A 57,671-nucleotide genomic window follows, 5' to 3' on the forward strand; every position below is an offset into this window, starting at 1 on the left:
AAGCCGCCGCCCGCGACCTAGAAGGCGCCGAGGCGCTACTAGCCCGCACAACAGCCCGCCGCCAAGCCGCCGCCGACTACGCCGACGCTTACCGCCGCTACTGCTGGCCCGTGCACTCGCTCGACGACCTCAAGCTGGCGCCCTTCCATCTGCTCGCCACCGAAGGCAAAACCTACTTCGACCGCGACCACGCCTGGCACATGGAAACCCTGCGCACCCTCGCCCTCGCCGACCCTGGCCTGCTGCGGGCCACGCCCTACCGCGTGGTGCCCCTAGGTGACCCCAGCGAGGTCGAAAGCGCCATTCAGTGGTGGACCGACCTCACCGCGGCCGGCGGCGAAGGCATGGTGGTGAAGCCCTACGACTTCATTCCGCTCAATGCCCGCAGCCTCCTCCAGCCCGCCCTCAAGTGCCGGGGCCGCGAGTACCTGCGCATCATCTACGGCCCCGACTACCTGCTACCCGGCAACCTGGAGCGCCTGCGCCAGCGCAACGTGAAAACCAAGCGCAACCTTGCCCTGCGCGAGTTCGCCCTCGGTGTGGAAGGCTTAGAAAGGTTCGTGGCGGGGCAGCCGCTGCGCCGGGTGCATCAGTGCGTGTTTGGCGTGTTGGCGCTGGAAAGCGAGGCGGTGGACCCTAGGTTGTAAGTTACAGTATGCATGATAGTGGTATTTGGCTTTTCATTTCTTAATAGCTAAAATGCACAATCGTTTGTGTAATATTACGAGCTTATCCACCTACGCTGGAAGAATGCAAGTGATTTTGCTGCTTTCACCCATCCAGCGCTGCTAATCCTTTACTGTCTTGGTTAAAACTTTCCTTGCTTCTCTGCTTCTGGCGTTGCCCCTTACCTGCGCCGTATCCCAAGCTCAAGCTCCTAAGCAGGACAAACTGCTTTATGGCGTGGCCTACTACGACGAGTACATGCCTTATGACCGGCTAGATAAGGACGTGGCTATGATGAAGGCGGCGGGCATCAACGTGGTGCGCATTGCCGAATCGACGTGGAGCACCCTAGAGCCGCAGGAGGGTAAATTTGATTTCTCGCACGTAGACCGGGTGCTCGATGCTATGCACAAAGCGGGTATTCGGGTTATCATCGGCACGCCGACCTACGCGGTGCCGACGTGGCTGGTGCGCAAGTACCCCGAGGTGCTGGCGACTACCAACCGAGGGCCCAACCAATATGGCCCACGCCAGAACATGGATATCAGCAACCCCGACTTTCGGCGCCACGCCGAGGCGGTAATTCGGGCCTTGCTAGGGCATGTCAAGAACCATCCGGCCATTATCGGGTACCAGGTTGATAACGAGACCAAGGCCTACGGCACGGCCGGGCCGGCGGTACAGAAGCTTTTTGTGCAGTACATGCGGCAGAAGTTTTCGTCGTTGGATGCGCTGAATAAGGCCTATGGGCTCGACTATTGGAGCAACCGCATCAATTCGTGGGAGGACTTTCCATCGATGGTGGGCACCATCAATGCCAGCCTAGGTAGCGAATTCAGCCGGTTTCAGCGTCAACTTGTAACCGACTACTTGGCTTGGCAGGCCGGGCTGGTGCGCGAGTACAAAAAGCCAACCCAATTCATCACCCAAAACTTTGACCTAGGTTGGCGGGGCCACTCCTTCGGCATTCAACCCGATGTGGACCACTTTGCCGCCGCCAAGGCACTCGATGTGGCAGGCATAGACATTTACCACCCGAGCCAAGACCAGCTCACGGGCACCGAAATTTCCTTTGGCGGCGACGTGACCCGCGGCATGAAAGGTGGCCAGAATTACTTCGTGCTCGAAACCGAGGCCCAGGGTTTTCCGCAGTGGCTACCCTACCCGGGGCAGCTACGCTTGCAAGCGTTTAGCCACCTAGCCTCGGGCGCCAACCTGGTAGAGTACTGGCACTGGAGCAGCATCCACAACTCGGCCGAAACCTATTGGAAGGGTGTGCTCAGCCACGACTTACAGCCCAATACCATTTACGAAGAGACAAAGACCATTGGGCGCGATTTTCAGCGCCTTACCCCGCAGTTGCTCAACCTCAACAAGACTAACAAGGTCGCCATCCTGTTCAGCAACGAGGCGCTGACGGCCGAGGGCTGGTTTAATAACGGACTCGACTACAATGGCGTGCTGCGCTCGTTTTACGACCCACTCTACCGCCACAATGTGGGCTGCGATATGGTAGACCCCAGTAGCCCTGACCTAAATAAGTACTCGCTACTTATCGTGCCGATGTTGTACGCGGCGCCCGCTAGCCTTTTGCAGCGCCTAGATGCTTATGTGCAGCAGGGCGGCCACCTGCTCGTGACCTACCGCAGTGGCTTTTCGGACGAGAACGTGCAAGTACGTACCACGCCCCAGCCAGGCGGCCTCAGCAAGGTATGCGGCGTGACCTACGACCAGTTTACGCCCCCCGACAAGGTGGGGCTGCAAGGCGAAGCGTACCAGGCAAAACCGACCGATAACCAGGTCACCACTTGGATGGAGCTACTCACGCCCACCACGGCCCAGGTGCTGGCTCACTACGACCACCCAGTGTGGGGCAAGTACGCCGCCATCACCGAAAACCACTACGGCAAGGGCCTGGCCACGTACGTGGGCTGCCACACCACCGATGCCGTGGTTGAGAAGCTCGTAACCAATGCTGTGCGTAAGGCCGGCCTGTGGGGCCTAGACCAGGAGACACAGTTCCCATTGATTACTAAAACTGGCCTTAATCAACGGCAGAAACCCGTGCACTATTACTTCAATTATTCGGGTATGCCGGCTTCGGTGCGCTACCCGCACGGCGCGGGCAAGGAGCTACTGGCAGGCACCACCGTGGCCAAAGGCCAGGCGCTTGCGCTAGCACCCTGGGGCGTGCAGATTATAGAGGAGAAATAATGCGAAGTATTCGTCATGCAAAGCGCAGGTGCGTATTAGCTTCTGCTTGCGATAAAAACCTCTGCGCTACACGAGCTGCTTCGTTGCACGCTGCATGACCAAACACAGGTTTCTAAATTTTTCTAGCAGCTTTCCTCATGCACTTTTTTCTAAAAAAGTTAACCCTGAGACTTGGCGGGCTACTCTTGCTGCTGGTGCTGGCTGTCACCACCTTTCTATCATGCAGCCCACAGCTAGGCAGCGCGCCCACTGCCAAGCAGCGGCAGGACTACCACCGCACGGGGCACTTGGAAGAGGGCAAGTTTGTCAACTCGCCGCCCACTACCGTGATGGCGGGCAGTATGTTTTCGGCATTCCGGCGCATGCTGTTCGAGCACACGCCCAATCAAAACCCGGCCGCGCCGCTCCCCATGCAGCGGCTCGACTCGCTGACGATAACTCAGCTCCCGGCCGACCAAGTGCGCGTGACGTGGTTCGGCCACTCGGCTAGCTTGGTTGAAATAGGCGGTAAAAAAATGCTGCTCGACCCCATGCTGAGCGTGAAGATGGGGCCGCTGGCCCTCGTGACGCCTAAACGGTACAACCAGGAGCTGGCTATTTATCCTGAGCAGTTGCCGGCCATCGATGCAGTGCTGATTTCGCACGACCACTATGACCACCTCGACTACCAGACGGTGCTCAAAATCAAGGATAAAGTCGGCCGCTTCTACGTGCCGCTGGGCGTGGGTGTGCACCTGCGCCGCTGGGGCGTGGCCGAAAGCCGCATTCGCGAAATGACCTGGGGCGACTCGGTAAACCTGCCCGGCCTGACGATTATCAGCTCGCAAACACAGCATTTTTCGGGGCGCGGCCTCACCAATCGCAATAGCACCTTCTGGTCGTCGTGGGTGCTGAAGACACCACGGCACCGCCTGTTCTACAGCGGCGACGGTGGCTACGGCCCCCACTTCAAGAACATTGGCCAGCAGTACGGCCCCTTCGACCTTGCCCTGATGGAATGTGGCCAGTACGACCGGGCGTGGCCTCAAATCCATATGCAGCCCGAGCAGTCGGTGCAGGCGGCGCTTGATGTGCGTGCGCGCACCATGCTGCCCGTGCATTGGGGTGCGTTTACGGAGGCCCACCATCCTTGGAACGAATCGGTGGAGCGGGCCAGTGCGGCCGCGGCCCGTCAAAACCTACCACTGGCTACCCCACTGCTGGGGCAACCCGTGGTGCTGGGCGCCCCGCTGCCCCAGCAGCCCTGGTGGCGGGCACAGGGCCTGAGCGAGGCGCAGTAACCTACCTAGGACGGTTCTTTAGTAGTGTGTTGCTCGTTGCTCGTAAGACCCCTCCCCTCCGAGAGAGGGGAGCTAAGCGTAAATCAATATTAAGTCAACTCGAACGAGGAGAGCCTTTGGCATTATGTCAAAGGCTCTTCTCTTTTAAAAAAATACTAACAATCGTCGGGCTCCCCTCTCCCGGAGGGGGTAGGGGCCAGGGGGTCGGGGGTGGGGTCTTACGAGCAACACACTACTAAAGAACCGCCCTAGGGTCAAATATCCTGGCTATCGGCGCGTCTACTGCCTCAGCAGATGGATGGGCGGAGCGCACGTTAACAGCAGAAATTAAATCGAATAAAATTTAATTTTATAAAACCGATTTATAGATAGGCTGTTCTCCACCATTCCTTGACGCATCATTTTTATGAAAGCCTACAAACTGCACGAACCCAAAAACCTCGATAATTTCCGCCTAGGTGAGTACGAAGAGCCTACCGTGCGCGACTATGAGGTTAAGATTCAGGTGAAAGCCGCCTCGCTCAATTACCGCGACTGGGCGCTGGCCAACGGCTGGTTTGGCTACCCCGGCGAGGTGCTGCCCATGATTCCGTTTAGCGACGCGGCGGGCGTGGTCACGGCTATCGGGGCGGGCGTCACCAAGTTTCAACCCGGCGACCGGGTGGCCATCAACTTCTTCCCCGACTGGCACGATGGCGCTTTTTCGGCCGACAAAGTGGCGCGCTCCCTAGGTGGCAGCACCGACGGCGTGCTGGCCGAGTACGTGACCTTTCCGGAGGCTGCCGTGGTAAAGGTACCCGACGCCTTTTCGTTTGAGGAAGCCGCCAGCTTTCCCTGCGCCGGCGTCACGGCCTGGCACGCGCTGGTAGAGCAGGGGCCGCTGCGCCCCGGCGATGTGGTGCTACTGCAAGGCACGGGCGGCGTCTCCATCTTCGGTCTGCAAATCGCCAAGCTATTTGGCGCCCAAACTATTATCACCTCTAGCTCGGATGAGAAACTAGCCCAGGCCAAGGCCCTAGGTGCCGACCACCTCATCAACTACAAGACGACGCCCGACTGGGAAGAGGAAGTCAAGAAGCTGACTGGCGGCCTAGGCGCCACCTACGTGCTCGAAGTGGCCGGCCAGATGGCCCGCTCGCTGCGCGCCCTGCGGCCGGGCGGCACGGTATTCCAGATTGGCCAAGTAGACCCTAGCGACGAGGCGCCCAACCTGCGCATGGTACCTCTCCTCACCCAGCGCCTGCAGGGCATTTACGTGGGCAGCACCCAGATGCTGGCTGACCTAATCCGCGCGTTTGACACCAACCAGTTGAAGCCTGTCATTAGCCACGTCTTCGACTTTGAGCAAGCCAAGGATGCGCTGGCCCACATGGGCAACGGCGCGCACTTTGGCAAAATTGTGGTGCGCGTCGGCCAATAGTAGCCGGCGCTCGCCTTTTTCTTTTTCACTCTTAACTTCTAAGCCAGCGCCGACGTTACCTGCGCCGACCTCCTGACTGCTAGTTAGTTCTTTACTAACCTACTATGTCTTTTGCTGCGCCCACCTTGTCAGCTCCCGCCGACAATTCTGCAATCTCCACTACCCCCACATCACCATCCGGCAAAGCCCAGCGCGACCTAGCCCTCGTGCAGCGCATTCTGGCCCACCACGATGAGCGCGCCTACGCCGAACTGATGCGCCTCTACCAAAAAACTATCTACCAACTGGTACTCAATATAGTACACCGGTCTGACGCCGCCCAGGACGTGACCCTTGAGGTATTTGTGCGTGCCTTCCGCTCGCTGCCTAGCTACAAGCCCGAGTTTGCGTTCAGCACCTGGCTGTTTCGCATTGCTACCAACCTGGGCATTGCCTACCTGCACCGCCAGCGCCTGCCCACGGTATCGCTCGATGCGCCGCAGTTTGCGGGCGAAGACACGTCGTTTGACTACCCTGACCCCATGCCTACCCCGCAGGAGGCACTCATACAGCTTCAGCGTATCGAGCGCATGCACTTGGCCGTGAACAGCCTACCGGCCAAGTACCAGCGCATTGTGCAGCTGCACTACTTCGAGGAGCTGAGCTACGAGGAAATCGCGGAGCGCGAGAACTTGCCACTCGGCACTGTGAAAGGCCAATTGCACCGCTGCCGCGGCCTGCTACAGCAGCTCCTGACGCCCGTGCATGATAGCATTTAGGCGACTGATAGCAAGCACTTAGCGAATCGACTGCTTTAAGTAAACCCCAAAACCGCCTGTCATGCTGAGCTTGCGAAGCATCTTATCACAGTTGAGCCGACCTAGCTTGATAAGATGCTTCGCAAGCTCAGCATGACAGGCGGTTTTAGGTGTTGTGAATTACTATCAGTTGCTCTGAGCATAAGTCTGGCCACACTAGGAGGCTCGCCCAACGGCGGGCTTTTTCGCGCCCTAGGTGGTAATCTTGGGGACCTCCCCACCAAGCGGCCCGCTTCTGCCTATGACTTTGCTCGTTATTCTGCTCGCCGTGCTGGCGCTCATCGTCCTCATCAGTTGGGGCAAAGTGAATGCGTTTTTGGCGTTTTTGCTGGTGACTATCCCGGCGGGGTTTGCGCTGGGGCTGGGCTCGAAGCAGGTGATGACTGCCGTGCAAAAAGGCCTCGGCGATACCCTAGGCTCGGTGGCGCTGGTGGTGGTGCTGGGCGCCATGCTGGGCAAGCTGGTGGCCGAAAGCGGCGCCGCCCAGCAGATTGCGGCCACCCTCCTAGGTAACCGTGGCGCCAAAGGCATCCAATGGACGCTGATGCTGACGGGCTTTATCATCGGCATTCCGCTGTTTTACAACGTGGGTTTTCTGCTGATAATGCCGCTGATTTTTTCGGTGGTCTACCAGTACAAGCTGCCGGCCGTGTACGTGGGCCTGCCCATGCTGGCGGCACTGTCGGTGCTGCACGGCTTCTTGCCGCCCCACCCGTCGCCCACAGCCATGGTCGTGCAGTTTCACGCAGATATGGGCCTCACGTTCTTGTACGGGCTGCTGGTGGCGGTGCCGGCCATCGTGCTGGCGGGGCCGGTGTACACGCGCACGCTGCGGGGCCTGGTGTCGGTGCCGCGGCCCGGGCTGGTAGCCGAGCCGCTACCCGCCGAGGTGCTGCCGGGGCGGCTCAATAGCTTTTTATCATCGCTGCTGCCAGTGCTGGTGCTGGCGGTGGTGCTGGGCCTGCAAGCCGTGCTGCCCGCGGGCGGGGCCCTAGGTCCGGTGCTGGCCTTCCTCAGCGACCCAAGCGTGGTGATGCTGCTGTCGGTGGTGGTGGCTACGTTCAGCCTAGGTACGGGGCTGGGCCGGCCGGTGCCCAAAGTAATGGAAACCTACGCTGCGGCCGTGAGCGACGTGGCCCCGATTCTGCTCATCATCGGTGGGGCGGGCGCGCTCAAGGAAGTGCTGGTGGCCAGCGGCGCTAGCCAGCACCTAGCGGCGGGCTTGCAGGACACGGGGCTGCCCCCGCTGCTGCTGGGCTGGCTCATTGCGGGCTTCATTCGGGTATGCCTGGGCTCGTCTACGGTGGCGGGCCTCACGGCGGCGGGCGTGGTGCTGCCCACGCTGGCCCAATCGCACGCCAACCCCAACCTGATGGTGCTGGCCATTGGGGCGGGTAGCCTCCTGTTTTCGCACTTCAACGACGGCGGGTTTTGGCTGTTCAAGGAATACTTCGGCCTGTCGGTGAAGGACACGTTGCGCTCGTGGTCGATGATGGAAACCATCGTGTCGGTGGTGGGCCTGCTGGGCGTGCTACTGCTCGATTGGGCGCTGCCAGCCTAGGGGCCGTGTCTGCACACTTCCTGCCTTTGCGTTACTTTGCGCGGCTACTGGCAGCCAAGTAGTAGTCGCAGGCTTATGGAGTTATACACCATTTTTTTGCAACCCTTGGTGGGGCCCGGGCTTGCCCTTGGGCTGCTAGTGGCAGGCGGGTGGCGCCAACGCTCGGCGGCGGGCTTGGCGCTAGCGCTGGGACTGCTGCTGCCCGCCTTTGTGGCAGCGCAGGGGCTGCTGAACTTCGCGTACTGGTGCAGCCAGCCGCTAACTACGGCAGGGCCCACTCCGCCGGTGCTGCCCTGGTACTGCGAGCTGCTGCTAGTGCCAGTTTGCTACCTGTATTTTCGGGTGCTGAGCCGAACTCGGGCCGCGGGGCCTTTGGCGTGGCGGCACTTGCTACCAGGGCTAGGGCAACTGGGACTGTTTGCTGGCGTGGCCATCCTCGGCCTAGGGGCGCAGCGGGGGGCGCTGGCCGCTCATTTTGGCTCGCCGGGGGCGGCGGCCAGATTGCTGGGGCACGTAGTGGGACCGCTTTCGCTCGTTTGCTACGTGCTGCTTTTTCTCTACGGCCTGCGCGCCCTCGACGACCACCGGCGCTACCACGCCAGCTGGCCGGCCGAAGGCGACTGGCAAGGCTTCGAGCACCAGCGCTCGCTGCTCATCTTGCTGTTGCTGGGCTTCGGCCTGGGGCTGGGGTTTGTGGCGCTCAATGCCTGGTTTGGGCCGCTGGCGTATTCGGCCAGCTGGTACGGGTTTGCAGTGCGCGGCGGCCTTATTTTTGGGCTGGCGGTGGTGGGCCTGCAAGCCACGTATGCGCGGGTAGTCGGGCCAGCCCGCCGGTACGGCCTGCCCGCTGGCTGGGCGGTAGCTACGCCGCCCCCGGCTGCCAGCGGTGCCCTACGCATGTCTACGCCAGCACCCGTTTTGGTCTCAGACGAGCCTCTAGGTCCGGCTCCAGAGCCCGCCCCCGACTTGCTACTGTGGCGCGACCGGCTATTGCAGCTCATGGACCAGGCGCAACCCTGGCGCGAGCCCGACCTCACGCTGCCCGAGCTGGCGCAATGGCTCCAGTTGCACCCGGCTTTTTTGTCTAAAGTCATCAATGCGGGCTGCGGGCAGAACTTCAATGATTTCGTGAACACCTACCGCACCCAGGAGGCCCAGCACAAACTGGCCGACCCGCGCTTTGCACACTACTCCGTGCTGGGGGTGGCCCTAGAAAGCGGTTTCAACTCAAAATCAACATTTAACCGCGTTTTCAAGAAGCTGACCGGCCAGGCGCCCAGCGATATATCCCGACCCAAATTATAAAGTGAGACGGGCCAGTTTGGCATTGTGGGGCGCTAGCCACCGGGCCTAAGGGGAGTTTTGCCCCCATGAAACGACTCGTGCTTTGCTGCCTATTAAGCAGCTGCGGGCTGCTCGCCTTAGCGCAGCCCACTCCCCTGGCCTGGATTAACGCCCACGCCCAGCCGCTCCGCTCAGTGGCCGAAGCCAACGCTACAGACAACGACAAGGACTTGGCCTTTTTGGCCCGCACGCTACGGGGCACCACGCTGTGCGGGCTCGGCGAGGCCTCGCACGGCACCCACGAATTTTATTTAACCAAGCTTCGGCTGGTGCGCTACTTGGTTACGCACCTGCACTACCAGCACCTAGGGCTGGAGTACGAGGCGGGGGCCATCGAGCAGCTAAATGCCTATGTGCAAACGGGGCAGGGCGATGCACGCGCCTTGCTGCGGCCGCTGCACCTCTACGCCACCGAAGAACTGTACCAGCTGGTGCAATGGGTGGCCGCCTACAACCAAACCCAGGCTCTCGATAATCGCGTGACTTTATTCGGCTTCGATACCAATTACACACCCGCCTACCAGGCAGCTGCCGCGGCCATCTGCTTGGCCTACGTGCAGCAGCACCCCGCGCAAGTGCCCGTCGCCACTGCTGCCGAGCCCGTGCTCACCAAAATCAAGACCTCGTCCACCAGCGCTTTATTTGAGCTGGCCGATGCTGAGGTGGCGGCCTTGCACCAAGCCACGGCCGCCGTACAGGCCGTGCCTAGCGGCGGCTCTGACGCGGCGTTTCAACGCTTTGCCCAGCAGCTGACCTTGCTCGATGAAGGCACCCGCCTAGGCGACCCTTTGGCTCGCGACCCGTTTATGGCCGACAACATTGTGGCTTATCAAAGCCTGCACCCCGGCAACACCATGCTGTGGGGCCACAACGTGCACCTGGCCAAGGACACGACCATGACAAACTACCGCGGCACGGGCTACTACCTGCGGCGGCACTACGGCGCGGGCTACTACGCCCTAGGTTTCGATACGTACCAGGGCCAGGTCAATGTGCTAGCCAAGGGCGAGTTTGCCACGGAGTCGTTCACGGCGCAGCCCACTTCCTTTTCGGCCCTGCTGGCGCAAGCAAAATATCCCGTTTTCTTTCTGCCCTTGCCGGCTACTTCGCCTTTGGGAACGGGCATCCGGTTGATTACTCACATCAATTCCAACTGGTCGAAGCAGCGCGAGCTGCCGATGCGGCCGGGCGTTGATTTTGATGGCTTAGTCTTCGTGCGTCAGACCACCGCTTCTATTCCGTTAAAGTAACAAGCTACTGCTTTCGGAACTCAGCTGCTGAGCTTCTCTTGGCCCCTACCTCTGCCCTATCAACGACCTAGGATGCACGCAACGGCGGCCGGGCTACTGTGTCTCTGGCTAGCTGAGGCCCGGCCCGCACCACCTGCTGCCAGCGCGTAGTTCACCAGCGCCGGGGTAATTTCAGCCCACCAACCTCTTTCTCTTCCCTACATGAACCTACCCGCAGGGCGCCGCATGGGCGCCGCCGTGGCTTTTTTGCTCACCCTAGGTAGCGCCGCGCAGGCGCAGGTGGGCCCCGGCACCCAATGGACCAAAGATGGCAACGGCTACTTCCAGGTCCGGCAAGACGAAATAGTGGAGCTCGACGCCCGCCAGGCCGATAAGGCGCGCACGGTGCTCAGCAAGCAGCAGCTTACGCCCCAGGGCCAAACCACGCCGCTGCGTGTGCGCCGCTTCGCGCTCTCCAACGATGGCAAGCTAGTGCTGCTCAACACCAATACCAAGCGAGTATGGCGCTATGACACCCGCGGCGACTACTGGGTTTTCAACACGACCACGGGCAAGCTGACCCAGCTCGGCAAGGGCCAGCCCGAGTCGTCGCTGATGTTTGCCAAGTTCTCGCCCGATGGCAGCAAAGTGGCCTATGTGAGCGGCCACAACCTGTACGTGGAGAACCTGGCCGACAACCGCATCACGCAGCTCACCAGCGATGGCACCGACAAGCTCATCAACGGCACCTTCGACTGGGTATATGAGGAAGAGCTCGACTGCCGCGATGGCTTTCGGTGGAGCCCCGACGGGCAGCGCCTGGCCTACTGGCAGCTCGACGCCCGCAAGACCCCCAACTACTTGATGCTGAACACCACCGACAAGCTCTACCCCTATACGGTGCCCGTGGAGTACCCGGTGGTGGGCGAAGACCCCAGCCGCTGCCGCGTAGGCGTAGTGGCCGTGGGCGGCGGCGAAACCAAGTGGATGGACGTGCCCGGCGATGCCGTGCAGCACTACATCCCGCGCATGGAGTGGGCCGACGCCAACACCTTGATTTTGCAGCAGCTAAACCGCCGCCAAAACGAAAGCAAGCTCATGCTGTGCACCGCCGCCACCGGCGCGGCCAAGCCCATCTACAGCGAAACCGATAAGGCGTGGATTGATGCCAAGGAAGGCGCCGTGGGTTGGAACTGGATAGACAAAGGCCAGCGCTTTGTGTGGAGCAGCGAGAAGGACGGCTGGCGCCACCTCTACGCCGTGGACCGCAGCGGCAAAGACAAGCTGCTGACGCCCGGCAACTATGACGTTATTAGCATCGAGAACATCGATGAGGCCGGGGGCAAGATTTACTTTATGGCCTCGCCCACCAATGCCACCCAAACCTACCTCTACCAGGTGCCGCTGAAAGGCGGCAAGGCCACCCGCGTAACTCCCCAGAACCTGGCCGGCTCCCACGGCTACGACATTTCGCCCAACGGCAAAATCGCGCTGCACAACTTCTCCAGCGCGTCTAGCTTCCCTGTGAGCGACGTGGTGAGCCTGCCCGCCCACCAGCGCCTGAGCGGCGGCGACGTGCCCGAGCAAGCCAAGCAAATCAAGCTGCCTAAGACGGAGTTTTTCCAAGTGAAAACCGCCGATGGCGTGACCCTCGACGGCTGGATGGTGAAGCCCACCAACTTCGACCCCGCCAAGAAATACCCCATCGTATTTATGGTGTATGGTGAGCCGGCCAGCCAGACGGTCGTAGACCGCTTTGGCACCGGCGCCAACCGCCTCTATCAGGGCAGTATGGCCGATGATGGCTACATCTACGCCTCGCTCGAAAACCGGGGCGCCCCGGCACCTAGGGGCCGCGAGTTCCGCAAGGCCATCTACCACAACATCGGCAAGCTCAACATCCGCGACCAAGCCATGGGGGCCACGGAAGTGCTCAAAAACAAGTGGGTCGATACCAGCCGCGTGGCGGTGTGGGGCTGGAGTGGCGGCGGCTCCAGCACGCTCAGTTTGCTGATGCAGTACCCGCAGATTTATAAGACGGGCATCAGCATCGCGGCCGTGGACAACCAGCTCAACTACGACAACATCTACCAGGAGCGCTACATGGGCCTGCTGCCCGAAGACAGGCACTACTTCGTGGACAACTCGCCGCTGGCCCACGCCAAAAACCTGCGCGGCAACCTGCTACTCATCCACGGCACCGGCGATGACAACGTGCACTATAACAACGCCGAACAGATGATAAACGAACTGGTGAAAAATGGCAAAACCTTCCAGATGATGGCCTACCCCAACCGCACCCACGGCATCTCGGAGGGCGAGGGCACTAGCAAGCACCTAGCCGCCACCTACACCAAGTTTTTGAAAGAAAACTGCCCTCCCGGCGGGCGGTAATACTGGCTGTTGGTACGCGCCGCCTGGGCAGCACCAGTAGCCCCACCGCTGGAATACCCAACTAAAAGCCCCCACAGTAGCTACTGTGGGGGCTTTTAGTTGGCTGAAGGCTAATGGCTAGTTAAGCAGCAAAATAATCTCCTTGCTCCAAATCTTCCAGCAGCCCTAGGTGCGTGGGCTGCCAGCCCAGCCGCTGCTGCGTGAGCGCACTCGACGCCGCCATATCGAGGCCAGCGAAGCGGGCCATCCAGCCAAAGTAATCGGCTGCTTCTTCTGTCGATTTTGACACTACCGGCACACCTAGGTGCTGGCCAATGATAGTAGCTATGTCGCGAAGGGCGACGCCCTCATCGCCTACGCCGTGGTAACGGGCCCCAGCCTCGCCGTGCTCTACCGCCAGCCGAAACAGGCGGGCGGCATCGCGGCGGTGTACCGCTGGCCAGCGGTTCAGACCCTCGCCTAGGTAAGCGGCTGCGCCCTTTTGGCGGGCCAAGCTGATAAGGTAGGGCACAAAGCCATGGTCGCCCGCATCGTGTACTGACGCGGCTAGCCGCACTACTGAGGCACGCACGCCCTGCGACACCAGCGCCAGCGCCGCTTGCTCCGAAGCGCGCACTCCCGCGCCGGGCGTATCCTCTTCGGTGGCAGGGCGACCCAGTGCAAAGCCAGCGAATCCGGAGGTCACGACCAGCGGCCGGCCGGAGCCAGCCAGCACGCTGCCCATGGCGGCGATGGCGCTACTGTCGGTGCCCGCCGCTGCTTCGTACTGCGAGAAATCGTGGTTGTAAGCCAAGTGAATAACGCCATCGGCGGCAGCGGCCCCGCGCTTCAGGCTGTCCAGGTCGTTGAGGTCACCTAGCAGCACCTCGGCCCCGGCCGTTACCAAGGCCTGTGCCGAAGCATCGGAGCGGGCCAGGCCCAGCACTTGGTGGCCGGCTTGCCGTAACTCTTGCACTACGGCCGAGCCCACAAAGCCCGACGCGCCCGTTACAAAGACTTTCATAAAATGGTCTGTTTAGCGTAGCAGTAGTACTACAGCGCAAAGGTCCGGCGACTACCTAGGGGCCATGCTGCGCGGCGCAAACCATCTACGGTAAAAATCAAACAACCACGGGCGCCCGGTAATCGCCAGGGGCTAGGCCGGTTTGGCGCTTGAAAAAGTGGCAGAAATGGGCGGTATCGGTAAAGCCGAGGCTGTCGGCAATTTCTGCCACCGTCCAGCTCGATTGTTTCAGCAGTTGCCGGGCCTCCTGGGCCATGCGGTCGGCGAGCAGGGCGGTGGTGGTGTGGCCGGTGGCTTCCTTCAACACTCGGTTGAGGTGGTTGACGTGCACAGCCAGCGCATCGGCGTAGTCGCGAGCGGTGCGCAGGGCCAGCTGCTGCCGCGGGGCCGCCAGCGGGAATTGCCGCTCCAATAAATCGGTAAATTGCGCGGCTAGCCGGCCGGCCGCTGTGGGGGCCGGCAGCGGCACTAGGTCGGGCCGCAGCTTTTGGCTGTAGTAGATGAGCTCCAGCAAGTACGCCCGCAGCAGCTCGTGGCTATACGCGTAGCCCGAGCCACTTTCGCGCATCATTTTCTCAAAAATATCCGCCAGCGCGGCGTACTCGGCTTCGTTCACCATCAGCACTGGGCAGGCGCCGCCCCCAAATATGGGCAGCTCATCCAGCACAATGCCGCCCTTCACAGGCAGCAGAAACTCGTCGGTAAATAGGCAGACGTAACCCGTCTGGTTAGTGTCGTGGGGGTGCCAGCGGTAGGGCACGCGCGAGGTGGCAAACCATAGCCCTAGGTCCTCTACTTCGACCTCCTGGTCGGCATACTCAATCCGGCTGCGCCCCCGCACCAGGCTCACCTTATAAAACGGCCGCCGGTCGAAGCTCATTGCTGGGCGCTGCTCGCGGTTAGCCATCAGGCTGGCCACCTCTAGTACTTTAAACTGGCCCGCCGCAAGCGGCCGGGCGCTGGGCGCGCCACTAGGATAAAACTCTGCAAAAGGGTTAGTAGACATAGTGGCCGGGCTGTATAAATCAAAGGTATTACTCCGGGCCAAGTTGCGCTGCCGGATGTACTAACCTAGATATGCTGGCGCGAGTACGCTGCGCTAAACTCGCGCCAGCACATATTTAACATTTTACTGCCCACCCTTTACGCGCATGGGCAGCACATACACCGCCTCCGAGGCTGTGATGAACAGCGTCTTGCGGTATTTGCCGCCGAAGCACACGTTGGCGGTCCAGTCGCCGGGCACATCGATGTGGGCCACTTGCTGGCCGGCGGGGCTATACACGGTCACGCCTTTACCGGTGAGGTAGACGTTGCCGCGCTCGTCGAGGGTCATGCCATCCGAGCCCTGGTTGACGAAGAGCTGCTTATCGGTGAGCGTGCCGCCCGGCCCCACCTGGTAGCGATACGTTTTGTTGCCCCCGATATCGGCCACGTAGAGCGTGCGGCCATCGTGGGTGCCAATGATGCCGTTGGGCTGCTTTAGCTGCGTTTCGATGGTGGTGGGCTGCTTCTGCCCGGGCCCTAGGTAGTATACATACTGCCCGGGCAGTTCAGGCGTGGTATGCGCCCAGTAGTCGCGCTGGTAGTAGGGGTCGGTAAAAAACAGCCCGCCCTTGGGGTCTACCCACACATCGTTGGGGCCGTTGAAGCGGCGGCCATTGAGCTGGTCGAGCAATACCGTGACCTTGCCGCTGGGGCTGATGGACCAGAGCTGATTCTTTTCATCGGCGCAGGCAATAAGGTTGCCCTTTTGGTCGAAATACAGGCCATTGGCCCGCCCGGCGGGGTCCAGAAAAACGGACAGCTTGCCATCGGTGCTGTACTTCCAAATCTTGTTATTGGGCTGGTCGGTAAAGAAGACGTTGCCCGCTCGGTCCACGGCCGGGCCCTCCGTGAATTTAAACTGCTTGGACACCAGCTGCGGCGTAGCCGAGTTGGCAAATAAGTCGCTCGTGCCAGCCGGAGCCTGCCCTAGGGCTACTTCGTTTAGTCCTATCACGCTCAGCACGCCTGCCAGCGCCCAGCCCCGCGGCCACCATTGCCCAACTACCATACAAAAAGAAGTAAAAAAGAAAAGTGCAGTATACGGCTACAGGCCGGAAACAGCGCGCCAGCTCTCGCGCCACAGCAAGTTGGAGGGAAACCAATAATTGTACTTTAACAATAAATACTAGCCCATATTACCTACATCATTTCTTCATAAAAATTAGTCTAAAAATATTTTTGGAGCTTTTAAGAATAGCTAATTCAAAGCCAAAAACCTATATACAGCAACAGCTACTTCTGGCGCTCCTGCCAAGCAAAAAGGTTTTGGCAACCTCCCCGCATCATTCATACTTGCCTTGACGATGAAAACAACGCATGTAGCTAACCAGGTGAAAATCGAAGGTATACTGTAGGCGGTTTCCAAAAAACAGATACCTTGCAGCGCCTCTGGCAACCTTTTCCAACCTCACTCACACTCTATGTCCCACAAGTACTCTGCGGCAGCTTTCCTGGCTCTAGGGGCCGCTGTGCTTCCATTTCTAGCGCAAGCGCAAGCCGCCGACCGCATTCAGAAAAAAGAACTTGGCCAAGATGGCCAACCCACGCTTATTCAGTTTCGGGAGGGCGCGCGGCCTAGCAGCGGCGACGGCGCTTTCGTGCTGCGCGAGCAGCTAGGCCTGGGCTCTGATGAGCAGATGCGCGCCGCCCGCCTCGAAACCGACCAGCTCGGCTTCAGCCACCAAAAATTTGACCAGTACTACAAAGGCGTGAAGGTGGAGCACGCCACGTACACGGTGCACGCCCGCCGCGGCGCCGTAGAAAGCCTGAGCGGCGACTACGAGAAAATAGCTAAGCTCGACGTGACCCCCACCCTCTCGGCCGACGCGGCCCTAGGTCGCGCCCTGGCCGCTGTGGGGGCCAAGCGCTACATGTGGCAAGACGCCGCCGAAGAGGCTGGCCTGAAAGCGAGCGAAAACAACCCAGCCGCCACCTACCTGCCGCAGGGCGAGCTGGTGATAGTGCGCGATGGCGGCCGCGACGCGGCCGCCGGCCCGCTGGTGCTGGCCTGGAAATTCAACGTGTACGCTCAGGCGCCGGTGAGCCGTGCCTACATCTACGTAGATGCGCGCACAGGCGAGGTGGTACTGCGCGATGCCATCATCAAGCACGCGGGCGCCACGGCAACCTTTGCCACAGCCTACAGCGGCACCCGCTCGCTGGCCACCGAAACTACCACCGGCGGCTACCGCCTGCGCGAGTACACTCGCGGGCTGGGCATCGAGACCTACAACTGCAAAAAGGGCAACAGCTACACCGCCGCCACCGACTTCGTCGATGCCGACAATAACTGGACTGCCGCCGAATACAACAACGCCAACTACGACAACGTGGCCGGCGATGCGCACTTCGGCGCCCAGGCTACCTACGACTACTGGAAGGCCGTGCATGCCCGCAACAGCTACGACAACGCGGGCGCCAAAATCAAGAGCTACGTGCACTACGACGACACGCCGAGCACGGCCGCGGGCTATGAAAATGCCTACTGGAACGGCTCGGTTATGACCTACGGCGACGGGGCCAGCACCTTTAAGCCGCTGACGGCACTCGACGTGTGCGGCCACGAAATAGGCCACGCGGTGTGCGAGAAAACCGCTAACCTGACGTACTCGGGCGAGTCGGGCGCCATGAACGAGGGCTTCTCCGACTGCTGGGGCGCCAGTGTAGAGAAATACACCGTGGACCTGCTGGGCCTGACCGGTAAATCGACCTGGGACATTGGCGAGGAGATTATGAAAGCCGGCGGCGCCCTGCGCTCGATGAGCAACCCCAATCTCTACGGCCAGCCCGCCTACTATAAAGGCAAAAGCTGGTATACTGGCACTGCCGACAACGGCGGCGTGCACACCAACTCGGGCGTGCTCAACTACTGGTACTACCTGGTGGCCGTGGGCAAGAGCGGCACCAACGAAGTAGGCAATACCTTCAGCGTGACGGGCCTCGGCCTGACGGACGCGGCCAAAATCCTGTATCGCACCGAGAGCGTGTACTTGAGCGCCAGCTCGAACTACGCCGCAGCGCGCACTTACTCCATTCAAGCGGCCAACGACTTGTTTGGGGCTACCTCGACCCAGGCGCAGGCTGTCACCAACGCCTGGTATGCGGTGGGCATTGGCGCTGCCTACACCGAGGGCGGCACTACAACCCCGCCGCCTACCACTACGGCCTATTGTGCCAGCAAGGGTAGCAGCCAGGCCTACGAGTATATCGACTACGTGAAGCTGGGTAGCATTGCCCGCACCAGCGGCGCCGACGGGGGCTACTACGATGGCACGGCCCTGAGCACCACCGTGGCCGCTGGCTCTAGCCAGACCATCAACTTCTCGGCGGGCTTCAAAGGCTCGGCGTATACCGAGTACTGGAAAATCTTTATCGACTACAACCAGGATGGCGACTTTAGCGACTCCGGCGAAACCATTGTGAGCGGTAGCAGCAGCAGCGGCGGCACGCTCACCAGCACTTTTACCGTACCTAGCACCGCCAAAACCGGCACAACCCGCCTGCGCGTGGTGCTCAGCGATGCCAGCGCCACCACCAGCTGCGGCACCTACAGCTACGGCGAAACCGAAGACTACAGCCTCAACATCACGGGCGGCGCTACGCTGGCACCGGAAGGCATCGCAGCCACGACCAGCGGCCTGACCGCCGACGCCGATGCTACGCTGAGTATGTTCCCCAACCCCGCCAGCAGCTACTTGCAGCTAGAGCTAAGCTCGGGTGCCGAGCTGCAAACCGTGCAAGTGCTGGATGCTCGCGGCGCCGCCGCTACCGCCCGCTACGATGCCGCCACCAAGCAGCTCGACGTGAGCGGCCTAGCGGCCGGCCTCTACCTGGTGCGCGCCAGCGATGGCCAGCACCTCTTTGTGCAGCGCTTTGCCAAGCACTAGTTGAATAGAAGAACCTACCAAAAAAGCCCGGCCAATTGGCCGGGCTTTTTTGGTTTGTGAGGTTGGGTAGAAAGTCATACAACACATAACAAACGCGTTTTTACTTTTTGCACCCAACCCGAGCAGAACTACTAGTCTGCACAATCCAGGGGTTCCTGATTCTTGCGGCTATCCAGCCAATGCCTGGTTGCGCAGCCAGGCATCGGCGGCCGCGAAGTTGTCGAAGCGCTTGAATTTGAAGCCGGCGGGCGACGTGCTCACCACCGACTGCGTGGAGAGGCGGTGTAGGGGGTCGGCCCCTTCCACGATGGCGCAGTGGTGGGCGTTGGCTTGTTGCATGGCCCTAGGTATCCAATCGGTGGTGAGCCACTCCTGGGCGGCTATGGGCAGTGGCGCCCGGGCGCCGTGGTCGGAGAGAATATGCCGCGCCCCGGTGCTTTTTAGCAGCGCCAGCACCTGCTCGTAAAAGGCCTGAATACTATCGACTGGCTGCCGCTCGGGGGCCCAGGCCAACCGCACGTAGCCCGCGGGCTGATAGAATAGCTTGCCCGCCGAACTTTGAAAAACGAGGGTTTCTTGTGCGTAAGCAGATAAAGTCATACTAGATATTATAAAAAATCAATTCTTTGTTCGATGCAGTAGTTTTCCAATATAAAAGTACGCCCGCCTAGGTACTCCCGGCTACAAAACGAGTGAGCTAAAGCCTTTCTGCGCTGTAGTATTGCGCTCGTGACCGCTCCTACTTCACCTTCTGTGCCACTACCCGCGCCGCCTACTGCCTACGCGGCGGGCCTGCATATTCTGGCCACTTTTGCGGCGCCGGCCGCGGCACTCCGCAATGCCGCGGGCAGCCAGAAGTTTTTTGCCGAGTTGGTGGTGCGCCTGGGCCTCACCTGTGTGGGCGAGGTCTACCACGTCTTTGCCGAAAACGCCGGCTTCACGGCGGTGCTGGCGCTCACCGAGTCGCACCTCAGCATTCATACCTGGCCCGAGCACGGGCTGGCTACGTTCGATGTATTTCTGTCGAACTTTCGGCGCGACAACCATGCCACCGTGCGGCGCATCTACCAGGAAACCCTAGGGTTCTTTGCAGCCGAGGAGCGGACTTATGCGGAGGTATTGCGATGAGTAACGTGCCCATTGCCTCGCCCCCAGCCTGGGCCGCGTGCCCCAAGTGCGCCACCCAGGCACCGTGCTACGAGCCGGCCCGCAGCAAGTATTTTGGCTGCCTGAACTGCCGCACGTTTTTTCATTGCGACCTAACTGCACCAACTAGTAAGGCCCGCATAATCAAAGGCTTTAGGAAAGCGCCGCTGACGGGCCCCAGCCTGCCGCTGGGCATTACGGGCGCCCTAGGTAGCTACTACTGCCGCGTCACGGGCTACCAAGTGCGCACCGAGCAAAGCGACCGCACCGCCGAGTGGTATGAGTACCAATTGCGCCCTGCCGAGCCGCTGCTGGGCGACGCCCCCGCCGATGCCCCGTTGCAGCTGGTTGAGTACCAAGGGCACTGGCTGCTGGTTCGGCGGGCCCTGCGCCACCCTACGGTTGTTGGCCCACAGTCGGTACAAGACAACGAGTGGACTGATTCAACAACCGGCAACAGCTACCGCATGTGGCACCGCTACCAGCCGGTGATTCGCGATGCGCAAGGCGAGTTTGATTGGAATATTATTGAGGATGAACGCCTGAAAGTTCAGGAGCTTGTTTGCCCGCCCTATCTGCTAACTGGCGAGAAATCGCCTGACCGGCAGCCCGATTGGTATTTGGCCCAATACCTAGAGCCCGACCAGGTAGCCACCGCTTTTGGCCTGAATGCTAACACTATGCCTAACCGCCTAGGCACCGGCGCAGCGCAGCCCAACCCGCACGACACGGCCCCGTTCTGGCGCTTGTTTGGGGTAGCGGCGCTGTTGCTGTCGCTACTGGCGGGGTGGCTGGCCATCAACCGGCCTAGTACCAGCACCACCGAAACCTTTACCGTGCCGGACACCCCTGCGGCACCCAGTGCCGCGGCTAGCTTATCGACCGCTTCGCCCACCATCGATAGCCTAGGGCGGGCGGTTGTTCCCACAGCAGGCGCCGCTGCTACGCCCAGCGCACCTGCCGCCGCCAGCACCGGCTACAGCCAAATGCTGGTGTCCAAAACCATTGTGCTCACGCACCCGGCGGCGCTCGATATCACATTCACCGCGCCCAACCTCACCAACCACTGGCTCGAAATCACGGCCAGCCTGGTAAATGAGGAAACCGGCCGCGGCTACGAGGTAACGCGGGCGCTCGAGTACTACGAGGGCGTGGACGACGGCGAAAGCTGGTCGGAGGGCAACCATTCGGTCGGTGCTCTTATCAGTAGCCTGCCACCCGGCCGCTACCACCTCAACCTATACCCCAGCCCCGAAGCGGGCATGGGCGATACCACATTAGTAATGGAGCTGGAGCAGCACGCCGACTTTTTCTCCAACTTCCTCATTATTCTGGTACTGATGAGCGCCGTGCCGCTCTGGCACTGGATGCGCCACCACTCCTTTGAAAGCGGCCGCTGGGAAAACAGTGACTTCGCGCCCTCCTCTTCCTAACTCTTCGCTTTATGCTTTCTTTCCTGCGCCACCTAGGGGCCGATTTGCGCCGCTCGCCGCTCTATGCGGGGCTGCTAGTTGTGGGGCTGGCGGCCTTCTTGTCGCTGGGCCTGCGCGGCAGCCGCCTGCTCGGCGACGATAACGAGACCTCCGACACCGAGCGGCAGGCGGGTCCGCACCGCGCGGGCGGCCACGGCGGCTACGTCAACGGCTTTAATCATAAGTAAAAATTAACGAACAACGGTCATGCAGCGCGCAGCGAAGCATCTCGCGCGCTGACGTCTGCGAACCTTTAAGAGTACTGCGCCACGCGAGATGCTTTGCTGCGCGCTGCATGACAACCGCCGTTTTCCTGATTTCCTAAGCAGCTTCCCTATCTCCATGGAATACCTTAACCTCAAGGCGTTGACTGCCTCCGTCGTGTACTCGGTGCTGGGCATCGTAATTCTGATGCTCAGCTTTTACGTGTTCAATAAGCTGACGCCGGGCACCCTGCGCCGCGAAATATTGGAGGAGCACAACACGGCCCTGGCCATTATTGCGGCGGCGTTTATGCTGGCGGTGGCTATCATCATCAGCGCGGCTATTCATGGGTGAGGGTTCTTTGCTGACGCGCCGCCGGCGGGCGCGGGCCGCCGCTAGTGCCCCCGCCGAAGGGGCGCCGCGGCCGGCGCTGCTGCTAGGCTCGGTGGCCGTGATAGCCACGTGCGGGCTGCTGTATGAGCTGATAGCCGGCACGCTGGCTTCGTACCTGCTCGGCGACTCGGTGACGCAGTTTTCGACGGTTATCGGCGTGTACTTGTTCAGTATGGGCGTGGGCTCGTGGCTGTCGCGCTACCTAGGCGGCCAGCTGCTGCGCTGGTTCATTCGGCTCGAAATACTGGTGGGCTTGGTAGGCGGCGCGTCGGCGCCGCTACTGTTTGGGCTGTTTGCGCACGTGGGTTCGTTTCGGGTGCTGCTCTATGGGCTGGTAGGGCTGCTGGGCGCACTGGTAGGGCTGGAGATACCCCTGCTGCTGCGCATTTTGCAGGGCCGACTGGCGTTTAAAGAGCTGGTAGCGCGGGTGTTTACCTTCGACTACGTGGGCTCGCTGCTGGCGGCCGTAATATTCCCGCTGGTGCTAGTGCCGCGCCTGGGGCTGGTGCGCACGGCCCTGCTGTTTGGGGCGCTGAATGTGGTGGTGGCAGGCGTGAGCCTACTTTCTTTCGATGAAACCAAGCCCTACCGGCGGCGCTACCTAGGGGCCATCGCGCTGGCCTTGCTGGCTTTGGGCGCGGGCGTGGTGGGTGCGGAGCGCATCCAGCGCTACGCTGAGGGCGAGGTGTTTCAGGACACGGTCATTTATGCCCAAAGCACGCCCTACCAGCGCCTGGTGCTCACCGGCAACCACCGCGGCGAGCTGCGCCTGTTTCTGAACGGCAACCTCCAGTTCAACTCGGCCGACGAGTACCGCTACCACGAGGCACTGGTGCACCCGGCCATGCAAGACCGACCTAGGGCGCGCCAGATATTGGTGCTGGGTGGCGGCGATGGCCTGGCCGTGCGCGAGCTGCTGAAGTACCCGCAGGTGCAGCGCATCCGGCTTATCGACCTCGACCCGGCCATGACCAAGCTCTTCAAGAGCAACCAGTTGCTGCGCGAGCTCAACCACAACTCGCTGCACTCGCCCAAAGTCGAGATTCACAACGCCGACGCCTACGCCTGGCTGCGCCAGGACACGACCCGCTACGACGTGGTGCTGGTCGATTTTCCCGACCCCGGCAACTACTCTATTGGCAAGCTTTACACCACGGCTTTCTACCAAACGCTGCGCCAGCGGCTGCGGCCGGGCGGGCTGGTGGTGGTGCAGGCCACTTCGCCCTACATTGCGCGGCGGGCCTACTGGTGCGTGGTGCATACCATGGCCGCCAGCGGCTTTAGCCCCGTGCCTTACCACGCCTACGTGCCTTCGTTTGGCGAGTGGGGCTACGTGCTGGCGCAGGCCCAGCCGGGCACCTGGCGCCCCGATGGCGGCCCATTGCCGGCCGGGCTACGCTACACGACACCTAAGGTCATTGGCCAAATGCGCGCCTTTCCGCCCGATATGAGCGAGATACCCACCGATGTTAATCAACTCAATAACCAGGCGCTGGTGCGGTATTTTGAGGAGGAATGGGGACCGTATGGCAACGGGTAGAGTGAGTAGTGAGAGATACGTTTGTCATTGCCGCGCTCCGCGTTGCTGCGCTCGCCATGACAAACCTTAATATACAGTAACCTTTATGCACCTCCCCCGCCGCCAATTTCTGACCCAAGCCAGCGCCGGCCTGGCCAGCACGCTACTTGCGGGCCTGCTGGGCAGTGTGCCGGGCTGCGTACCGGCGCGCTCGGCGATGCGGGGGCAGCTGCGCGGGGCGGGCGCCAAGCTGGGGCATTTGCTACGCGAGCCGCACAAGATACCCGCCCCTACGCACACCCAGGAGGTTGACGTAGTCATTGTTGGCGGGGGGGTGAGCGGGCTGGCGGCCCGGCGCGAGCTGCACCGCCTGGCCCCCTCACTGCGCACGCTGCTGCTAGAGCTGGAGCCCGAAGTGGGTGGCAACGCCGCGGCCGGCCACAATGCCCGCACCGCCTACCCCTGGGGCGCCCACTACCTGCCCCTACCCGATGAGCGCGACCACGACCTACTGGCTTTCCTGGAAGAAGCGGGCATTCTGACGGGCTACGCCCCCAGCGGACTGCCCATTTACGACGAAACGGCCCTGTGCCACGACCCGGCCGAGCGCCTGCTGCTGCACGGCCACTGGCAGCCCGGCTTGGTGCCCGAGGCCGGCGTGCCCGCGGCCGACCGCGCCGAAATCGCCCGTTTTCTGGCCGAGGTCGAGCGCCTGCGCCGCACCACCGGCCCCGATGGGCGCGACTTGTTTCGGCTGCCGCTCGACCTTTCTTCTGCTAATACTACTGTGCGGCAGCTCGACCAGCAGTCGATGGCCGACTGGCTGGCCGCGCATGGCTACCGCTCCGAGTACCTGCGCTGGTACCTCGACTACTCGTACCGCGATGATTTTGGAGTGCCCGCCGCGCAGGTGTCGGCTTGGGCGGGGCTGCACTACTTCGCCGCCCGCAAAGGCCGCGCCCACAATGCGCCCGCCGATGCCGTGCTCACGTGGCCCAGCGGCAACCACCACCTCGCCGACAACTTGCGACGCCTAGGTGGCCCCGGCCGCATCTGGCCCAATGCGGTGGCTTTTGGGCTGCAAGAAGGGGCCGATGGGCGCGTGGAGGTACTTGCCTACGACGGCGTTACCCAGCAGAGCACCCGCATTCGGACCCGGCAAGTGGTGCTGGCCACGCCCTGGCACGTGAGCAAGCACCTGCTGCCCGCACCCACGGCTGCCCTGGCGCCGCTGCACGCGCCCTGGCTGGTGGCCAACCTCACGGTAGATGGCTACCCTGGTGGCCCCGGCCAGCCGCTGTGCTGGGATAATGTGCGCTACGGCAGCCCCGCCCTAGGGTACATCGACGCCGAGCACCAGGCCCTGCGCGGCTTCGAGCCCGACGAGCCGCGCAGCCTCACCTTCTACTGGGCCCTGCCCACCGACCCCGGCAACCCCGCCGCGGCCCGCCGCCACGCCTACGCCAGCACCTACCACGACTGGCTGACGCTCGTGCTCACCGAGCTCGACCTGATGCACCCCGGCCTGGCCGCCCGCGTGCAGGCCGCCGAGCTGTGGGTGTGGGGCCACGGCATGGTGGCCCCCACGCCGGGCTACGTGTGGGGCCCGGCCCGCCAGCAGGCCCGGCAGCCTCACCTAGGGGGGCGCGTGCACCTGGCCCACACCGACCTCAGCGGGGTTTCGGTGTTTGAGGAGGCATTTCACCAAGGGCTGCGGGCGGCCCGTGCTATAGTGCAGGGGGCAGCCGCTAGCTAGCGACCGGCCGTATACAGGGATGCTCATCAGCTTTCCTTTCCCTATGACTACTCTAAAAACCTATTCGGGCGTAGCGGCTACGCTGCTGGCGAGCTTACTGCTTGGGGCTTGTGGCGGCCAAGGCACTACCGATGTAAAAACGACCACCCCCAGCAGCATGCTGGGCACCGACTCGGCTGCAACCAAAGTGGGCGGCATGCCCCCTGACACTACCGGCCTAGGTAGCGCTGCGCCCAGCACAGGCCGCTAAATACTCGGGTTGAGCTACAAAAATCGGGCGCGCAGCGCGGGCGTGGGCAGCAAGCAGCTTTCTTGCCGCCCAAACCAGCGGTAGCGGTGCCGGGCCACGTAGCGATACAAGGCATCGCGCCAGGTGCGGGGCAGCAGCCAGCCCACCTGGGCCACTTGCCCCAGGGCCCCTAGGTGCCCCGCAATGCGCAGCACGGCCGTAGAGTGCGTATACACACGGCCATCTTCTACCAGCACCACCGAGTCGGGGCCGGCGGCGCTGCCGGCTAGGTGGGGCTGGCCGGCAGCCGCCAGCAAGGCCTGGGCGGCGTCACTCTGCAGGGCGGCGAAGCGAAAGCGCCCGGCCGCATCATAGCGAATCACAGCCTGCACAAACCCATTGCAGAGGTTGCAAACGCCATCGAAGAGGATAGTGGGCGGGGCGGTATTGGGCATGTAAAGGCGACTAAGAGAAGTACTACTACCTGCCTAACACCGGGGCAGCCCAATAGTTGGGGCCCAGCGGCGAAGAAGACGCAACTTGAAAATACCGTATTTACCGCTACGTAGTAACCGAAGAAAATACGCGTATTCGCCTTCGTCACATTTGATTCACAGCCGTATACCTAGCCACGGTTTTCCCCTAACTCTTCTTCATTTTTTATGCGTACCGTAAAATTTCAATTGGCTGTGGCCGCCTTTGCCCTTAGCGCTTCTTTACTAGGTGCCTGTGGCAGCGGCAGTGGTAGCGGCGGCACCAGCGAGTCATCGACGAGCGGCACCACCACCGGCGGCAGCAGCAGCACCAACGACATGAGCACCGACTCGACGGGCGCAGGCTCGGCAAGCATGGGCAGCACCAACACTGGCACGTCTAGCACCAGCGGCTCTACGTCTGGCACCGGCGACCTAGGTGGCTCTACGGCCGGCTCGGCAGCCGCTAGCGGCAGCAGCAATGCTGGCGGCACTACCAGCGCCGCCGGCGCCGGCTCTACGGCAGGCGGCAACGGTAGCGGCGCCAGCGGCGGCGGCACCACGGGCAGTGGCACCGGCAGTGGTGGCACCACCGGCCAATAAATCAGCTTTTTATCCTCACCCCTTCTCTTCTCCTGTTTCTATGAAAAAGAACGTTCTCTCGCCGCTACGCGCGGCGGCTTTTGTCCTGGGCCTAGGCCTGACAACTAGTGCAGCATTTGCCCAAACTACCACCGGCGGCACTACTGCCGGCTCTACTACGGGCACTACCTCAGGCACCACTGCTGGCAGCACCACCTCGGTGGGCACTACCAGCGGTTCTACTTCGGGCAGCATGGGCTCTACCTCGGGCAGCACCTCGGGTAGCATGGGCACTACCTCGGGCTCGATGGGTACCACCTCAGGCACCACGACCAGCTCGACGGGCACTACCTCGGGCACCACGGCTGGTTCTATGGGCAGCACCTCGGGTAGCACTACCTCGGGCAGAACGCGCCGCGATGCTAGGCGCACCAACAAGATGGGTAGCACCTCGGGCAGCAGTGGCAGCACCACGGCGGGCTCTACAGGTAGCACCAGCGGCAGCACTTCAGGCGCCAGCACCACTGGCTCGCCCCGCTAGCGCCACCATTTTTCCGTTACTTTTCGGCTGCAAGGCGAAAAAGCTGGCCAAGCAATTGGTCGCTTTTTCGCCTTGTTCAGTTTTACAGCTTGCCTTTGCGTACAACTCTTATGCATCAACTTTGGGCGGCCGTGCGGCAACCATTTGCGCTCGACCTGCGGGCGCTGGCTTTGCTACGCATGGGCATGGCGGCCATCCTCCTGCTCGACCTAGGCATCCGGAGCACCGACCTAGAGGCGCACTACGCCAACATGGGCGTGCTGCCCCTCACGGCGATGCTTACCTATACCTGGACGCCCTACCAGTTTTCGCTGCACGCCATTAGTGGGCTGTGGCAGGTGCAGGCGGTGCTATTTGGGGTGGCGGGGCTGGTAGCAGTGGCCCTGTTGCTGGGCTACCACACGCGGCTGGCCACGCTGGCCTCGTGGGTGCTGCTGGTGTCGCTGCAAAACCGCAATACCATGATTGGGCAGGGCGGCGACGACCTGCTGCGAATGCTCTTGTTTTGGGGAATTTTCCTGCCCTGGGGCCGGGTGTGGTCGTGGGATGCACGCACGGCCCCGCCGCCCGCCCGTTACGACTACGCTAGTGCAGCCACGGTGGCTTACATCGTGCAGCTGTCCTTGCTGTATTGGTGCACCGCCCTACTCAAGAGCGGCCCCGAGTGGACCCACGATGGCACGGCACTTTACTACGCCTTTAGCCTCGACCAACTGCTGCTGCCGGGCGGGCGCCTGCTCTACCACCACCCCGACTTGCTGCGATTTCTCACCTTCGCCACCTGGTATGTCGAGCTGCTACTGCCCCTGGCCTTGTTCATTCCGGTGGGGGTGCGCTGGTGGCGGCTGCTGGTGGTGTTTGTGCTGTTTGGCTTCCACTTGGGCATCAGCCTCACGCTGTTCGTGGGTTTGTTCTTCCTGATTAATATGGTGTCGGTGCTGGGGCTGCTGCCCGCAGTGGCCTTCGACTGGCTGACGCCCCGCCTGGCGCCCCACGCCGCGCGGGCCCGGCATTGGCGCACGCGCCTACCTAGGTGGCAGTCGCCGTGGCAGCTGCGCCTCGAGCGCACCCGCCCGGCGCAGCCCGGCCACCGCGCACTGTGGCGCAGCATGCGCGATGCAGTGGTCGTGAGCATGCTATTTTATGTGTGCTGGTGGAACCTCGACGACCTAAGTCACAAGCCGGGCCGCTGGATGTCAGACTCAACCCGCTGGTTTGGCTACCTGTTTCGCATCGACCAGCACTGGGGCATGTTTGCCCCCACCGTGTTCAAGGATGATGGCTGGTACGTGCTGGAAGGCACCACCAAAACGGGCCAGGTGCTCGACCTGAACCGGGGCGGCGCCCCTATCAGCTACGCCAAGCCGGCGTCTGTGGTGTCGTTGTTCAAAAATGACCGCTGGCGCAAGTACTCCGAGAATTACTTGTTTGTCAATAATAACTGGATGCGGCCTTACTACTGCAACTACCTGCTGCGCATCTGGCACGAAAACCCCAAGCACCCGCCCCTACGCCACCTCTCGGTGGTGTACATGAAGGAAATATCGCTGCCCAACTACCAGGTGCCCCCTGCCACGCGCGAAGTTCTCTGCGACTGCGAGCTCCCCCCGGCCGCGGCGCCGCCCGCGCCCTAGGTAGTCTGCCACCGGCAGCGCGAGCATTTAGGTATTTACCCCCCTAAAATAGGGGTATATCCCCCGCCTGTTTCACGTATAAGAAAGAGTGACAAGGACTTTCCTATCATTTCTCCTCATCCTCTCTTCACTATGAAACGCAATTGGCTTTCGCTTACCCTAGGGTTGGCACTATGCTCTTCGCTGGCGCTAGTTAGTGCCTGCAACGGCGACGACGACGACCCCACTCCTACCACCACTACTGCTGGCACCTCTACCAGCGGCGGCACTACGGGCACGACCAGCTCTACCACTGCTGGTGGTACTACAGGCACTACCTCTAGCACCACAGCAGGCGGCACCACGGGCACGACCTCTAGCACTACAGCAGGCGGCACTACAGGTACTACGGCAGGCGGCACCACGGGCACCACTTCGGGTACAACCGCAGGTGGCACTACGGGCACAACCTCTGGTACTACGGCGGGCGGTACTACTGGTACCACCAGTGGTGGTACCGGTGGCGGCACGGGCGGTAGCGGTGGCACCACCTAAAATCTGCTAGCCTATTTAAGCACTAAGCCAAGCCGTGCCCGAGGAGTGGGTGCGACTTGGCTTAGTGCTTAAATAGGCTATAGTTAAACCACCCGCAGGCTCTGTTTACTGGGCTTCGCTTAGGGGGCCGAATGGGCCTTTTACGGCTCAGGTAATAAAAAGCTCCTCCTTAACTCCACTCAAACCCGGGGCGTAAGTCGGGCTATGCCTTGCCTGGCTTTCACTCTGCTTTGCTCCTATGTCTGCTCCTCTCGACCCCACCCGCACCTCTGGCGCCACGCTACCTAGCTGGCTAGCCACTGCGCCCGCACCGCCCACTTTTGGGCCGCTGCGCGAAAACACGACGGCCGATGTCGTCATCATCGGGGCCGGCATTGCGGGCCTCACCACGGCCTATCTACTGGGCCAGGAGGGCAAGCAGGTAGTAGTGCTCGAAGACGGTGAAATTGCCAGCGGCGAAAGCGGCCGCACCACGGCCCACCTCTCCAACGCGCTCGACGACCGTTATACCACCCTCGAAAACCTCTTCGGGGCCAAAGGCGCCCGCCTGGCCGCCGAAAGCCACGGCGCGGCCATCGACCAAATCGAGAAAATAGTAGCCGCCGAGCAGCTGGCCTGCGATTTTCGCCGCCTCGACGGCTACCTTTTTCTACCCAAAAACGGCGACCCGCAGGAGCTGCACGAGGAGCTGGCGGCGGCCCACCGCGCCGGCCTCACGGGCGTAGAGTTTCTGCCCGATTCAGGCACCCTAGGCTTCGCCACGGGCCCGTGCCTGCGCTTTCCCGAGCAAGGGCAGTTTCATATTATGAAGTATTTGCATGGGCTGGCTCGCGCCATTGTGGGGCAGGGCGGGCGCATCTATACCCACACCCACGCCACGGAGGTTAGCGGCGGCAGCCCCGCCTGCGTGCGCACCACTGAGGGCTTCGAGGTGCGGGCCCAGGCCGCCGTGGTGGCCACCAACACGCCCTTCAACGACCGGGTGGTGATGCACACCAAGCAGGCACCCTACCGCACTTACGCCCTGGCCGGCCGGGTGCCCAAAGGCGCCATTGCCACGGCGCTGTATTGGGATACGCCCGACCCGTACCACTACATCCGGGTGCAGGAAATGGACCCGCCCGCCGACTACGACCTGCTGCTGGTGGGTGGCGAGGACCACGTGGTAGGCGAAGATGACCCCGCCGCCCGCTTGGCTTGCCTCGAAGACTGGGCCCGCACGCACTTCCCCCAAATCACGACTATCGAGTATAGCTGGTCGGGGCAGGTGATGGAGCCCGACGACAGCCTAGGATATGCCGGGCGCAACCCCCTGGACCGCGATAATGTGTACCTCATCAGCGGCGACTCGGGCCACAGCATGACCCACAGTACACTAGGCGCCATGCTGCTGCGCGACCTTATTCTGGAGCGCGCCAACCCCTGGGAAGACCTCTACGACCCCGGCCGCGTGACACTGGCCAAGGAGCCGCTGCAAGAATTTGTGAGCCACAACGCGGTGGTAGTGAAAGACTACGCCGAACTGCTGACGGGCGGCGACGTAGACTCGACCGCCGACATCGCGCCGGGTACCGGGGCTGTGTTGCGCCAGGGCCTCAGCAAAGTAGCTGTGTACAAAGACCCCGAGGGCCACACGCACACGTGCTCGGCCATTTGCCCGCACCTAGGGTGCGTGGTACACTGGAACGACCTCGAAACCAGTTGGGACTGCCCCTGCCACGGCTCGCGCTTCGATGCCTACGGCCACCTGCTCAACGGCCCCGCCAACGCCGACCTAGCACCCCACGAATAAGAGCGCGGCTGCGGCTGCCGCGCTATCTATTACGTAGGCCGACCCTAGGCGCTGCGAACGTGCATAAGATTCATTAGGTCGGCTTTCCCCTCTAAGCCCTTCACCGCTTCGGCGCCCTGGCTCGCCGAAGCGCTGGCGAAGCCGTGGCCACGCGTGGCAAGCCAAAATCTAAAAAGCAATTTACGCCCTTTAGCCCAGCCTACCGGATGCGCCCTAGGTTGCCTTTTGGGTTGCACCTGCCACGCAGACAATTGCCAGGGCGCCTGCCTGTGCAGCATGCGAGCCAGCAACCGCCGACACTTTATATAAGTATTATCGGCTGTATATAAGTTATTTACAGTGTTACTAGCTAAGCTATTTGCCTTAATAACGGGAATTTCTGAACGCATGGGAACTATCTGCCGTACACAGAACCAAGGCTATTTAGTCTAGGAATATCCCAAATTTTTATTCCCAAGTTTAGGATAAACTAGTCTTTACAGCTGATTTATTTCATCTTTTTTTCACCCCTTCTTTTCTTTTTCATCATGAAAAAAGCCTATTCGCGCCTCGCCATTCTGGTGCTTGCAGCCGCTTCGTTTAGCTCGTGCAGCCGCGCCAACTACACCAGCATGACGCCCCCGGCCGCTCCGGCCACTACCACCATCGCACAAGTACCGACTGCCGACATGTCGGCCGAAGTAGTAGCTACCAAGCCGCAGCCCGCCGATGCCGAAGTAGCGCTGGCCCCAGTTGTAGCCGCTGCTCCAGTAGCAGCCCCCGCCGCTCGCCCCACCGCCACGCCAGCTGCTGCCCCCGTTGCTAAGGCTCCCGCTTCAGTAGCCACCACAGAGGCCCCCGCCACCAAAGCCACCAAGCCCACGCTGGTGCAGCGCCTAGCTCTGAACAAAATCACGAAGCAGCTCAGCAAGATTGATAAGCGCCAAAAGGACACGGCTAGCACTACTGAGTCGGCAGCTCGCAGCGGTTCGCTCACCATCCTACTGGTGGGTCTGGTAGTACTGCTTATCGGTATCATCATCGGCTCGGGCCTGCTCAACACCATTGGTGCCATTCTGACGGTAGTAGGCCTCGTGCTGCTGCTGCTCAAGGCGCTGTAAGCAACCTAGTGCTTTATAAAAGCGCCCCCTTACCGCTGGTAAGGGGGCGCTTTTACTTTGTGAGCCCCGGCCTAGGCACCTAGGCGTAGCGGCGGCTGGTATGAGTTCATTGAGCCCAGCATCAAAGGTTGAGGCGGTTTGCCTTTTAGAAAGAAAAACTACTACGATACTCAGAAAATACGTATCTTAAAATTACGTATAAACTGCAGTGAAAAGGGGTATTTATGGGCCGGCACGCCCGAGCGTATCGCGTATAAAAAGATGCTAGCCAGCGCGTAGCTGTCAGCCTTTTACCTTTTCCCTATTCCATGTTTTACCACGATAAACGGACGCAGTACAAGGTGCGCGTCGAGAAGCCGAACCCTGCTTTTGCCCGCATGCTCCAGCAAGCCATCGGCGGCATCGAAGGCGAGATGCGTGTGTGTTTGCAATACCTCTTTCAGGCCTGGAATTCGCGTGGCCCGGTTAAGTACCGCGATATGTTGCTTGACACCGGCACCGAAGAAATTTCGCACATCGAGATGCTGGCTACGGCCGTGGCGCTCAACCTAGAAGGTGCCCCGCTATCGCTGCAGGAGGCAGCCATTAAGCAAGATGGCGTGGTGGGCGCCGTGCTGGGCGGCATGAACCCGCGCTCGTTTTTGTCGGCGGGCCTCGGGGCCATGGCTTTCGATGCCGAAGGCGTGCCGTTTAGTGGCGCCTACGTGGTAGGCAGCGGCAATATTGTGGCCGATATGTACACCAACGTGGCCGCCGAAAGCACGGGCCGCGCCCTGGCTACCCGCCTGTGGGAAATTACCGATGACCCGGGCATGAAAGACATGCTTAGCTTCATGATTGCGCGCGACACCATGCACCAGCAGCAGTGGCTGGCCGTGATAGAAGAGCTGGGCGGCTACAATGCGCTACCCATCCCTAACTCTTTCCCGCAAAGCAAGGAAAACCAAGAGTTTAGTTACGCCTTCATCAGCCCCAACATCGACGGCACCGGCACACCCTCGGGCCGCTGGACGGAGGGCCCCAGCCTCGACGGCAAGGGCGAGTTCCGGGTGCTGAAGGCTGAGCCCTACGGCGACGAGCCCAAGCTGGGCCCGCCCGTGCCCGAAGGCCACGCCCAGAAAGAGCAGATGACCATGACCGACAGCATCATCGGCAACATCAAGGATACCCTTAGCTAGCCCTAGGTAGCTTGCCAAGTACCCCTTAAGCCCGGCCACTCGGCCGGGCTTTTTTTGTAAACCTGGCACGGTCCGCAGTAGCTTGCGCCTCCACCTTTCCGCTTACCCAAGCCTTTGCCGATGGCCCCGCGGCCCGCTGCCCAGCCCTGGATTCGCTCGCCCCGCTACGATGGCTGGCTGATACTGGCCCCGCCCTTTGTGGCGCTGTTGGTAGTGCTGGCGCTGCCCGCACCCTTTCGCGAGTCGGCTGAGTTTCCGCTGCTGGCCTGGGTGGGCGTGGTGCTGCTCATCGACGTGGCCCACGTGTACGGCACGCTGTTTCAGACCTATTTCGACCCGCAGCAGCGGCGGCAGCGGCGCCGGCTGCTGGTGCTGGCGCCACTGGCCTGCTATGCGGGCGGTGTGGCCCTGCACGCGGCGGGCGCCCTGGTGTTTTGGCGAGCGCTGGCCTACCTGGCGGTGTTTCACTTCATCAGGCAGCAGTATGGGTTTTTGCGGCTTTATGCCCGGCACGAGGCCCCTAGGGGCCATTGGCTGAGCACGGCGCTCATTTATGCCGCCACGCTCTACCCGCTGCTCTACTGGCACTTATCGCCGCCGCGCAACTTCAACTGGTTTGTGGATGGCGACTTTGTGCAGCACAACTGGCCGCTGGGCCGGCGGCTGGCCACTGGCCTCTACCTAGGGCTGCTGCTGGTCTACCTAGGCCGCGAGGCCTGGCAGTATTACCGCACCCGCGTGCTGAATGTGCCGCGCAACCTGCTGCTGGGCGGCACCGCCCTAGCCTGGTACATGGGCATCGTCGTGTTCAACGGCGACCTGGCCTTCACGCTGCTCAATGTGGTGTCGCACGGTGTGCCCTACTTGGCGCTGGTGTGGAGCCGCCGCCCGGCTCAGGCCACGGGCCGCGGCTGGTGGGCCGGGCGCTACGGCTTACTGCTCTTCGGGAGCGCCATCGTGCTATTCGCTTTCCTAGAAGAAGGCCTCTGGGATGGGCTGGTATGGCGTGAGCACGGCACTGTGTTCAGCTGGTTTCAGCACCTACCCACCGTAGCCGAGCCCACGCTACTGATGTGGCTCGTGCCCCTGCTGGCCCTGCCCCAAAGCACGCACTACGTGCTCGATGGCTTTATCTGGCGCCGGCGAGCCTCCTAGGCTATTTAACTCTGCCTGAGCGCTTGGCACTCAGGATTAGCGTTACAAAAAAATAATATATTTTAATGGGTTTGTGGAAACCGAGCAGTCGGTTTTTCACGTAATTTTCATGCTGCAATTGGAGCCAAAGCAATTCCTTGCTGGCTCCAATTGATTCTTTTTATTTCACAGTTTTCGTCTTCTTATTACCCACCTTTTACCTTTTCCCTTCATGGAGTTACGCTTACGTCCGCTCGACGCGTCGCGGCGCCTTGGCCTGTTTGGCCTGGCCCTCGGCGTTAGCTTGCTGTCGGCCTCGGCCGCCTATGCCCAAACGCCTACCGTTTACGGCCTCGTTACGAACGTCAACGGCGGCGTTTCGCAGGGGCTCATTCAGATTAACCCAACTACTGGAGCCTCTATTACCAACATCGTCACCTACGCGCCACTTACTGGTGTAACGCTGGGCCAAACGCTGGTGGGCATGGACTATCGCCCCAATACTGGGCAGCTACTTGCCCTAGGGTATGACCCCCTCACGGCGGGAAACAATGCGCAACTCTATACTCTAGACCCCGCCACTAACGTGGCCACGGTTATTGGGTCGGCCATTCGGCTAGAGCTGGGCGGCAGCACCGACCGCATCGGGTTTGACTTCAACCCCACCGTCGACCGCATTAGGGTGGTGAGCACTAATGGCCGGAACCTCCGCCTCAATCCTAATAATGGAGCGCTTGTTCCTCCTGGCGACCCTAATATTAACTCGTCTACGACCCCGACCCCTACCATTGGCTCGGTGGCATACACCAACTCGTATGCGGGCAGCACAGCTACCACGTTGTACGACATCGACGAGACAGCCGGCGTTATTTATACCCAGAATCCGGCCAACGCTGGCACCCTCATCAACCCGGTGCCGCTGACATTCGACGGTTTTGGCATCGGCGCCAATTTGATAGCGCTCGATTTTGACATCTACTACAACGCGGCGGCCAACGCCGGCATGGGGGCCAACCAAGGCTTCCTAATGGAAGTTACTAGTCTGAGCCAGAGCAATTTCTACACCTTTGACCCCGCCACCGGCGTAGCTACGCGCCTAGGCAATACCATACCGCAGGGTACTGGCTTTACCGTGCGCGACATTGCGGTGGCTACTGCCCCGCTCACGCAGCCGACCTTGGTGGGGCAGCTGCTGTACGGCGTGGCGGGCGGCAATCTGATATCGTTTGATTCGGGTGCGCCGCGCAACATTCGCACGGCGGTGAACATTACGGGCTTGCAAGGTGCACAGGTGCTTGCGGGTATCGACTTCCGCCCGGCCACCAGCGAACTGTACGCGTTTGGCTACGATGCCGCCGCCCAGTCGGGGCAGCTTTACACGCTGAATACTTCGACGGGTGCCCTGGCGCCCGTGGGTGCCGCCCGGGCCTACCCCCTAGGTGCCAGTGCCGCCGCCATCGGGTTTGACTTCAACCCGACTGTGGACCGCATCCGCATCACATCGGCTACAACCCAAGCCAACCTACGGGCCAACCCATTCGACGGCACCTACCTCACCGATACGCCCCTGACTAACACAGGCACCGGGGTCACCCCAGCCCTGTCGGCTGTGGCTTATACCAATAACGACAACAACGCCGCCACCGGCACGCAGCTTTATGGCTACGACCAGAGCACAAACTTTTTGCTGCTGTCATCAAATGCCAATGCGGGCACCTACAACAACGTGGGCAACGGCTCGGGCATCACGGTAAATACGGCCAATGGCGTTGATTTTGACATCTTCTCTAACGTAAGCACCCCGGCTGCTCCTACCAATTTGGCCTTCCTGACGGCCACGCCCAGCAACGGCAGCTTCGACAACTTATACACGGTAGACCTAGGGGCCGGCACAGCTACGCTGGCCGACCGCATTGGTAATGGCAGCAACCTAAGCGGCGTGGCCGCCTTGCCAACCCCTGACCCAAACGCGGTAGTATGGACGGGCAACGTAAGCACCGACTGGGGCACGGCTGGCAACTGGAGCCCCGCACGGGTGCCAGCCGCTACCGATAACGTTTTTATTCCGTCCGGACGTCCCAACCAGCCCACTGTGAGCAATGCACAACAGGCCAACAACCTGTCCTTAAGCATTGGCACTACGCTAACCACAGCTACCGGCGGGGTGCTGTCGCTGAGCGGAAACTTTGCGAATAATAGTGGCTCTGTGGCCGGGGCGGGCTCGGGCGAGGTACGCTTCGTGGGCAGCGCCGCCCAAAGCATCGCGGGTACCGTATCGCGCTTTCAGAACCTGACGGTGGCTAACGCGGCCGGCGTAACGGCCGGCGGGCCGGTGCAGGTGGCACAAGTGCTGCGGACTACCAGTGGCAACCTCGCTGCGGGCGGCAACGTGACGCTGCTCTCGAACGCGGCGGGCACGGCCCTCATTGCCGAGACCGGCGGCCAGGTTACGGGCAACATTACGGTGCAGCGCTACATCGACTCCAGCCTCAACAGCGGCCTGGGCTACCGCCACTACGGCGCACCTGTGAGCGGCAGCACGGTCAACGACCTTGCCGCCAGCGGCTTCAGCCCCGTGGTGAACCCCGACTACAACTCCTCGGCTACGCCGGGCCAGGTTTCGCCCTTCCCTACCGTGTACAGCTACGACCAGGGCCGCATTGCCACAGTCGCTTCCAGCTACAGCGACTTTGACAAAGGCTGGGCTTCGCCGGCCGCCCTTACCGACGCCCTTGCCGTGGGCACGGGCTACTCGGTAAACCTGCCCGCCTCGGCGCTCGTCGACTTTGTGGGCACCGCCAACCGCGCCGCCGTTACGGTGTCGGCTAGCCGGGGCACCAGTGCCAGCGCTGGCTGGGCCCTGCTGGCCAATCCTTACCCCGCCCCGTTTGACCTGAGCCAGCAGCCGGCCTCCGAGCGCGCAGGCTTCGACGATGCGTCGTACATCTTCCAAAGCACCAGCCAATACGGCGGCCAGTACCGCGCCTACGTCAATGGCGTGGGCGGGGGCAATCCCATCTTGCCCGTGGGCCAAGGCTTCTTCAAGCGGGTAGCGGCGGCCGGTACCACTGGCTCGTTCACCTTCAACCCCAGCTACCGGGTGGCTACCTTCGATGCCACGCCCTTCCAGCGCACCACCGCCGACACGCGCCCGCTGGTGCACCTAGCGCTGCGCGGCGCCACCGGCACTGCCACCGACGAAACCTTTGTGTACTTCGAGCAGGGCGCCACTGCGGCCCTCGACCGCGTGTATGACGCCGTGAAGCTGCCCAACAGCAACGGCCTGAACCTGAGCACCAACACCGGCGCCGAGCAGTTGGCCATCAATGGCCTGCCCGCCCTAGGTACCGCCGAGGTGGTAGTGCCCATCGTGGCCAAAGTGTCGCAAGCTGGTACCTACCTGCTGAGCGCCCCCGCCCTCAACAACCTGCCGGCTGGCACCTTCGCCTACCTGCGCGACGCGCAGACCGGCACGCTTACCGACCTGGCCAGCCAGCCCACCCTGAGCCTGAGCCTAGTGGCCGGCGACAATGCCGGGCGCTTTGCGCTGGTGCTTGGGGGCGCCAAACCGCTGGCAGCCGCCCCGGCCCAGCTGGTGCAAGCCGTGGCAGTGTTCCCCAACCCCACCACGGGCAGCGTATCGGTGAGCTTGCCCGCCAGCCTGGCCAGCCAGCCCATTGCTACCTCGCTACTCAACAGCCTGGGCCAAACGGTGCGCCGCACCGTGCTGCCGGCCGGCGCAGCCACCGAGGCCCGCACGCTTTCGCTGAGCGGCATAGCCCCCGGCGTATATTCGCTGCGCCTCGAAACGGCCGATGGCATCATTGCCAAGCGCTTAGTTATTGCTGATTAACACTATCCGCGTGCTCCCTGGCTCAGCTTGGGCTGGGGAGCCCGAGGTATATTTTATTCATCTCCCTTTTGTTCTCATGCTTAAGTTTTCCTCTTCTTTGCGATTAATGGCAGTAGCTGGCTTGTTGCTGGCCGCCTCCGCACCCTCTTTCGGTCAAGAATCGGGGGGACCTACCCCTGACCCCACGACCACACCTACGCCCGACCCTACTGCCGTCCCGCTCGACGGGGGTGCTTCGCTGCTGGCAGCGGCCGGTATCGGCTTTGGCATTCGCAAGCTGCGCGCCCGCTTCCGGCGCTAGGCGGCCCCGCCTAGGTGCCACTAAAAAGCCCCGGCTGCCTGAAGCAGCCGGGGCTTTTTAGTGGCACCTAGGCCGTTTGGCAGGAGCGCTATTTCGTTATCACTAGCTCCACGCGGCGGTTGAGCTTGCGGGTTTCTTCGCGGTTATTGTCAAACTTGGGCTTGGTGCCGCCAAAGCCCACGGTAGTGACGCGGCTGGCGGCCACCCCGCGGCTCACCAGGTAGCGCTTGACCTCGGCTACGCGCTGCTCGCTCAGCACCTGGTTTTTATCGGCCGGGCCCACGTTGTCGGTGTGGCCTTCAAGCCGAATTTCAAGCTGTGGATTGTCATTCAATGACTTCGCCAACTCATTCAAGGTCAAGAAAGACGACCCTAGGAGCTTGGCCTGCCCCTGCGTAAAAATGATGGCCGGCAAGTCGAGGCGCGAGCCCACGGTGGCGGGCGTGAGGCGCGGCTCGTAGCGGCGCGACTCGCCAGCCCCAATCACGAGCGTGTCGATGCGCGTGAGCAGGCCGGCGGTGGTGGTCATGCGGTAGCGGCCGGGCACCAATGAGAGCTGAAAGCCCGAGGCGTCGGCCTGGGCCGTGCTCCGAAAGTCGATGGTGCTGCCCAGCAGCAGCGCCTGCACCTGGGCCCCGCCCGCGATGGGCTGGTTGGTGCGGGCATCGAGCACGCGGCCGGTTACGAGGGCCCTAGGTGCCTTCTCAGGGTCGATGGGCGCGGCTACCGAGTCGGTGGGCGGCGGGCCGGGCGGCGTGCGGCGCAGGTCGGCGGGCGCGGCGGGGTTCGCGCCCGAGGTGGCGTAGTAGGCCACGCCATCGGGGCCGAGGGCAAAGTAAGCGTCGAAGCCCGGCCCGTTGAAGCGCGGCCCTAGGTTCTCCACGGGGCTCCACTTGGTCCAGCTATCGTCGAGGCGCTGGCTCCGGAAGATGTCGGCCGAGCCGTAGCCCTGGTGCCCGTAGGAGCTGAAGTACAGCGTCTTGGTATCGGCCGATAGCCAGGGCGCAAACTCGTAGCCCGGCGAGTTGACGACCGCGCCCAGGCTCTGGGGCGCCGTGAAGCCGCCCGAGCCGTCGGGCCGGCTCAGGTAGAGGTCGTTGCCACCCTGCGCATCGTCGCGCTCCAAGGACAGCAAGAGAATTTTCTCATCCGGCGTCATGTAAAAGCCGGTGGCCACGTTGGTTGAGTAGTAGGTAGCAATGCGCAGCGGTGTCGGCCGGCCGTTACCACTGAGCGCTATCCGCGATACGCCCTCGTCTTTGAAGCCCGAAGACTCGTAGGTGCCGCGCACCAGCAGCGCTGGGCTGCTGGCCGGCCCCACAATGGCCTGCACCGCATTGTTGCGCGAGGTGTTGAGGCCGGGCGGCGAATCGAGGCGCGTGGCGGCGCCCCAGGTGCGGCCCTGGTCGGTGCTCTGGCTCAGCCAGATGTCACCACTTTCGGCCACGCCCTCGGTGTTGCCCGCAAACTTGGTACGATTGAAATACAAGCTTTTGCCATCGGCCGAGGGCACCGGCTGCAACTCGTTGCCGGTGGGCGTGCTAGCGGCCGCCAGCGGCTCGGGCGCCGCAAAATAGGGCGGGCCGGTAGCCAGCCGCAGTTGCAACTGAAACAGCCGCCACTGCTGGCTGGCGCGCCCCACAGCCTTGGCCGCCACCACGGCCGTGCCATTAAACTTATCGGACGACGCCAGGGTAGCTACGCGTCCATCAAAGCGGCTCTCGAGCTGGAATGACCCCGCCGGACCGGCTGGCACTAAGCGCCACTGCTGCCCTAGGGCACCGGTATAGGCCCGCTGCACCAGCGGCGTGGTGCCGCCGGCTGAGGCCGCGGGGGCAGCTTCCAGGGTCAGGCACTGGCCGCTGTGCTTGGCTTCGAGGCGGTAGTACTCGCCGCCTTCGCGGATGGGCACGAGGTGCCACTGCTGGCTGGGTGCGTGGGTAAACTCCCACTGCACGGCGGGCGCGCCGCCAGTGGTTGCGGCCCGCGCTATGTCGAGGCTGCGACCGCTGCCGCGGCAGATGATGCCGTAGAGCGCCCGGTCATCGGGCGAAATGGGCGTTTGGGCGGCGGCAGAAAGTGCTAGTAAACACAAGAAAAGTACACGAAGCATTCGGCAAAGGTCGGAAAGAAGGCGGTTATGGCATTTCGCTGCGCGCAACGATACGAGTAGTAGATGTTGAAGGAACGCCAAACCCCGCCTGTCATTGCAAGCGTAGCGAAGCAATCACACCCGAACTGGCTCCCTAGGTGCCACTCTGATGCGATTGCTTCGCTACGCTTGCAATGACAGATTGAACTTCTGCTTTACGCTTTTACTCGATGCCATACTTACCCCGAAACTTGCGGTCGAGGTAGGTTTGCTTACTCTCCAGGGCAATGCTGCGGCCGTCGATGTAGGCGGCCGTCACGGCGTTGGTACGCATGTCGAGCAAGTCGCCCTTGCTCACGACCAGCGTGGCCGACTTGCCATTTTCAAGGCTACCATAGTCTTTATCAATACCTAATATGCGGGCCGAGCTGAGCGTAATGGCTGTGAGCGCTTGCTCCTTAGTAAGCCCGTAGGTGACGGCCGTGCCAGCTATAAAAGCCAGGTTGCGGGCGCCCGAAGTTTCTTGCGAGCCCTGGTAATCGAGGCAGTAGCGCACGCCAGCGGCTTGCAGCTGGGCGGGCAGCTTATAGGGCTGGTCATAGTCGTCGCCATCGCGGCGGGGTAGCGCGTGCACGCGGCTCAGCACCACGGCCACGTCGTTTTGCTTGAGGAAATCGAGCACCATCCAGGCGTCGCGGGCGCCCACCAACGCCACTTTTTGCACCCCCAGGCGGCGGGCAAAGCGTACCGATTCTATCAACTCCTTGCCGTAGTCGGCGTGGATGTACAGCGTTTTAGTGCCATCAAACAAGCCGCCCATCGACGACAAGCGCAGGTTTTCGCGGCGTCCGGCGGGCTGCTTGCGGTAAGCAGACGCTTCGGAAAGCAGCGCTTCGAGGTCGCGCAGTTGGGTGGTGCGGGCCTCCTGGCGGCGGGTGAGGGCCGCGGCATCTTCGGCGGGGTTGAGGCGCACCACTTGTTGCGGCCAGGTCAGGTGCAGGCCATCGTCGGCTTTCACCAGGGCGTCTTGCCAGTTCCAGGCATCGAGCTGCACCACAGAGCTTTGGCCAGCTAGCAACCCACCGCGGGGGGTAGACTGCGCCAGCAGCACGCCATTGAGCCGCACCGTCGGTATCACGTCTGAGTCAGTATTGTAGGCAATCACACTGCGCACGTTGGGGTTCAGCGCGCCTACCTCCTGGTCGTCAACAGTAGCCCGGATAGACTCTACCTCACTGATACCTAGGGTGGTATTGGGCAGGATAAGGCCGGGGTACACGTGCTGGCCGCTCACGTCGCGCACGGTATAGCCGGCCGTTTGGGAGAAGCCGGCCCGCGGCCCGGCATACACCAACCGGCCTTTATCGAAGGCCACGGCGGCGTTTTCAATGACTTGGCCGGTGCCCGTGTGCAGCGTGCCACCTAGGAGCAGCACGGGCGTGGCCTGCGGCGCGGCCGGCGTGGGCACCTGCGCGTGGGCGGCGAAGGCGGTAAATAAAAAGGGTAGTAAAAGGCGACGCATAGTTTTATTTTCAAGAATTATACCTATCATGCAGCGCGCAGCGAAGCATCTTGCGTGGCGCAGTAACTTCTAACGTTTGTAGACGTCGGCGAGCGAGAGCTTCGCTGCGCTCTGCATGACTACCGTTGGTTTAGCAGGTACCTCTACTCCGCCACTTGGCCCAGCGTGTCGCAGTGCCACAGGCCCACCGTTTTAGCGGTGGCGGGCTGGGTAGCCACGCCGGCCTTGCGGGCACCCAACATAGCTTGCACCAGGCGCTGGCGCTCCTGCTGAATCTGCTGGCGCAGCTGCTGGTCTTGCTGAAGACTAAAATACTCGCGGCCATCCACGAAAGTGTACTCGGCTTTGGCGTAGATGCTCAGGGGGTTATCGGTCCAGAGTACCACATCGGCGTCTTTGCCTTCGCGCAGCGAGCCCATACGGTCGTCGAGGTGCAGCATGCGAGCCGGGTTGATGGTGACTAGCGCCAGGGCTTCGGTTTCGGAGAGGCCGCCGTACTTCACGCTCTTGGCGGCTTCCTGGTTAAGGCGGCGGCTCATTTCGGCATCGTCCGAGTTGATGGCCACGTTCAAACCCACGTGGTGCATGATGGCGGCATTGTACGGGATGGCATCGCGCACCTCGTTTTTGTAGGCCCACCAGTCCGAGAACGTGCTGGCGTTGGTACCGTGCGCCTTCATCTTATCGGCCACTTTATACCCTTCCAAGATGTGCGTAAAGGTATTGACCTTGAAGCCCATGCGGTCCGACACGTTGAGCAGCATGTTGATTTCGCTCTGCACGTAGCTGTGGCAGGTGATGTGGCGCGTGTCGTGCAAGATTTCAACTAGTGCGTCCAGCTCTAGGTCGCGGCGTGGTGCGTCGGTTTTGGCCTGCGCTTTCTTTGACATCTTATCATAGGCCTGCCAGCCCTTTTCGTACTCCTTGGCGCGGGTGAAGGCATCGACAAATACCTGCTCGACGCCCATGCGCGTTTGCGGGAAGCGCAGCACGTTGAGCTCCCCCCAATTGCTTTGCTTCACGTTCTCACCTAGGGCAAACTTGATGAAGCCCGGCGCGTTGGCAATCTTCATTTCCTGGCCGGTGGCGCCCCAGCGCATTTTTATCAGCGCCGACTGTCCGCCAATGGGGTTGGCCGAGCCGTGCAGCAGCTGCGCCGCTACCACGCCGCCCGCCAAGTCGCGATATACACCCACATCTTCAGGGTCAATTACATCGCCGATGCGCACCTCGCTGGTCACAGCCTGCGTACCCTCGTTCACGCCTTCCGAGATAGCCAGGTGCGAGTGCTCGTCAATGATGCCCGGCGTGAGGTGCTTGCCGGTGCCGTCGATGACGCGGGCGCCCGCCGGGGCGGCCAGGCTCTTCCCGATTTTCTGAATTTTGCCGCCGCTCAGCAGCACGTCGGTGCCTTCGAGCTTGCCGGCCTTCTCGCTGGTCCACACAGTGGCATTCTTGATGAGCACCGCCTCCAGCTTGGGCGCAGCTTTGAGACCATAGGCGCCCATGGGGTACGTAACCGGACCTAGGACCAGCGGCTTGGGCGCCTTGGCGGTGTCGAGGCGGGCCTGGCGGCTGGCCTCGTCAAGGCGGCGGGCGGTCCAGGTAATAGGGAGGCCTGGCGCGTTCAGGCCCTGGGCCAGCAGGCCATCACCGGCAAAGGTCTTAGTTTCGGCATTGTAGTAGCCGCTGAGGCGGGTGGCGCCCTCGTCGGTGGCTTTGTCGCCGGTCGCCGACCTAGGGGCCGCTTTGCCCTTCATCTTGTCCTTGGTGTTGTACACCAGCGTGGCCAGCTCGGCGCTTACGCTTATGGTGCCGCGCACGGTATCGCCAGCGGCGGGCACTAGGCGCAGCTCGGGCGCTTCGGGCTTACTGCCCTGAATGAGCAAGCGCATACCCGACCCTAGGCGAGCTTGGCTGTTCTTATCGGCCGTCAGTTGCAGCGCGTACACGCCGCGGTAGTCGGCGGGCAGGGTACTGAGCTGGTAGCGCTCACCCTGTACCCAGTTGTCGAGCAGCACGTTGTCTTCGGCTAGCAGTTGGCGCGAGCACACCAGGAAGTTGGCTTCGAGGCCGGGGCGTAGGCTACCTACTTGGTTTTGGGCGCGCAGCAGCCGGGCCGGCGTGTCGGTAAGGGCTCGTAGGATATCCTGCTCGCTAAGACCGTAGCGAGCGGCCTTGCGCAGGTTGGGCCAGAACTTGGTTTTGTCTTTGAGGTCGGCGGCCGTGAGGCAGAAGGCGATGCCTGCCTGCCGCAGCCGGGCCGCGTTGGCGGGCGCCTGCTCCCAGTGCTGCATGTCCTCCAGGGCAATGCGCTGGGCGTCGTAGATATCCTCGACCTGGTAAGCATCGGGAAAGTTGACGGGCACCACGAAGGTGGCGCCGGTGGTCTTTAGCTCGGGCAGGCGCTGGTACTCATCGCCTCGGCTCTTGATGATATACTGCACGCCGGTTTCGTCGCCCACGCGGTCGGCCCGTAGCGCTGACTGCTTGTCGCGCACCTCAAACAGGGCCGGCAGCGGGCGCTGCTGCATGAGGGCTTGCAACGAAAGGTTTTGCTCGCGGCGCGGGTTGCGGGCATTCCACTCGGCATCGAGGTAGCTTTGGCGCAGCAGTGCAATGCTGCCCATGAGCGAGCCCGGATAGTCTTGCGGCGACGAACCCTTATCGAACGACAGCGCGCTGGCCGCTTTATCGAGCAGTATCACCTCGTTTTCCTTGCGGCCGGTATTCAGGCTCACTAGGGCCGCCGTGCCGCGCATGATGCCGTCGGGCTGCTGCGTGAGCACCGCCCCGAAGCCCAGCTTGCGGTAGGCCGCGGCCTGCTCGGCGTTGGTTTTGAATAGCTCGGCGGCGTTCACCTCGGGGTGAATGGCCTGGTTCCAGTCGTAGGCGCCGGCCTTTTGCGACTCAAACTGCGGGCCCGCGTCGCGGCGGCCGCGGCGCTCGGGCGCCTTCACTTCGGGCACGCCGTAGCTCGTGAAGATGTCCACTAAGCCAGGGTAGATGTACTGGCCCGTCAGGTCTTGCACCACCGCACCGGCCGGAATCTTAACCGTGGCACTCGGCCCTACTGCCACCACCTTGCCCTCTTTGATGAGCAGCGTAGCATCTGTCAGCTTGGTTTGGTAGTCGGTCTGGATGGTGGCGTGCGTAAACGCGTAGAGGCCGGGGCGCTGGTCATACACCCCATTGCGCGGGTAGGTGCCGGGCTGGGCCCAGCTTGGTAGGGTCGCCCCTAGGCCCAGCAAAGCCAGCACCAGCACGCGCCGGCGCAAACCAAAAGTACCATTCTTAGTAAGCATGCAATCGATAGCGTTTAAGCTTAAGTTTTTCTTGAAAAAGCAACGAAATGCCCGGCGCCAAATGTAGCGGCTACCGCGCACGAACCGTCTAAAACCAGTAATTTTTTAGTGCGTTTAAGGAGGTATTTTCTAGACCTCTTCTCCCCTCCCCCATGCGCAAAGGCACCAAAGTCAGTTGGAAATACGGCACCGGTACGGCCACCGGCAAAATAGAGTCCGTCCACAAAGAGTCCATTACGCGCAAGCTCAAGGGCCACGACATTACCCGCAATGGCACTGACGACGACCCGGCCCTCGTCATTGTGCAAGACAATGGCGACAAAGTAATAAAGCTGCAAAGCGAGGTTAAAACTGCGACCTAGGTATCTTTAGGGTCATAGCAGTAAGCTGTTGCCCTTTATGAACCACTTTTACGCGGTGCAGTACCAGGCGCACCCGCCCCTGGTACGGGGCACGGTGCTGCGCCCGCTCTCGGTAGCCGAGTTTACTGAGGCCTGCGAACTGCTGCTGGCCGAAGCCCAGGCGCACCACTGCCCCTACTGGCTGCTCGATGGCCGGGCCGACGAAAACACGCGCCCCTTGAATATGTACGAGTGGCTGGGAGAAGACTTTTTGCCACGCGTGCACCGAGCTTTAGGTTCGGTACCCTGCTTGGCCTTCCTCGCCCGGCCCGAGTTTTAGCAGGCGCTGCAAGCGCAGGGCTACGCCAATGACACGCCGACCCTACGGCCAGCCGTGTTTCGGGCGGGCTGGTTTACCGACGAGCCAACGGCCCTAGCTTGGCTTAATCAGCTGCGGCCGGCCGCCTAGGTGCCCGGTAGCGCGCTTACACACAAAAAGCCCCGCCAACGATAGTTAGCGGGGCTTTTTAGGTACCTAGGCGGAGCAGCTACTAGTAATTGCTACCCTCTGAGCCGGGCTTGATGAAGGCTTCCTCATCCATCTCGGTGGGCACTACCACAATGCCTTTTTGCAGCATCGAGTTGCGCTTGCCGTAGAGGAAGTACACGAAGAAGCCGAGTAGCATCCAGCCGAACGCCACTTTCAACGTGAACGAATCGAGGCCCACAATCAGCAGCGTGCAGACTACCGCGCCCATGATGGGCACGAGCGGGAAGCTCGGCGTGGAGAGCGGCGCGCGGAAGGGGCGCGGCTGCGCGGGGTCTGACTTGCGCATAATCCAAACGCCAATGCTCACCAGCACGAAGGCCAGCAGCGTGCCAAACGAGGTGAGGTCGCCGGCCAGCGAGCCGGGTACGAAGGCCGCGAACAAGCCCACAAACACCATCAGCATGAGGTTAGACTTGTAGGGCGTGTTGAACTTGGGGTGCAGTTCCGAGAAAGCTTTGGGCATCAGGCCATCCTTAGCCATCGAGAAGAACACGCGGCTCTGGCCCATGAGCATTACCAGGATAACCGAGGTAAAGCCAAGCAGAATACCCAGCGTAACGGCCGTAGCCAGCCAGCCATAGCCGGGCATGTGCGCCCGAATGGCGTAGGCTACCGAAGCCTCGCCGCCCAACGCCGGGTCAGCAAATTCGCGCCAGTTGGCTACGCCCGTCAGCACGTGCCCAAACAGGATGTAGAGTACGGTGCAGATAGCCAGCGACCCTAGGATACCGATGGGCATATCGCGCTTGGGGTTCTTGGCTTCCTGTGCGGCCGTGCTCACGGCGTCAAAGCCGATAAAGGCGAAGAACACGATGCCCGCACCGCCGATAATACCCCCTAGGCCATGCTTGAAGAAGCCTTCGTAGGTGCGAACCACTTCGCCCGCAGCGTTTTTCACCACGGCATCGGCCGGAATGAGGTAGGGCGCGTGGTTGGTGGGGTTGATGAATTGCCAGCCTACTGCGATGAATACCACCACAATGAGGGTTTTGAGCACCACGATAACGGCGTTGAACAAGGCCGATTCTTGCGTGCCCTTTACCAGCAGCAAGCTCAGCATCACGATGATGAGCAAGGCGGGCAGGTTGATAACCCCATGCTGCGTAACGCCATTGATAACGGCACTTTCGAAGGGCGAATGGCTGAGATTATACGGTATACTGGTGCCAAAGACCTCCAAGAGCTTGTTCAGGTATTCGCTCCAGGCAATGGACACGGTGGCCGCCCCTAGGGCGTATTCCATAACGAGTGCCCAGCCAATAACCCAAGCCACAAACTCGCCCATAGTAGTGTAGGCGTAAGTGTAGGCCGAGCCAGCAATCGGAATCATGGCAGCAAACTCGGCGTAGCACAGCCCGGCAAACACGCAGCCAAATGCCGCTAAGATGAAGGCCAGCGTTACGCCCGGGCCCGAGGCCTGGGCTGCTGCCGCGGCCGTGCGCACAAACAGGCCCGCCCCAATAATGGCGCCCACGCCCAGGGCCACGAGGTTGCCCGCGCCCAGCGTGCGCTTGAGCGCGCCGTGCCCGGTCGAGTTAGCTTCGCCCAGAAGCTGGGCAAGCGGTTTTTTAGCAAAAATACTCGGCATGAAGTAGAGGTTTGGGAGAGGGGATACTAATAGTGGGGTAATAGTGCGTTGATGTGGGGAACACCCCGGCGGGCCGAAAATACGCGAAACTTTGCGACCAGCCGCGCTCCGGCTTTGGCCGACCATTTGCATGAGGAAGGCCAGCGCAGGCAAAGCTGCTAGTCGCTCTTCTTTTTTAAGCTGCACACCAAGCCAGCCCGAGCTTATTTTTGTCTCATAGTTTTCCCTTATATCATATGAAAAAGTCCTTTATTATTCTCGCTTTAGCAAGCTTAGTGGCGGCTAGCGCCCACGCCCAAACTCCAGCCCCCACGGCCGCCATGCAGGCAGCCGTGAATAGCCAAACCCAGCGCCTAGCCCAGGAGCTGAGCCTCTCGCCCGAGCAGCAGACCCGCCTGCGTAAAGTATTGCTACTCACGCGCCAGCACATGGATGCCGACCGCACCGCTCACCAAGGCGACCCCGCCGGCTTGCAAGCCGCCATGGCCTTCGACCGCGCCAAGTCCGACGAGCTAATTCGGGGCGTGCTCACGCCCGCGCAGTACGCCCGCTATCAGCAAAACAAGGCAGCCCGCATCAGCCAGCTGCACGCCGTGGCACACTAGCGTTACGCACGTCTCTATTTTTAGAAGGCCCTTTCCCGTTTCTGGAAAGGGCCTTTTTGCAACCTAGCCAGTGCTTAGCCCACTCTTGGCAGCGGCGGGCCAGCGGCCGCGGCACTGAGCAGGGCACTTAAACCTTACGCCAGCACCAGGCTCTAAACCCCGAAGCCCGGCCGTCTTGGCTTTCCCTACCTTCTATTTTATGATTAAGACCCTCGCCCTCGTGGCCGCCCTAGGTCTCGCCTCGGCGGCCGCTCATGCCCAAACCGCACCTGCCGCGCAGCCCCCGCTCAACAACCTGACTGGCGACCGCACCCCCGAGCAGCAAGCCCAGGCGCAAGCGGGACGCCTGGCCAAAGAGCTGGGCCTCAGCCCTGAGCAGCAAACCCAGTTGCAACAGCTGCTGACCACGCAGCGCCAAGATATGCAAACTGCCATTCAGCAGGCGGGCAACAACCGGCGCGCCATGGGCCAGGCCATGCGCGCCGGCCGCGACAAATTTGACGGCCAGCTCAAAACGGTGCTCACCCCCGCCCAGTACACCAAATACCAACAGCTGATGGCCCAGCGCCGCGAAATGATGCGCGAGCGCCGCCAGGGCACGGCAACCGGCGACCTCGATTAACTAGCTGTTACCCAATCTTTACTCGGCCCGCCCTGAACCGTTATAAAAGTTTGGCCCGCTCCTTGCACTCTGCCTAATACTTCCGCACCTACCTAGGGGCGGGCCCGGCTTTTCTCACCTCTTTTTCTGCTTAGGTCCTTCTTTGAAGGCCTTCTCTGCAACTGTTACCTAGGGCACCGTGGGTACCAGCTACCCGCCCAACGCTACTCTTCTTTCACACTTTTTGTACAAAGCCCCGGCCAGTCGGCCGGGGCTTTATGCGTACTGGCCACTGGGCTAGGCCAGGAAGTAGGACGCAAGCGGGCTGGACTTTGCACGTTTTTTTTGCGTCATTACTTATATTTGACATATCTACCTACCTTGGCAGTCGGTGGTTCAGCTAGTTAGCTGGTCGGCTGCCTTTCGCCCCAATGCCCCTCCCCAGTAGTAGCACCCCCGCGGTGCAAATTCAGCAGTTTTACGATAAAGGCCTGGCTCATGCGTCTTACGCCGTACGCGCCGGCCGCCAAATGGCCGTCATCGACCCCGGCCGCGACCCCCAGCCCTACTACGATTTTGCCGACGAGCACGACGCCGAAATCATTGCGGTGATTGAAACCCACCCGCACGCCGACTTCGTGAGCAGCCACCTCGAAATAGCGCGCGAAACCGACGCCACCATCTATTGCAGTAAGCTGGCGGAGGTTACCTACCCCCACAAAAACTTCGACGACGGCGACCGCCTCAAGCTCGGCACCATCGAGCTGCACGCCCTCAACACCCCCGGCCACTCGCCCGATAGCATCAGCATCTTGCTGATGGACGAGGCCGCCCAAACTCGCGCCGTCTTTACCGGCGATACCCTATTCGTAGGCGACGTAGGCCGCCCCGATTTGCGCGAAGACCAGGCCGTAGGCGGCCACACCCGCGAGGAGTTGGCGGCCCAGCTCTACCGCAGCACCCGCCAAAAGCTGATGGCCCTGCCCGGCACCACCCGCGTGTACCCGGCCCACGGCCCCGGCTCGCTCTGCGGTAAAACCACCAGCCCCGACCTCGATAGCACCATTGCCAAGGAGCTGGCCACCAACTACGCCCTGCAACCTATGTCGGAGCAGGAGTTCATCAAGGTGCTGCTCGAAGACCAGCCGTTCATCCCGAAGTACTTCGGCCACGACGTGCAGCTCAACAAGCGGGGCGCGCCCAACTTTGAAGACAGCATCCGGGCCGTGCCGCGCCCCAACTCGGCCGCTGCCCTAGAGCCCAGCGTATTAGTTATTGACACGCGCCCAGCCGCCAAGTTCCGGGCCGGGCACCTGCCAGGCGCTATCAACCTGATGGATGGTGGCAAGTTTGAAACCTGGCTGGGTTCGGTAGTGGGCCCCGCCGAAAAGTTTTACCTGCTAGCCGATACCCAGATTCAGCTCGACGCCGTGATGCGCAAGGCAGCTAAGATTGGCTACGAGGGCAACATCAAGGGGGCGCTGCTGGCGCCGCCGCACATGCCCGTTACCAGCCCAGAGGTGGACCTAGGTGCCGTGCAGGCGCAGCCCGAGCAGTTTACGATAGTGGACATCCGCAATCGCACCGAGGCGCAGACGCCCCTTTTTGCCGATGCCCTGCTGATACCATTGCCCGAGTTGCGCGAGCGCGTGGGCGAAATACCAGCCGACAAGCCCGTGCTGGTGCACTGCGCGGGCGGCTACCGCTCGGCGGCCGGCGCCAGCATCGTCCAGGCGGCGCTGCCGCACACGTCGGTGTTCGACCTCGGCGAGGCCGTGCTAACCTTCGTGCCAGCCACCTAGGGCCTGCTACGCAGCGCCCGCGTTGCCCGGCTTTTCTCTACTGCTCCCTTTCCAGGCTCACTGGTGAGGGAGCAGTTTGTTTTAGGCTGCCTCCTGCATCAATCAGCCGGTTGTCTTGCCACAGCGGCAAGATGTGCGGGTACACGTCGAGCTTCATGCAAAACACGAAGTCGTCGTGGTACTCCAGCGCGTTGAGGCGGCGCACGGCGGCTGATTCTAGCAAGTAGGCGGGCCACTCGGCCTGGGCGTGCTCCCAGAGGTGCAGGGCCGCAATAGCAGCATCCGACCAGGCCACGTCGTAGCCTAGAGGCACGAGGCGGGCGGCTAGCGCCCCGCCAAAAGCCGTGTCTTCGAGGCAGAACTGGCCTTTCCAGCCGGCGCACACTACTACCACGTCGCGCTGCTGCGCCACGATGAAGTCTACGACTGCGCTGAGGTTGAGGAAGGCGCCACATATCACGGCAGCAGCGTCGAGCGAGCGGTGCAGGGCCTTGGTGCCGTTGGTAGTGCTGATGGCCAGCGTGCGCCCCCGCACCGGAAAGTCTTTGTTGAGAAACCCAAACGGCGAGTTACCGAGGTCAAAGCCCTCGGCCGCAATGCCATCGCGCTCGGCGGCCGTGATGCAGCCGTGGTCGCGCCCTAGGGCCGCGCACTCATCGAGCGTAGCTACGGCAAATACCTCGGTCACGCCCTGGTCGAGCGCTGTCACAATGGTGCTCGTGGCACGCAGCACATCCACAATAACGGCCACCTTGCCACGCAGGTCGTAGAGCGGCAGCAGTTCGGGCGAAAAACAAACGTCGAGTTTCATGATAAGGACGCCTTGTCATTGCGAGGAGGAACGACGAATCAAACACACCTAGGAAACCTATTCTGGTGCGTTTGCTTCGTCGTTCCTCCTCGCAATGACAGACAAGTTGGATGTTTTACTATACTTCTTCAGTACCTGGCACCAGGGGCAGCTTGCTTACAGTGGCGGGCAGATTTTTGCCCCGCACCTGCACGAAGATGGGCGTGCCAGCCGCCGCAAACTCTGTCTTGACGTACCCTAGGCCGATGCCGCGGCTGAGCGTGGGCGACTGCCCGCCGCTGGTTACTTCGCCGATGGGCTCGCCTGCGGCGTTTACCAGTGGGTAGTGGCTGCGGGGCAGGCCGCCGGGCCCGTCCATCACAAAGCCTACCAGCTTGCGCGCAACGCCCGCGGCTTTTTGCGCCTTTAGGCTATCGCTATTGGTGAAGTCTTTGGTGAACTTGGTAATCCAGCCTAGGCCAGCTTCGAGGGGCGACGTAGTATCGTCGATGTCGTTGCCGTAGAGGCAGTAGCCCATTTCGAGGCGCAGCGTGTCGCGCGCGCCCAGGCCGATGGGCTTGATGCCGTAGGGCAGGCCAGCGTCCATAATCTGGTTCCAGACGTGGGCGGCGTGCTCGTTGGGCACATACAGCTCGAAGCCGCCGGCGCCGGTATAGCCCGTGGCCGAAATGAGGACGCCCGGCGCGCCAGCAAATGTGCCTTGCACGAAGCTGTAGTACGGAATGGCTCCTAGGTCAACATCGGTGAGCGAAGCCAGCGCGGCCGCAGTTTTGGGCCCTTGCACTGCAAACAGGCTGAGGCGGTCGGACACGTTTTCCATCTCCACGCCTTCGGTGTTGTGCTGCACCAGCCAGTTCCAGTCCTTCTCGATGTTAGAGGCGTTGACTACCAAGAAGTAGTCGTTTTCGGCCAGCATGTACACCAGCAGGTCGTCTACGATGCCGCCCTCGGCGTTGGGCAGGCACGAGTACTGTGCCTTGCCGGGCTGTAGCTTGCTGGCGTCGTTGCTGGTCGTGCGCTGGATGAGGTTGAGGGCCTGCGGGCCGCGCAGCCGAAACTCGCCCATGTGCGACACATCGAAAATGCCCACGCCGCGCCGCACGGTGTGGTGTTCTTCTAGGTCAGATGAGTAGCGCACGGGCATGGCATAGCCCGCGAAGGGTACTATGCGAGCCCCGAGCTGCTGGTGCGTGGCGTGCAGGGCAACTGTTTTGAGCGGCGTGGCTTCCATGAAGGGGGAGCAAATAAAAGTAAGGCGAGAGAATTAGTTGGAAAGCACGCCAGATACGTATAAGAAAATCAACCTCAAGGTTAACCTAGACGATGTGGACTAGCTTTGCTAGCCACGAAAATAGCGGGTCTGGGCTCAACGAGCCGGGCCCGCCCCCATTACGCCGTTCCGCATGAGCCCCGACGCCATTAAGCAAGACTTCGAATCTGCCTTGGTTAAACATTTCTCTTTCAAGGCCAAGCTGCGCTCCTTCTTGTACGGCAACAACAACTCGGAAGGCTTGCTGCGCGACCCCGACAAGTGTAGCCTGGGCCAGTGGATAACCAGCCGGCGCGAGGGGGCCTACGCCCACGTTCCGGAGATGAAAGAGCTTGACCGCCAGCACCGACTCATCCATCAGCAGGCCAATGCACTGATGGATAAATACGTGGCCGGCCAGCGCGACGAAGCCCTGGCCGACTTCAAGAGTGTGCAGGAGCGCGCCGACCACATCACGCAGTTGATGCAAACTATTGAGAGCAAACTGCGTACTGCTGGGGCTTAAAACCGGCCAGCCGGGCTGCTATGAGAATAAACCTGACTACTAAGCTTTTTGCTGGCTTCTTGCTGCTGCTGGGCCTGTTTGCGGCGGTACTGCTGCTCAACTACCAGCTGGCAGGCCAGGTCCTGCGCAACTCGCAGCGCGTGGAGGCGTCGCAGCACGTGTCGGCCGATGGTACTACTCTGCTGCGGAGTATCATCGACATGGAAACGGGCTTTCGGGGCTACCTGCTCATCGGCAACGAGCAGATGCTGGACCCCTACTACAGCGGCGAGCGCGACCTGCTAACGCGCTTCAAGCAGCTAAATGAGCAGCTCGGCAGCGAGCCCGTGCAGCGCCAGCGCCTCGATACCACCCGGCACCTGTTTCAGCAATGGACGGCCTACACGCACATGCTGGTGAGCGAAAAGCGCGCCGCCCGCCTTGCTAATCCGCTGCAGCGCGGCCTCGAAGACATGCCCCACGGCAGCTTGGCAGAAGGTCTGGTAGGCAAGCAGGTCATGGATGCCATCCGGCACCAAATGATGCTTTTCGACGATACCGAAACCGCTAACCGCCAAGCCCAGCGCGAACGGCTGGCCGACAGCATTACGCGGGCGCAGCGTATTTCGGGGTTTGTGGCGGCCCTAGGTTTGGTACTGGGGCTGCTGTGGGCAGTATACTTGGTGCGTCTGCTCAGCCGCCGCCTGCGCAGCATGATACTGCTGGCCCGCCGCCTAGCCGACGGCGACTATAAAACCCAGCTAGTTGACAACGAGCACGATGAGCTCAGCGAGCTCACGGGTGCCCTCAATGGCATGGCGCACACCATCGACCAGAACATCAGCCAGTTGGAGGGCCGCAACCAAGAGCTGGACCAGTTTGCCTACGTGGTGTCGCACGACCTGAAAGCGCCTCTGCGCGGCATCGAAAGCGCCTCGCGCTGGATTGAGGAAGATATGGGCAAGGACAATCTGCCCCCGCATATTCGGGAGTTTCTGGCCCTGATGCGGCAGCGCGTGCACCGCATGGAAAACCTGATAACGGGCATTCTGGCCCTGGCACGGGTGGGCCGCGTGGCCGAAGCCAACGAGCCAGTGTTTGTGCGCCAGCTACTGCGCGAAATCACCGACACGCTGAGCATGCCCCAGGGCTTCAAATTGGAGCTACCCTTCTTCCTGCCCACGCTCGTTACTAACCGCACGCAGCTGCAACAGGTATTTACTAATCTGATTTCCAACGCCATCAAGTACCACGACCACCCTAGCACCGGGCACATCCACATTGGCTGCGACGAGGCATCGGGCGAGTTTTATCGGTTTTCGGTGCAAGACGATGGACCGGGCATTGCGCCCGAGTACCACGAGCGAATTTTTATCATTTTTCAAACGCTGGTCGAGCGCGACGCCCTCGAAAGCACGGGCGTGGGGCTGGCCATAGTTAAGAAAATAGTGGAGCGCCAGGGCGGCCGCATCTGGGTCGAATCGACCGAGGGAGAAGGCGCTACCTTCTATTTTACATGGCCCAAGCAAGTGGTGGCGGCACCTACCCCAGCCGCCCCAACCCTAGGTAGTAGCCCCCAGCGCAAGGCCACGGCAGCGGCGGCTGGCTAGTTTTGCACTATATCTTATTGGTCGGCTTGCGCGTTATCTTCTTATTATTCCTAGCTGTCCTGCTTTTCTCCTGCCCTTCTGTGTATGTCACTCACTGATATTTTTCCTGCTAGTACTACCAGCATCATGCTGGTCGAAGACGACCAAATGGACGTGATGAACGTGCAGCGCGAACTGCGCAAGCAGCACATAGAGGTACCCCTCGTGCACGCCCGCAACGGCCGCGAGGCCCTGAACATGCTGCGCGGCGAAAATGGCGAAGCCAAAATAGCCCGCCCCAGCCTGATGATGCTCGACATCAACATGCCCCGCCTCAATGGCCTAGAGCTGCTCAAAATACTCCGCAACGACCCCGAGTTTCAGGACCTCAACGTGTTCATTATGACCACGTCGGACCTAGATACCGACCGCCTAGGTGCCAAAGACTTAAATGTGAGCGGCTACATTATCAAGCCCCTGACCTTCGACTCATTTGGCGGCGAAGGTGGCGGCACGGTTGACAGCTTCAGCCTGTTTCTGGATTTGCTGAAGATGAAGCAATAGGTTTTAAAACGCAATGCCCAAGGAGCACTGAGCAGACCGCATTACCAGTCTACTTAGTGCTCCTTGGGCATTAATCATTGACCTAGAGGAGCCTAAAACCCAACCGGTGATGAGGCGTGACGCCGTGCGCCCGCAGGGCAGCGCGGTGCGCAGCCGTAGGGTACCCGGCATTCTGGTGCCAGCCGTAGGCCGGAAACTCGGCGGCCAGTTCGTGCATCCGCTCGTCGCGAAAGGTCTTGGCTAGGATGGAAGCCGCGGCAATGCTACGGTACAAGCCATCGCCGCCCACAATGCAAGTGTGGGGCAAGCTGGGGTGCGCCTTAAAGCGGTTGCCATCTACCAGCAGGTGGGTGGCGGGCACGCCTAGGTCGGCTACCGCTCGGTGCATGGCTAGGTAGCTGGCCTGCGCAATATTGAGGGTTTGAATCTCGTCGGGGCTGGCCTCGGCCACGGCCCAGGCAATGGCATTGGCGCAAATATCGGCGCGCAGCACGTCGCGTCGGCGGGCGCTGAGCTGCTTCGAATCATTGAGAAAAGCAGGGTTATAGTCGGGCGGCAGAATAACGGCCGCCGCAAACACGGGCCCGGCCAGGCAGCCGCGCCCGGCTTCGTCGAGGCCGGCCTCGTGGGGCTGGCCGGTGTGCGTGGCAAGTAGCATAGTAGAAATAGCTAGAGGAGCTAACAAAAGACAAAGCTGGAAAGAAGCAGGCGGTTTAGCGGCGGCCTGCTTCTTTCCAGCTTTGTCTTACGCCTGTTTAAGGCACTTGCTCAGCTATTTATCCTCTAGGTCAAAATTCTAAGGTTTGGAGGAAAAAGACCTGGCGCTCGGGCATGCGCTCGCTCTGGATGCGCTGGAAGCCACTGGCCACGTACCGGCGCCCCCCTAGGGGCTGGACATCGGGCTGGCGGGTGTCGAGCACCTTTTCCTTAATGCCTGGGCCCGCCGTGAAGATGGGCACTTTCAGGTCGTTGGGGCCAGTTTCGCCTTGGTTGATGAGCTTGTAGTGCAACTCATTATCTAGCAGGTAAGCCAGCACGAGGCGGCCATCGGGCAGGGTTAAGGTGCGTACGGCCTCTTCAAGCTCGCTGTGCATGAGGTCGCTGCTTACCACGTAAGCATTGTCCCACAAAAGGCTGCCCCGGCGGTCGAAGCCGCATACCAGCACGTGCGTGGTCCGGATACCTAGCAGCGTGCGGCCGGCCACCCCGTACGACTGCGGCATGCTGCCGGGGTTGTTTAGGTACCCTAGGCCCCCAATAGAGCCGCTGGGCCCGTATGAGTTGTAGAGGTAGCGGGGGTAGTACACCTCGGCCACCAGCGTGTAGCCGCCATCGGGCTGCGGCAGCAGCTCGTGCAGCAGCAGGCGGTAGTGCCAGCGCAGGGGAGCCTCCTCGCGCTCGTCGCGGCGGGCCGAGCGGCTGCGCAGGCGCGCCTCCTTGGCGGGATTGAGGTACTCGAAGAAGTGCCGCAGGCGCCGAAAATCATAGAACCGCATGGCCGGGCGCGGGTCGCTGGGGTTGGCGGGCGGGGCGGTAAGGTCGGTGGTGAACAACCCTTGAGCGTACTGCGGGCCACGTAGGCCGTAGGTGCCCGCCAGAAGCCGAGCGCTGGTGTCCTGCGGTGGGCTCAACTGCGCCGTGATGAGGGTGCGCTCGCTTTCAGTCTGCACCATTTCGGAGCGCAGCAGCTGGCCTTGCTCAGCCGACAATTGCTTAAGCATAAGCCGCTGCTTGCGGCCGTTGGTTTGGCTCAATATAAACTCGGCGCGGCCAGCGGGGGCGTCCATCACGCTGGTAAGCTCGGTGGTGAGCGGCTCGTAGAGCGAGGGCAGAAACTGGAAGCGGCCAGTAGCCACTTCGAGCA

The 57,671-nt window shown here is 61.6% G+C and carries 48 protein-coding genes (2 of these 48 running past the window's edge); 35 read left to right on the forward strand and 13 right to left on the reverse strand.

What is annotated here, in order from left to right:
- From JAO77_RS17270 to JAO77_RS17310, 9 genes are all read left to right on the forward strand, one after another.
- Nucleotides 1-647 carry the end of a polynucleotide kinase-phosphatase gene (locus tag JAO77_RS17270; protein WP_198991654.1) on the forward strand. The gene continues 1,972 nt to the left of window position 1, outside the view, so 647 of the gene's 2,619 nt are visible here — the last part of the coding sequence; its start codon lies beyond the left edge, outside the window; its stop codon occupies nt 645-647.
- 157 nt (nt 648-804) lie between these two features.
- Nucleotides 805-2,880 carry a beta-galactosidase gene (locus tag JAO77_RS17275; protein WP_235998489.1) on the forward strand — a complete coding sequence of 692 codons (2,076 nt, stop codon included), beginning with the start codon at nt 805-807 and terminating at the stop codon, nt 2,878-2,880.
- Nucleotides 2,881-3,017: 137 nt separating this feature from the next.
- Entirely contained in the window at nt 3,018-4,160 is a 1,143-nt protein-coding gene (locus tag JAO77_RS17280; RefSeq protein ID WP_198991655.1) for an MBL fold metallo-hydrolase, read from the forward strand.
- Between the two features lie 406 nt (nt 4,161-4,566).
- Nucleotides 4,567-5,580: a zinc-dependent alcohol dehydrogenase family protein gene (locus tag JAO77_RS17285; protein WP_198991656.1), complete on the forward strand. Its 1,014-nt coding sequence runs from the start codon at nt 4,567-4,569 to the stop codon at nt 5,578-5,580.
- 104 nt (nt 5,581-5,684) lie between these two features.
- Nucleotides 5,685-6,338 (forward strand): RNA polymerase sigma factor, encoded by a 654-nt coding sequence (locus JAO77_RS17290; protein WP_198991657.1) that lies wholly within the window; start codon nt 5,685-5,687, stop codon nt 6,336-6,338.
- A 280-nt stretch (nt 6,339-6,618) separates the two neighbouring features.
- Nucleotides 6,619-7,938 (forward strand): gluconate:H+ symporter, encoded by a 1,320-nt coding sequence (locus JAO77_RS17295; protein ID WP_198991658.1) that lies wholly within the window; start codon nt 6,619-6,621, stop codon nt 7,936-7,938.
- Nucleotides 7,939-8,013: 75 nt separating this feature from the next.
- Complete coding sequence (locus JAO77_RS17300) at nt 8,014-9,243, forward strand: helix-turn-helix domain-containing protein (protein ID WP_198991659.1); 1,230 nt, start codon at nt 8,014-8,016, stop codon at nt 9,241-9,243.
- A 65-nt stretch (nt 9,244-9,308) separates the two neighbouring features.
- Nucleotides 9,309-10,532, forward strand: a complete 1,224-nt coding sequence (locus tag JAO77_RS17305) for an erythromycin esterase family protein (protein WP_198991660.1) — start codon at nt 9,309-9,311, stop codon at nt 10,530-10,532.
- Nucleotides 10,533-10,733: 201 nt separating this feature from the next.
- Nucleotides 10,734-12,905: a S9 family peptidase gene (locus JAO77_RS17310; protein ID WP_235998490.1), complete on the forward strand. Its 2,172-nt coding sequence runs from the start codon at nt 10,734-10,736 to the stop codon at nt 12,903-12,905.
- Between the two features lie 121 nt (nt 12,906-13,026).
- Here JAO77_RS17310 and JAO77_RS17315 read toward each other — a convergent pair whose 3' ends face one another.
- From JAO77_RS17315 to JAO77_RS17325, 3 genes are all read right to left on the reverse strand, one after another.
- On the reverse strand, nt 13,027-13,908 hold the full coding sequence (locus tag JAO77_RS17315; protein ID WP_198991661.1) for an SDR family oxidoreductase: 882 nt from the start codon (nt 13,906-13,908) through the stop codon (nt 13,027-13,029).
- Between the two features lie 97 nt (nt 13,909-14,005).
- Nucleotides 14,006-14,914 carry a helix-turn-helix domain-containing protein gene (locus JAO77_RS17320; protein WP_198991662.1) on the reverse strand — a complete coding sequence of 303 codons (909 nt, stop codon included), beginning with the start codon at nt 14,912-14,914 and terminating at the stop codon, nt 14,006-14,008.
- A gap of 123 nt (nt 14,915-15,037) precedes the next feature.
- Nucleotides 15,038-15,964 (reverse strand): SMP-30/gluconolactonase/LRE family protein, encoded by a 927-nt coding sequence (locus tag JAO77_RS17325; RefSeq protein ID WP_198991663.1) that lies wholly within the window; start codon nt 15,962-15,964, stop codon nt 15,038-15,040.
- Between the two features lie 412 nt (nt 15,965-16,376).
- Between JAO77_RS17325 and JAO77_RS17330 the strand changes: the two genes are divergently transcribed.
- Complete coding sequence (locus JAO77_RS17330; protein ID WP_198991664.1) at nt 16,377-18,842, forward strand: M4 family metallopeptidase; 2,466 nt, start codon at nt 16,377-16,379, stop codon at nt 18,840-18,842.
- Between the two features lie 168 nt (nt 18,843-19,010).
- Here JAO77_RS17330 and JAO77_RS17335 read toward each other — a convergent pair whose 3' ends face one another.
- Nucleotides 19,011-19,442: a hypothetical protein gene (locus JAO77_RS17335; RefSeq protein WP_198991665.1), complete on the reverse strand. Its 432-nt coding sequence runs from the start codon at nt 19,440-19,442 to the stop codon at nt 19,011-19,013.
- A 153-nt stretch (nt 19,443-19,595) separates the two neighbouring features.
- Between JAO77_RS17335 and JAO77_RS17340 the strand changes: the two genes are divergently transcribed.
- From JAO77_RS17340 to JAO77_RS17370, 7 genes are all read left to right on the forward strand, one after another.
- Nucleotides 19,596-19,970 (forward strand): S-adenosylmethionine decarboxylase family protein, encoded by a 375-nt coding sequence (locus JAO77_RS17340; protein ID WP_198991666.1) that lies wholly within the window; start codon nt 19,596-19,598, stop codon nt 19,968-19,970.
- Nucleotides 19,967-21,421 (forward strand): DUF4178 domain-containing protein, encoded by a 1,455-nt coding sequence (locus tag JAO77_RS17345; RefSeq protein ID WP_198991667.1) that lies wholly within the window; start codon nt 19,967-19,969, stop codon nt 21,419-21,421. Before JAO77_RS17340 ends, JAO77_RS17345 begins: the two co-directional genes overlap by 4 nt.
- 11 nt (nt 21,422-21,432) lie before the next feature.
- Entirely contained in the window at nt 21,433-21,648 is a 216-nt protein-coding gene (locus tag JAO77_RS17350) for a hypothetical protein (protein WP_198991668.1), read from the forward strand.
- 154 nt (nt 21,649-21,802) lie between these two features.
- The gene (locus JAO77_RS17355) at nt 21,803-22,018 is read left to right on the forward strand and encodes a DUF350 domain-containing protein (protein ID WP_198991669.1); all 216 of its coding nucleotides are present in this window, start codon (nt 21,803-21,805) and stop codon (nt 22,016-22,018) included.
- Nucleotides 22,011-23,597, forward strand: coding sequence for a polyamine aminopropyltransferase (locus JAO77_RS17360; RefSeq protein ID WP_198991670.1), 1,587 nt, complete (start codon nt 22,011-22,013; stop codon nt 23,595-23,597). Before JAO77_RS17355 ends, JAO77_RS17360 begins: the two co-directional genes overlap by 8 nt.
- Before the next feature lie 85 nt (nt 23,598-23,682).
- The gene (locus JAO77_RS17365; RefSeq protein WP_198991671.1) at nt 23,683-25,332 is read left to right on the forward strand and encodes an FAD-dependent oxidoreductase; all 1,650 of its coding nucleotides are present in this window, start codon (nt 23,683-23,685) and stop codon (nt 25,330-25,332) included.
- A gap of 43 nt (nt 25,333-25,375) precedes the next feature.
- A complete protein-coding gene (locus tag JAO77_RS17370; protein WP_198991672.1) occupies nt 25,376-25,582 on the forward strand; it encodes a hypothetical protein in 207 nt (68 codons plus the stop codon).
- A 14-nt stretch (nt 25,583-25,596) separates the two neighbouring features.
- Here JAO77_RS17370 and JAO77_RS17375 read toward each other — a convergent pair whose 3' ends face one another.
- Entirely contained in the window at nt 25,597-26,016 is a 420-nt protein-coding gene (locus JAO77_RS17375) for a thiol-disulfide oxidoreductase DCC family protein (RefSeq protein WP_198991673.1), read from the reverse strand.
- 207 nt (nt 26,017-26,223) lie between these two features.
- Between JAO77_RS17375 and JAO77_RS17380 the strand changes: the two genes are divergently transcribed.
- From JAO77_RS17380 to JAO77_RS17425, 10 genes are all read left to right on the forward strand, one after another.
- Nucleotides 26,224-26,637 (forward strand): hypothetical protein, encoded by a 414-nt coding sequence (locus JAO77_RS17380; RefSeq protein ID WP_198991674.1) that lies wholly within the window; start codon nt 26,224-26,226, stop codon nt 26,635-26,637.
- 40 nt (nt 26,638-26,677) lie between these two features.
- On the forward strand, nt 26,678-27,157 hold the full coding sequence (locus JAO77_RS17385; protein ID WP_198991675.1) for a hypothetical protein: 480 nt from the start codon (nt 26,678-26,680) through the stop codon (nt 27,155-27,157).
- Nucleotides 27,158-27,267: 110 nt separating this feature from the next.
- On the forward strand, nt 27,268-28,791 hold the full coding sequence (locus JAO77_RS17390; RefSeq protein ID WP_198991676.1) for an HTTM domain-containing protein: 1,524 nt from the start codon (nt 27,268-27,270) through the stop codon (nt 28,789-28,791).
- A 132-nt stretch (nt 28,792-28,923) separates the two neighbouring features.
- A complete protein-coding gene (locus JAO77_RS17395) occupies nt 28,924-29,325 on the forward strand; it encodes a hypothetical protein (protein WP_198991677.1) in 402 nt (133 codons plus the stop codon).
- Nucleotides 29,326-29,563: 238 nt separating this feature from the next.
- On the forward strand, nt 29,564-31,117 hold the full coding sequence (locus JAO77_RS17400) for an FAD-dependent oxidoreductase (protein WP_198991678.1): 1,554 nt from the start codon (nt 29,564-29,566) through the stop codon (nt 31,115-31,117).
- A gap of 527 nt (nt 31,118-31,644) precedes the next feature.
- Complete coding sequence (locus tag JAO77_RS17405) at nt 31,645-32,217, forward strand: hypothetical protein (protein ID WP_198991679.1); 573 nt, start codon at nt 31,645-31,647, stop codon at nt 32,215-32,217.
- A gap of 308 nt (nt 32,218-32,525) precedes the next feature.
- Nucleotides 32,526-33,395 carry a manganese catalase family protein gene (locus JAO77_RS17410; protein ID WP_198991680.1) on the forward strand — a complete coding sequence of 290 codons (870 nt, stop codon included), beginning with the start codon at nt 32,526-32,528 and terminating at the stop codon, nt 33,393-33,395.
- A gap of 120 nt (nt 33,396-33,515) precedes the next feature.
- On the forward strand, nt 33,516-34,550 hold the full coding sequence (locus tag JAO77_RS17415; protein WP_198991681.1) for a hypothetical protein: 1,035 nt from the start codon (nt 33,516-33,518) through the stop codon (nt 34,548-34,550).
- Between the two features lie 211 nt (nt 34,551-34,761).
- Nucleotides 34,762-38,382, forward strand: a complete 3,621-nt coding sequence (locus JAO77_RS17420; protein ID WP_198991682.1) for a DUF4394 domain-containing protein — start codon at nt 34,762-34,764, stop codon at nt 38,380-38,382.
- 76 nt (nt 38,383-38,458) lie between these two features.
- Nucleotides 38,459-38,683 (forward strand): PID-CTERM protein-sorting domain-containing protein, encoded by a 225-nt coding sequence (locus tag JAO77_RS17425; protein ID WP_198991683.1) that lies wholly within the window; start codon nt 38,459-38,461, stop codon nt 38,681-38,683.
- A gap of 88 nt (nt 38,684-38,771) precedes the next feature.
- Here JAO77_RS17425 and JAO77_RS17430 read toward each other — a convergent pair whose 3' ends face one another.
- The 3 genes from JAO77_RS17430 to JAO77_RS17440 form a co-directional block, all read right to left on the reverse strand.
- The gene (locus tag JAO77_RS17430; protein WP_198991684.1) at nt 38,772-40,796 is read right to left on the reverse strand and encodes an RICIN domain-containing protein; all 2,025 of its coding nucleotides are present in this window, start codon (nt 40,794-40,796) and stop codon (nt 38,772-38,774) included.
- Nucleotides 40,797-40,998: 202 nt separating this feature from the next.
- Complete coding sequence (locus JAO77_RS17435) at nt 40,999-42,297, reverse strand: amidohydrolase family protein (RefSeq protein ID WP_198991685.1); 1,299 nt, start codon at nt 42,295-42,297, stop codon at nt 40,999-41,001.
- A 143-nt stretch (nt 42,298-42,440) separates the two neighbouring features.
- Nucleotides 42,441-45,602, reverse strand: coding sequence for an amidohydrolase family protein (locus JAO77_RS17440; RefSeq protein ID WP_198991686.1), 3,162 nt, complete (start codon nt 45,600-45,602; stop codon nt 42,441-42,443).
- 152 nt (nt 45,603-45,754) lie between these two features.
- Here JAO77_RS17440 and JAO77_RS17445 point away from each other — a divergent pair, with 152 nt between their 5' ends.
- Nucleotides 45,755-45,964, forward strand: coding sequence for a hypervirulence associated TUDOR domain-containing protein (locus JAO77_RS17445; protein WP_198991687.1), 210 nt, complete (start codon nt 45,755-45,757; stop codon nt 45,962-45,964).
- A 37-nt stretch (nt 45,965-46,001) separates the two neighbouring features.
- The gene (locus tag JAO77_RS17450; protein ID WP_198991688.1) at nt 46,002-46,283 is read left to right on the forward strand and encodes a hypothetical protein; all 282 of its coding nucleotides are present in this window, start codon (nt 46,002-46,004) and stop codon (nt 46,281-46,283) included.
- A gap of 211 nt (nt 46,284-46,494) precedes the next feature.
- Here the strand turns inward: JAO77_RS17450 and JAO77_RS17455 are convergent, their stop codons facing one another.
- Nucleotides 46,495-48,081, reverse strand: a complete 1,587-nt coding sequence (locus JAO77_RS17455) for an amino acid permease (protein ID WP_198991689.1) — start codon at nt 48,079-48,081, stop codon at nt 46,495-46,497.
- A 236-nt stretch (nt 48,082-48,317) separates the two neighbouring features.
- Between JAO77_RS17455 and JAO77_RS17460 the strand changes: the two genes are divergently transcribed.
- The 3 genes from JAO77_RS17460 (at nt 48,318) to JAO77_RS17470 (ending at nt 51,089) form a co-directional block, all read left to right on the forward strand.
- Complete coding sequence (locus JAO77_RS17460; protein WP_198991690.1) at nt 48,318-48,686, forward strand: DUF4890 domain-containing protein; 369 nt, start codon at nt 48,318-48,320, stop codon at nt 48,684-48,686.
- A 199-nt stretch (nt 48,687-48,885) separates the two neighbouring features.
- The gene (locus JAO77_RS17465) at nt 48,886-49,308 is read left to right on the forward strand and encodes a DUF4890 domain-containing protein (RefSeq protein WP_198991691.1); all 423 of its coding nucleotides are present in this window, start codon (nt 48,886-48,888) and stop codon (nt 49,306-49,308) included.
- 410 nt (nt 49,309-49,718) lie between these two features.
- Nucleotides 49,719-51,089 carry an MBL fold metallo-hydrolase gene (locus JAO77_RS17470; protein WP_213019420.1) on the forward strand — a complete coding sequence of 457 codons (1,371 nt, stop codon included), beginning with the start codon at nt 49,719-49,721 and terminating at the stop codon, nt 51,087-51,089.
- 37 nt (nt 51,090-51,126) lie between these two features.
- Here JAO77_RS17470 and JAO77_RS17475 read toward each other — a convergent pair whose 3' ends face one another.
- Together JAO77_RS17475 and gcvT are read right to left on the reverse strand one after the other, a co-directional pair.
- On the reverse strand, nt 51,127-51,900 hold the full coding sequence (locus tag JAO77_RS17475) for a 2-phosphosulfolactate phosphatase (RefSeq protein ID WP_213019421.1): 774 nt from the start codon (nt 51,898-51,900) through the stop codon (nt 51,127-51,129).
- 118 nt (nt 51,901-52,018) lie between these two features.
- Entirely contained in the window at nt 52,019-53,131 is a 1,113-nt protein-coding gene (gene gcvT, locus JAO77_RS17480) for a glycine cleavage system aminomethyltransferase GcvT (protein ID WP_198991692.1), read from the reverse strand.
- A gap of 172 nt (nt 53,132-53,303) precedes the next feature.
- Here gcvT and JAO77_RS17485 point away from each other — a divergent pair, with 172 nt between their 5' ends.
- From JAO77_RS17485 to JAO77_RS17495, 3 genes are all read left to right on the forward strand, one after another.
- A complete protein-coding gene (locus JAO77_RS17485; RefSeq protein ID WP_198991693.1) occupies nt 53,304-53,675 on the forward strand; it encodes a CZB domain-containing protein in 372 nt (123 codons plus the stop codon).
- A 20-nt stretch (nt 53,676-53,695) separates the two neighbouring features.
- A complete protein-coding gene (locus tag JAO77_RS17490) occupies nt 53,696-55,264 on the forward strand; it encodes a sensor histidine kinase (RefSeq protein WP_213019422.1) in 1,569 nt (522 codons plus the stop codon).
- A gap of 84 nt (nt 55,265-55,348) precedes the next feature.
- Complete coding sequence (locus JAO77_RS17495) at nt 55,349-55,807, forward strand: response regulator (protein ID WP_144847331.1); 459 nt, start codon at nt 55,349-55,351, stop codon at nt 55,805-55,807.
- An 82-nt stretch (nt 55,808-55,889) separates the two neighbouring features.
- Here JAO77_RS17495 and rnhB read toward each other — a convergent pair whose 3' ends face one another.
- Together rnhB and JAO77_RS17505 are read right to left on the reverse strand one after the other, a co-directional pair.
- Nucleotides 55,890-56,465 (reverse strand): ribonuclease HII, encoded by a 576-nt coding sequence (gene rnhB / locus JAO77_RS17500; protein ID WP_198991694.1) that lies wholly within the window; start codon nt 56,463-56,465, stop codon nt 55,890-55,892.
- Nucleotides 56,466-56,595: 130 nt separating this feature from the next.
- Nucleotides 56,596-57,671, reverse strand: partial view of a hypothetical protein gene (locus JAO77_RS17505; RefSeq protein WP_198991695.1) — the 3' portion only. Its footprint extends 517 nt past the window's final position; only the last 1,076 of its 1,593 coding nucleotides appear in the window; its start codon lies beyond the right edge, outside the window — the gene reads right to left on this strand; the stop codon is at nt 56,596-56,598.

The sequence above is a fragment of the Hymenobacter sp. BT559 genome, assembly GCF_016427535.1.
Taxonomy (GTDB): Bacteria; Bacteroidota; Bacteroidia; order Cytophagales; family Hymenobacteraceae; genus Hymenobacter.

Coding starts and splice junctions, on each gene's coding strand:
- JAO77_RS17280 (WP_198991655.1), top strand. CDS start 3,018: ATGCACTTTTTTCTAAAAAAGTTAACCCTGAGACTTGGCGGGCTACTC.
- JAO77_RS17285 (WP_198991656.1), top strand. CDS start 4,567: ATGAAAGCCTACAAACTGCACGAACCCAAAAACCTCGATAATTTCCGC.
- JAO77_RS17290 (WP_198991657.1), top strand. CDS start 5,685: ATGTCTTTTGCTGCGCCCACCTTGTCAGCTCCCGCCGACAATTCTGCA.
- JAO77_RS17295 (WP_198991658.1), top strand. CDS start 6,619: ATGACTTTGCTCGTTATTCTGCTCGCCGTGCTGGCGCTCATCGTCCTC.
- JAO77_RS17300 (WP_198991659.1), top strand. CDS start 8,014: ATGGAGTTATACACCATTTTTTTGCAACCCTTGGTGGGGCCCGGGCTT.
- JAO77_RS17305 (WP_198991660.1), top strand. CDS start 9,309: ATGAAACGACTCGTGCTTTGCTGCCTATTAAGCAGCTGCGGGCTGCTC.
- JAO77_RS17310 (WP_235998490.1), top strand. CDS start 10,734: ATGAACCTACCCGCAGGGCGCCGCATGGGCGCCGCCGTGGCTTTTTTG.
- JAO77_RS17315 (WP_198991661.1), bottom strand. CDS start 13,908: ATGAAAGTCTTTGTAACGGGCGCGTCGGGCTTTGTGGGCTCGGCCGTA.
- JAO77_RS17320 (WP_198991662.1), bottom strand. CDS start 14,914: ATGTCTACTAACCCTTTTGCAGAGTTTTATCCTAGTGGCGCGCCCAGC.
- JAO77_RS17325 (WP_198991663.1), bottom strand. CDS start 15,964: ATGGTAGTTGGGCAATGGTGGCCGCGGGGCTGGGCGCTGGCAGGCGTG.
- JAO77_RS17330 (WP_198991664.1), top strand. CDS start 16,377: ATGTCCCACAAGTACTCTGCGGCAGCTTTCCTGGCTCTAGGGGCCGCT.
- JAO77_RS17335 (WP_198991665.1), bottom strand. CDS start 19,442: ATGACTTTATCTGCTTACGCACAAGAAACCCTCGTTTTTCAAAGTTCG.
- JAO77_RS17345 (WP_198991667.1), top strand. CDS start 19,967: ATGAGTAACGTGCCCATTGCCTCGCCCCCAGCCTGGGCCGCGTGCCCC.
- JAO77_RS17350 (WP_198991668.1), top strand. CDS start 21,433: ATGCTTTCTTTCCTGCGCCACCTAGGGGCCGATTTGCGCCGCTCGCCG.
- JAO77_RS17355 (WP_198991669.1), top strand. CDS start 21,803: ATGGAATACCTTAACCTCAAGGCGTTGACTGCCTCCGTCGTGTACTCG.
- JAO77_RS17360 (WP_198991670.1), top strand. CDS start 22,011: ATGGGTGAGGGTTCTTTGCTGACGCGCCGCCGGCGGGCGCGGGCCGCC.
- JAO77_RS17365 (WP_198991671.1), top strand. CDS start 23,683: ATGCACCTCCCCCGCCGCCAATTTCTGACCCAAGCCAGCGCCGGCCTG.
- JAO77_RS17370 (WP_198991672.1), top strand. CDS start 25,376: ATGACTACTCTAAAAACCTATTCGGGCGTAGCGGCTACGCTGCTGGCG.
- JAO77_RS17375 (WP_198991673.1), bottom strand. CDS start 26,016: ATGCCCAATACCGCCCCGCCCACTATCCTCTTCGATGGCGTTTGCAAC.
- JAO77_RS17380 (WP_198991674.1), top strand. CDS start 26,224: ATGCGTACCGTAAAATTTCAATTGGCTGTGGCCGCCTTTGCCCTTAGC.
- JAO77_RS17385 (WP_198991675.1), top strand. CDS start 26,678: ATGAAAAAGAACGTTCTCTCGCCGCTACGCGCGGCGGCTTTTGTCCTG.
- JAO77_RS17390 (WP_198991676.1), top strand. CDS start 27,268: ATGCATCAACTTTGGGCGGCCGTGCGGCAACCATTTGCGCTCGACCTG.
- JAO77_RS17395 (WP_198991677.1), top strand. CDS start 28,924: ATGAAACGCAATTGGCTTTCGCTTACCCTAGGGTTGGCACTATGCTCT.
- JAO77_RS17400 (WP_198991678.1), top strand. CDS start 29,564: ATGTCTGCTCCTCTCGACCCCACCCGCACCTCTGGCGCCACGCTACCT.
- JAO77_RS17405 (WP_198991679.1), top strand. CDS start 31,645: ATGAAAAAAGCCTATTCGCGCCTCGCCATTCTGGTGCTTGCAGCCGCT.
- JAO77_RS17410 (WP_198991680.1), top strand. CDS start 32,526: ATGTTTTACCACGATAAACGGACGCAGTACAAGGTGCGCGTCGAGAAG.
- JAO77_RS17415 (WP_198991681.1), top strand. CDS start 33,516: ATGGCCCCGCGGCCCGCTGCCCAGCCCTGGATTCGCTCGCCCCGCTAC.
- JAO77_RS17420 (WP_198991682.1), top strand. CDS start 34,762: ATGGAGTTACGCTTACGTCCGCTCGACGCGTCGCGGCGCCTTGGCCTG.
- JAO77_RS17425 (WP_198991683.1), top strand. CDS start 38,459: ATGCTTAAGTTTTCCTCTTCTTTGCGATTAATGGCAGTAGCTGGCTTG.
- JAO77_RS17430 (WP_198991684.1), bottom strand. CDS start 40,796: ATGCTTCGTGTACTTTTCTTGTGTTTACTAGCACTTTCTGCCGCCGCC.
- JAO77_RS17435 (WP_198991685.1), bottom strand. CDS start 42,297: ATGCGTCGCCTTTTACTACCCTTTTTATTTACCGCCTTCGCCGCCCAC.
- JAO77_RS17440 (WP_198991686.1), bottom strand. CDS start 45,602: ATGCTTACTAAGAATGGTACTTTTGGTTTGCGCCGGCGCGTGCTGGTG.
- JAO77_RS17445 (WP_198991687.1), top strand. CDS start 45,755: ATGCGCAAAGGCACCAAAGTCAGTTGGAAATACGGCACCGGTACGGCC.
- JAO77_RS17450 (WP_198991688.1), top strand. CDS start 46,002: ATGAACCACTTTTACGCGGTGCAGTACCAGGCGCACCCGCCCCTGGTA.
- JAO77_RS17455 (WP_198991689.1), bottom strand. CDS start 48,081: ATGCCGAGTATTTTTGCTAAAAAACCGCTTGCCCAGCTTCTGGGCGAA.
- JAO77_RS17460 (WP_198991690.1), top strand. CDS start 48,318: ATGAAAAAGTCCTTTATTATTCTCGCTTTAGCAAGCTTAGTGGCGGCT.
- JAO77_RS17465 (WP_198991691.1), top strand. CDS start 48,886: ATGATTAAGACCCTCGCCCTCGTGGCCGCCCTAGGTCTCGCCTCGGCG.
- JAO77_RS17470 (WP_213019420.1), top strand. CDS start 49,719: ATGCCCCTCCCCAGTAGTAGCACCCCCGCGGTGCAAATTCAGCAGTTT.
- JAO77_RS17475 (WP_213019421.1), bottom strand. CDS start 51,900: ATGAAACTCGACGTTTGTTTTTCGCCCGAACTGCTGCCGCTCTACGAC.
- gcvT (WP_198991692.1), bottom strand. CDS start 53,131: ATGGAAGCCACGCCGCTCAAAACAGTTGCCCTGCACGCCACGCACCAG.
- JAO77_RS17485 (WP_198991693.1), top strand. CDS start 53,304: ATGAGCCCCGACGCCATTAAGCAAGACTTCGAATCTGCCTTGGTTAAA.
- JAO77_RS17490 (WP_213019422.1), top strand. CDS start 53,696: ATGAGAATAAACCTGACTACTAAGCTTTTTGCTGGCTTCTTGCTGCTG.
- JAO77_RS17495 (WP_144847331.1), top strand. CDS start 55,349: ATGTCACTCACTGATATTTTTCCTGCTAGTACTACCAGCATCATGCTG.
- rnhB (WP_198991694.1), bottom strand. CDS start 56,465: ATGCTACTTGCCACGCACACCGGCCAGCCCCACGAGGCCGGCCTCGAC.